The sequence below is a fragment of the Streptomyces sp. NEAU-174 genome (genome assembly GCF_052665095.1).
Genome location: NZ_JBQTCE010000031.1, coordinates 1 through 57671, shown reverse-complemented (window position 1 = coordinate 57671; position 57671 = coordinate 1). Strand labels below are relative to the sequence as shown.

Genomic DNA, 57671 nt, shown 5'->3' with positions numbered 1-57671 from the left:
GGGCGAGCCGTTCAGCGCTGCCGTGGCGGCCACGCGCGCCGGACTGATGTCGATGGCGGTGGTGTGCGGCCCACGGTCGGCCGACGCGCCGGTGGTCAGCCCGGAGCCGATGTCCAGCGCCGTGCCCCCGAGCACGCTCATCAGCCGGGCGGTGAAGGTCAGGCCGTCCTCGCCGAGGTACACCCCGCTGCGGGCGCGGCCGGTCTGGTCGGTGCCTGACGCCCGTCCGCGGCACAGGTGTTCAGCCGGTGGTGAGGACCGGCAGCAGCAGGTGGGAAGGGAGTGGCCGGCCGTGGTGGACGGTGGCGGTGACCGTCTCGTACGGCCGGGTCCGAGGCTCGGCCGGGTCGCCACCGGTGCCGGGATTGACCTCGAAACGTGGGAAGTTGCTGCCGGCCACTTCCAGCCGTACCCGGTGGCCGGGGGCGAACACATGGCCCACCGCGCCGAGCCGGACGGTGACTTCGACGGTCCGGCCGGGTGACGGCGGCCCGTCGGCGCACCCCTCGTAGCCAGCGCGGATCCCATCACAGAGGATCTCGGCACGGCCGTCCGGTGCCACGTCCACCAGCTTGGCCGCGACGTCCGCGGCAGGCCCGGAGCAGGAGACGTACACGACGAGCGTCACCTCGCCCACCACGGTCAGCGCGGCGGTCCGCGGTGCGCCGGTGTAGCAGAGCACGTCGGCGCGGCGTTCCACGGCCCGCTGGTCCCGCGGCCCGCAGTCGGCGCCGACGAACATGCCGGTCATCAGGGTCGCCCCACCGGCGGTGGGCACCGGGTCGCCGGGGTCGTGGAGGAAGTGGTCCGCGCCGGCCGCGGGGGACGGATCCGGCAGCAGGGCGCCGTCGCCCGTCGCGGAGTTGGCGTGCCGGGCTCCGCTGGCCAGGTACAGCGCCGTGGGCCTGACGTCCGGGACCGGCCAGTCAAGGAAGGTTTGCCAGCGGTCGGCACCGGTCAGGAAGAGCCGCACCCGCTCCCTCGGCGCGCCGCCCGTCCCCTTCAGCGTCCGGTCGAAGTGGTCGATGTGCAGCCCGGTCACGTCCAGCACCTGGTCGTCGGCCCGGACCCCGTAGCGCCGTCCGGGAAACACCCCGCCGCGGACGCAGTGCGACCAGGGGCCGACGACCAGCGTGGCGTGCTCGCGCGCCGCGGCCGAACCGCCGTGCCGGCGTCCTCCTCCGTAGTTCTCCAGCGTTCCGCCGAGGAAGATGTCGTACCAACCGCCGATGTGCAGTCCGGCCGCCCGCATGGCCCGATAGGTCTGGTTGGGTGCCGCGCGCCGCCAGTACGGGCCGGGCCGGGGGTGTTCGCGCCACCGCCGCACGTACGGGACCAGTTCGTCCAGGAGCTTCCAGGCGAGGTCGGGGGCCCGGTACAGGTCCTCGATGGAGTCAAGGGCGTGGAACACCCGCTCCGCCCCGGCATCCGTGCTGCCGGGGCCGGCCGCCAGCAGCCCTGGCAGCAGCAGGTCGGCCAGGGCCCAGTGCAGGACGAAGCCGAGCTGGAACACACCGCCCTGGTAGCACCAGCCCTCCCGGAACTCGGATCCGGCCATGTACGCAGAGACCGCGTGGAGCGCCTCTGGGGCATGGCCCGCGGCCAGCAGCGCGGTGCTGCCTTCGTACGAGCGCCCCAGCATGCCGACCTTGCCGTCGCACCACGGCTGTGCCGCGGCCCAGCCGACCGTGTCGGCGCCGTCCACGCCCTCGGTCCAGAACGGCTCGAACTCCCCGCCAGAGGAACCTCGGCCGCGAACATCCTGGACCAGCAGACCGTAGCCGGCCGTCAGCAGCCGCCGGGTGTCCAGCCCGGGTCCGGCGGGTTCGCCCACACGGCCGTAGGGGGTACGGCGGATCAGCGTCGGCAGGGCAACGCGGGAATCCGGCCGATAAAGGTCAGCTCGCAATACGGTGCCGTCCCGCAGCGGTATCTCCAGGTCGTGTTCCACCACGATGCGCATCAACGGATCCTCACCAGTGGAGTTCCTCCTCCCGACGCCCTGCGCGTTCCCCACTCGGAAACTGCGGGCCCGTCGGCCACAGGATTGGCCACAGTTCTTCCCGGCGTCAACGACGCGACACACGAATGCCCTTGGGGCTGGGGCGAATCACCGCTGACATTCCACGCCAAGGAATCTCCTTGACATGTTCTTTAATCGGCCGAGATGATCGGCGCGCCGCGGTCGTGGGCCTTTCGGCCGGTGCGGACCGGGAAAGCAGGGCTGTTCGAACGAAAGGAACCAGCCAGCGGAGCGGTCGAAATCCTGGCGCGAACCGTAGCGTGAGCGACACGGCCGGTCGTCGTGCGACCGGTGCCCTGGCAGAGTCGTGCGCAGCCGTACCCGCGTGTCCCGGCTCTCGCCTTCCGCCACAGTTCTTGGGAGAAATCCTCTTGCCCGTCGGTATGTTCCGGCCCGCTGAGTCCCCGGCGACCGTTCCCGAAGCCGACCACCGCAGCGCCTGGCGCTACCTGTGGTGGCTGATCCGGATCCGCCCGTGGCCGCTGGTGCTGAGCGCCACCCTAGGCGCCCTGTGGATGCTTCCGCTCGCCCTGCTCCCGCTGGTCGTCGGATACGCGATCGACGACGGCATCGGCGACGGATCGACATCCTCACTCACCAGCTGGGTCGTCGTGGTCGCGGTGCTGGCTGCGGTCCAGGCCGTCGCCGGCGCGGGACTCATCCAGACCGCGGTGGAAGGCCAGATGCACGCGGTCGCCACCAGCCACCGGGTGGTGCTGCGTCAGGTCACCCGGCTGGGCAGCTCGTTGCGGCACAAGTCCGGCTCCGGCGACGTGGTGGCCGTCGCCGCCGGCGACATCCCCAGCATCGGCAGCGCCTTCGAGGTCATCGGCCGGTCCTCGGGAGCCGTCCTCTCCTTCGTGGCGATCGCCGTCGCCCTCACCGTCACCTCGCCCGTCCTGGGCATCGTGGTGCTCATCGGCGTACCCGCGGCGCTGCTCGGGATCGGCCCGCTGCTCCGCCCGCTGCAGCGGCGCAACCAGGAGCAGCGCGACCGGCTGGGCACGGCGACCGCGCAGGCCGGCGACATCTGCTCGGGGCTGCGTGTGCTCCGCGGCATCGGCGGGGAGCGGAAGTTCACCGAGCGCTTCGTCGGCGTCAGCCAGGAAGTGCGGCGCGCAGGTGAGTCAGCCGGGCGGCTGGAGGCCTGGCTCGGCGCCGCAGGGGTGTTCCTCCCCGGCCTGGTCACCATCGTCGTCGCCTGGCTCGGTGCCCGGCTCGCCCTCTCCGATGTCATCACACCGGGAGAACTCGTCGCGTTCTACGGTGCGTCGGTGTTCCTCGTCATCCCGGTGAGCACGGCGACGGAGGCCGTGGAGTCGATCAGCCAGGCCCATGTCGGGGCCGGCCGGATCTGCCACTTCCTCAGCCTGGTCCCCGAACCCCCGCCACCGGACGATCCGTTGGCACTGCCGTCGGGCGCCCTGTCGCTGGAGGACCGGGCGACCGGCATCGAGGCGCCGGCCGGCCGGCTCACGGCCGTGGCCACCAGCGGCGAGCACGGTTCGCAGACCGCGGCCAGGATCACCCGGTACGGCCCCCCGGTCCCCGTTGACGGCACCCGGCTCGCGGGCGTCCCGCTGGACCGGATCGCCCTGCCGGAGCTGCGCCGCCGACTCGTCCTGTGCAGCCACGCCGACATCCTGTTCAGCGGCCCGCTCCGGGCCGAACTCGCCGGCGACCGGGCCCGTACCGACGAGGAGCTGCGTGCGGCGCTGCACGCGGCCGCCGCCGAGGATGTGGTCGAGGCGCTGCCGCACGGGCTGGACGACACCGTCATCGAGGGCGGCCGCTCGCTCTCCGGCGGACAGCGGCAGCGGCTGATCCTGGCCCGCGCCCTGCTCGCCGCCCCCGACGTCCTGGTCCTCGACGATCCAACGTCCGCGGTCGACGCCTCCACCGAGGCGCTGATCGCCCGGCGGGTGGCCCGCTACCGCGCCGGGCGCACCACTCTCGTCTTCAGCGGCAGCCCGCTGTGGGCAAACGCGGCCGACGAGGTGGTCGCGCTCGCCCCGGTGGCCGTCGCCGACGGCCACGTCGGCCACGGAGGGGAGCGGACGCCATGACCACCACCCGGACCGCCGACGCCGCCGCCGTTGCGCCCCCCGCCGACGAGCGGCCGGGAACCCGGTTGCCGCTGGCCGGGCAGCAGGAGGTGCACCACTGGTTCTGGACGTTCGTGCGCGGCAACTCCGGCCGGATCACCGCGATGCTGACCCTCTTCGGGCTCGCCCTGGCCACCGGTCTCGCCGGCCCCCGGCTGCTGGGCCACCTGGTCGAGTCCGTCCAGCGCTCCACGACCGCCTGGCGCGTGGACATGGTCGCGCTCGTACTCGTGGCCGTACTCACCGTCCAGGCACTGCTCACCCGGGCCGCCCAGGTGCAGACGGCCCTGCTCGGCGAGAAGGTGCTCGCCGAGACCCGGGAGAGCTTCGTGCGGCGCGTCATGCGGTTGCCGCTCGGCACGGTGGAGTCCGTCGGCACCGGCGACCTGCTCAGTCGCGCCACCTCCGATGTCGACCGGCTCAACGAGGGCATCCGGCTGGCCATGCCGAGGATCCTGATGGCGGCCGTCACCCTGACGCTGACCGTCGTCGCGATGCTCCTCACCTCCCCCCTGCTCTCCCTGCTCCTGCTCACCGGGCTGCCGTTCGCGGTGTTCTCCACCCGCTGGTACCGGCCGCGCGCCACCCGCGGCTACGAGGAGCTGCTGAAGGACGAGGCCGAGGTGCTCACCAGCACCCATGAGACGGTCCGCGGTGCCGCCAGCGTGGAGGCGCTCGGCCTGGCCGGGCGGCGGATCGGCCACCACGGGAGCGCCATGGACCGGGTCGTCCGCCACCGCCGCAGGATCACCGGGCTGCAGACGGTCTGGTACCCCAGTCTGGATCTGGCCACCATGGTCCCGATGGCGCTCACCCTGCTGGCGGGCGGCGCCGCCTACCGTGACGGCCGGGTGGGACTGGCCGAGATCACCGCCATGGTGCTGTATATACAGAGCCTCAACGGCCCCCTGGTCGAACTGCTCTCCTGGACCGACGAGCTCCAGGTCGGCAACGCGGCGCTCCGGCGCATCCTGGGCGTGGAGCGCCTTCCCGTGGAGCGGTCCGACACCGGCGCGGTACCGACCGGCCGTCGGATCCGGCTGCGCGGCGTACGGTTCGGTTACGACGCTGGCCGCGAAGTCCTCCACGGCATCGACCTCGACATCCCGCCCGGCGGACGCATCGCCGTGGTCGGCGCCTCCGGAGCCGGTAAATCGACGCTCGGCAAGCTGCTGGCGGGGGTCCACCACCCGTCGGCGGGCGTGCTGGAGATCGGGGACGTCCCGGTGAGCGCGATGTCGATCCCCACCTTGCGCCGGGAGATCGCGCTGGTCACCCAGGAGAACCACGTCTTCGCGGGCAGCATCCGGGACAACCTGACCCTGCCGGAACGACGCGGCCCCGGCGGCGGGACCGGACCGGACGACGGCACCTGGGGCGACGAGGAGCTGTGGGCCGCCCTGCGGACCGTGGGCCTGGAGGAGTGGGCGCGCACGCTGCCCGACGGGCTGGACTCCCCGGTCGCCACCGGGGAGACGGACGTCCCGGCCGTCACCGCCCAGCAGATCGCCCTGGCCCGGCTGCTGCTCGCCGACCCGCACACCCTGGTCCTGGACGAGGCCACGGCCCTGATGGACCCCACTGCCTCCCGCCAGGTGGAGCGGTCCATGGCCGCCCTGCTCGCCGGACGGTCGGTCATCTCGATCGCGCACCGGCTCGACTCCGTGCAGGACGCTGATCTGATCGCCGTCATGGATTCCGGACGGATCGTCGAACTCGGCAGCCACCAGGAGCTGTTGGAGAAGGACGGCGCATACGCGCGGCTATGGCGATCGTGGAGCGCGGCCGGGGGCGGCGCGGAGGCGGGCGGCTGAGCCGGGAACCGCGGCCCCGGCCCCGCCTCAGCGCGGGGCCGGGGCGCTGAGGAACCCCACGATCGCCTCATTGACGGTGTCGGGCCGCTCCAGGCAGCCGTAGTGGCCGCAGTCGGGGATCTCCCGGTAACGGCCTGCCGGCAGCGCCTCGGCCACCTCGCGGCCCAGCCGGGGAGGGGCCACTATGTCGTACTGGAAGCCCAGGACGAGGACCGGGCCCGTGACCCCGCGCAGCCCGGCGAGCTGGTCGGTCTGGTCGCCTGGCGGTTCCGGGGGTACGCCGCCGGCGCTCGCGCCGACCTCGAACAGGTCCAGCCAGTCCAGGATCTCGCCCTCCCGCTCCCAGGTACCAGGCCCGAGGTGCAGCACCGCCTGGAAGAAAGCCTGGTAGGGCGGAGGCGGTTGGGCCCCGGCCACATGCAGCGCGCGCTCCGCGCGGAGCAGGGCGCCGCCCACCGGGTCCGGTCGGCCTCGGGTCGCCACGAGCACCGCCCGCGTCCACAGGTCAGGGCGGTGGACGAGCAGCTCCTGGACCAGCTGCGCGCCGAAGGAGAATCCGACGAGCCCGCACGGCCCGGTGCCCAGCAGCTCGACGGACTCCGCGAGCAGCGCGGTCAGTTCGTCCCGCGCCCCGGCGGCCTCCGGCAGTTCGAGGGTGATCGCCTCGTAGCCGGCGGCGGCCAACGCGGGTACCTGCTGAGCCTGCCAGAAGTCGCCCGGCCCGCCCGCGGCGACGAGTACCACGGGCGGGCCGCTGCCCGCCCGCCGATAGCGCACCTGCCGCCCACCGCGCACCGTCAGTGTCGCCATCGTTCGCTCCTCCGCCCCGTCGAAGCCCGCAATCCACGCGATCGGCCACGTCCCGGGGTGTCCCCCGGCACGTGGCCGTGTCGGCCGACCGGGGCTCAGGACCCCGGCCGCCGGGTCAGTGCCACTCCCGGTACACGTTTCGGTAGTACCGGATGAGTTCCTTCTGGTCCTCCGGCTCGGAGAACATGATCGCCGTCATCAGGTCGGCGGGCGGGGTGTACGTGTCGCTCAGCCGGTCCGCGAGCTCGGCGAACGGGCCGCGCAGGAACGTCTCCATCATGTGCGGCCACTCGAGCGGCAGCCGCCACGGGAATTCGTACCCCGTCGCCATCGTGTGCCGAACCACGTCCTCCAGGACCTCCTCCCGGCTCCACGCGGAGATCAGATCCCGCTCCGGAGCGAACTCCGCGAACTCTGGCAGCCCCGGCCCGCCGGACATGAGCGACACGACGTGCCGGGCGATGAGCGGCGAGAGGTGCAGACCGTCGCGGTACGTCCCGGAGAGCATCCACAGGCCCTCCACCGAGGTGCCGCCGATGAGCGGAAAGCCGTCGATCGAGGCCGGACGGCTGCCGACCTGGACCTTGCGGACCTCCGAGCCGTTGAGGCTGCGGTGCAGCTGGTGGATGGCGCAGTTGAAGAGGAAGACCACCTCCTCGATGCTGGCCCCGCCCCGGGGCTCCAGGCAGACCGCGTTGGTCGCGCCGATGTACACCGACCCACCCGACCGGGGCACCAGGTGCAGCCCGCAAGCGAAGGCCCGGTTGGAGGTGCGCAGGACGGTGGGCGGCCCCGAGCCGTCCCAGGTGTCGATGAGGGCGGACACCCCGACGCCGTCGTAGACCCGCGGAATCCGGTGCTCCAGGCCCGGGACGGTGGAGATCAGCCGCTGGCTGCGGGCGCCCGCGGCCACCACCACGTGGCCCGCCGGCAGAAAGTCGCCCGCGTCGGTGACGACGCCTTCGGTACGTCCGTCACGGGTCCTGATCTCCGTGGCATCCGCGGCGATCACCACGCCACCGGCCTGCCGGAACGAGCGCTCCAGCGACCTCAGGAGCACGCCGGAGTCGACCGAACCCTCACCCTCGATGTGCAGGGCCCGCAGCGGGCGGGAGTTGGGGTCCGGATCGATCCAGTCGACGGAGGAGACCTCGATCTCCTCATGCGGCGCGTTCGCCTCCTTCAGTGCCGTCAGCACGGCGGCGAAGTTCGCGTCGTCCAGGGCGGTGTGCCCCACGGTGTTGAGCAGGACCACCGTGTCGTCCGAGGTGCGGATGCGCTCCGATCCGTCGCCGTCGGCCTCCAGGCTGTCGATCCACTCCGGCCACAGCCGCTGTGCCCGGACGGCCAGCGCGTGCTTCTTCCTGCCATGCTCCGAGGCCAGCAGATGGGCCGTCACCTCCCCGAAAGCCCCGAGCATGGCACCGGCCGCAGGCGTTGCGCCGTACTGCCGTGTCGGCTTGCCGAGAATCGCCACCCGGGCATCGGGGTGAGCGCGGGCGTACTGCACGCCGACAGTCAACCCGAGAACGCCGTTTCCGACGACGATGACGTCCAACTTGCCTGCCGCGTCGACTGTTTCCGACATCTTCACCTTTCCCGTGGACGAGGCGTCACTGGGCGGCGCCCTTTCGCACACCGTCTGCACGTGGAACAGGACATGCGGCCTCGGAACGAGAGAGGGGGAGGCGGTGCGGTGGTGGCGCCGCGGACCAGCGAACCCCAGTGGGCCGAGCCCGGCAAGGCAGTCCCCGGAATGGGCCGTTGACATTTCACGCGGCGGAAAGTGCGAGGTAAGGCGACGAGGAAGAGGAAGAATGGCCCGCAGTGAGGAGCCCCTGCGAAGTGCGCGGTGGAATCGTCCTCCGACCGGGTGAGATTTCCCGGCCGCTGCGTCGGCAGCTCGTGGGTCCGGTACGCCGTGACCTGGCGGATCGGCGATGGTGTGCCGCGCTGTCCTCGCTCATAGCCCGATCGCGCCGGGGCGGATGTGCCTTGGACGCGGTCACCAACCTTGCGGGTGCCGATAAATCATCCACGCAGGTCGGGAGCCTGATCACGGATCTTCGACTCTCCTTGTCATTCGCCCCAAGCGCTTCACCCGCACTGGGCCCCGGCGGCATCATGATCTGTTGTGCTCCTGCGCCTGGCCTACCTAGCCACGACCAACGCCCTGGCGTTCCTACGCCTCCTGCCGATGAGCGACCGAGACAAGGACATCGAGATCCTCGTACTCCGGCACCAGTTGCTGGTCCTGCAGCGTCAGGCCGGCAAGCCGAGCTTCACCGACAGCGACCGTGCCGTCCTGGCCGGCCTACTCCACCACCTCTCCAAAGACAGACTGCGGCACCTTCTGCTGCTGGTCCGCCCCGAGACGGTGTTGCGCTGACATCGCGAACTGCTACGACGGCGCCATGCCGTGACCTGCATACCCAGGCGACGTGGACGCCCGCGCACCTTCCGGTCGATCCGCGCCCTGGTCCTGCGCCTGGCCAGGGAGAATGTCTCGTGGGGGTATCGCCGGATCCACGGCGAACTCGCAGCCCTGGGGATCAAGGTCGCCGCCTCCACGGTCTGGGAGATCCTCCGCGATCATGGCATCCCACCCGCGCCCGAACGGCAGAGCACCACCTTGGGCCGACTTCCTCCGCGGCCAGGCCGAGGCCCTTCTCGCCTGCGATCTTTTCGAAGTCCGCACGCTGACGGGGGCGCGCCTGTACGTCTTTGCTGTCATCGAGCACGCCACCCGTCGCATCCGGGTCCTCGGCGCCACGGCACACCCCACTGCGGAGTGGATCGTGCAGCTCGGACGCAATCTCCTCATGGACCTCGAGGACGCGGACAGCAAGGCGAAGTTCCTCATCCGCACCGCGATTCCAAGTTCACAGCCGCCTTCGATGCCCTGATGACCGATGCCGGTCTCAAGGTCGTCACCACCGGCATTCGGATACCACGGATGAACTCGGTCATGGAGCGCTGGATACAGACCTGCCGCAGGGAACTCCTTGACCGGACCCTGATCTGGAACCAGAGCCACCTCCTCCACGCCCTGCGCGAGTACGAATTCTTCTACAACGAGCACCGCCCGCACAGAGCCCTGGAACAAGCCGCCCCATGCCGCCCGCTACCCACACCCATCACCCAACAAGCCCAGCTCACCCACCTGGAAGTCCACAGACGAGACCGGCTCGGCGGAACGCTCCACCAGTACCAGCACGCGGCCTGAGCTGCGCGGATGATTTATCGGCACCCGCAACGTCATCGGTCCGCAGCATCGGAGACTGGCTGTTGTCGATGACCTTGCTCGCCCATGCGGTCGCGTCCTGCCTGAGCATCTTGGTGGCCTTGTGACGCCACTCGGTGGTGAGGTCGGCCAGCGACCGCACCTGCTTCTCCGGCCTGGTCGTCAAAGTGGCTTGGGCACGGAGCCGGATAACCGTGGTGTCGAGGGCTGACGGCCGAGCTTGGCGACGTACTCGGCAATCAGCCGGTCCTTCTCGATCTCGATGTGCCGCGAGCGCGACGAGAACTCAGCGGTCAGCTCCTCCGGAACTCCGGCGATGTCCCAGGCGGGGTTGCGGTCACGGCCCATGTCCCGGGCCTCCCACTCCACCCCGAAGGCTCGGGTCATGTGGTCGGCGAAGATCGCCTCGTGCAGCTCCGACAACGCGACCGTCACCGCATGGAGAGGCCGGCCGTCCAAGGCCCGCCACTTGCCGTCCTGCACGGTCATCACCTTGTTCGAGATCACCACATGGGTATGCAGGTGCGGGTCCGAGGAGCGCGAGTCGTAGTGATGGAACGCGGTCGCGGCCACCCCGAGCACGTCGACCTGGGCGACCGCGCCGTCGCCACCGTTCGACCCGACCCGGGTGGCTGCAACCTCCCGCTCGATGAACGCAACCGCCGCATGATGGGCTTGCGCGATCAACTCCTGCGTCCGCCACCGCCCACAACACCGACGCGGACTTCGGGATGCTGAACGTGAAGTCGTACCCGGCCACCGGGCGCCGTGTCCCGCGTGCGGTCTCCTCGGTCTCGATCCGCGCAACCTCCCGCGCCTTGGCCGCTGGCCCCAGACTCGGGTCGAGGTCAGCGGTCCGGTGTTCGATGCGCTCGGCCACCGGCGTATAGGTCCGGTACTCGGTTCCCAGCGGCTCGCCGGTCACCGGGTCACGTCCCATCCCCACCAGGAGCTGGAGCTGGCTTCTGAGACCTGATCGCCGGTCTTGATCCGGCCACCTCCGAGAGCACTCAACCCTGAGCCGAGCCACCGCCCCGGAGGGTTGCCTGCTTCGGCGTAGTAGCGCGTCAGCGGCGTGGACAGCGAGCGATCACCGTCGCCGGCGGCGATCGACCGCAGCAGGTACTTGTAGCCGTCCCCGGCCGACATCACCCGCATCGAAACCGTCACCACGACCACCGCCTTCCTAGCCGTCAGGTGGACCGCGCCCGCCACTCGGCGCCGGGCCTCAGCCGGGCGCCGACACCTCGGTTGCAGGACACGTGAGCCAGATCCGAGCATAAGAAATTTGCTATGAGGGCATCGACTGATTGGTCTTTGAGTCGATACCTAGCCCTGCCATAGTGTGATAGCGAGCACAGTTGGCGTGGTGCGGGACGCACTCCCAGCTCGCTCCTCATGTTGAAGAACCATTGAGAGTGAGATCGCCGATGTCCACGACCGACGCAACTGCCAGCGTCGCCTTTCCTGTCGACCTGACCGATCCAGAATTCCTGGCCGGCACGCGCGACGAGCCCTATCGACGTCTTCGTGAGTCGGGCTCGGCTCTGCCGCTCGCCATGGGCCCGGGCGACCCGGCTTACATCGTCAGCAACTACGACGACGTGCGCACCCTCCTGCGGCTCCCCGAGGGCCGCGTCCAGCCTCTGGGTCTGTCGGCGCCGCCCTGGATTCAGGGGGCGGCATTGGAGCGCCTTACTGCCAACTTGGTCCAGACCGACGAGCCTGTCCACAGTCGCCTGCGGAATGTGGTCGGGCCGATGTTCATCCCCCGTCGAGTCGAGCAGTTCCGGGAGTTCGCCACAGCGTCGGTTGCGCGTGCAATGGCTAACGTCCGCGAAAAGGACGGGATCGTCGACGCCGTCCAGGCTTTGGGCATCGACATTCCCCGTGGCGTGATCTGCCGGTTCCTGGGAATCCCCGAAGACGACTGGCAGCGCCTCACCGAGAACCAGCATGAGTTCCTGCTCATCTTCTCGCCCGCACCTCTCGACGATGGACAGCGAGCCCGGCTGGAAAAGATCACGACGTTCTATCTGGACTACTTCGAGACTTTCCTGGCGGACACCCCCCGCGAGGACCACAGCCCTTACGTCAAGCTCCTACTGGACGCTGAGGACGCCGGAGATCTCAACCACGTCGAGGTCCTGTCTCTCATGCACACGGTCCTCGACGCCGGATACGAGACGACTCGAACCTCGATCACCAATCTTGTCGAGGTGCTTGCCCAACAGCCTGAGCTGTTCGAGCGGCTACGGGCCAAGCCAGAGATCGCGCCCGCTGCCGTCGAGGAGCTCCTCCGGCTCCGCACCCCGGTGCACGTCCGCGAGCGTTACCTGCCAGAAAACTTCACCGCTTCAGATGGCACCGTGCTGCCTGCCGGAGCGCATGTGATACTCATGATCGCCGCCGCAAACCACGACGATGGCAAGTTCGCCGAGCCCGACCGACTGAACCTGGAACGGGACAACGCAAAGGACCACCTGGCGTTCGGTGGTGGCATGCATCACTGCCTCGGCGCGCCCATCGCGCGCATCCAGTTGCAGGAGACTCTGCGTGGCCTCATCGAGAACTTCGAATCGATCGAGCTGCGCCAGCCGGGACAACGGTTCCCCGACCTCGTCTTCCCAGCCCTGCTTACCCTTCCCGTCACGCTTCACGGGGCGGCCAGCTCGTGAGGCCGAGGCACCAATCGCACGAGGACCTGAAACTGCGGGTAGCCGCGAAGACGATGCTATCGACGGCCGTGGTGGGACTGACCCTCGTCAGCAACACCGAGGACGAGGTCTTGCCTGCGTGGCAGCCCGGCGCCCACATCGATATCCAGTGCGGCACCGAGCACCGACGTCAATACTCGCTGTGCGGCGATCCCTCCGATGCGACCAGCTACCGCGTGGCGGTACTACGTGAGGGAGGAGGCCGAGGTGGCTCCCTCTATGTCCATGACCGCATCGAGGCAGGCGACGCGTTGCACGTATCGGCCCCACGCAACAGCTTCACGCTCGAGCCAGCGGCCCGCTACCTGTTCATCGCCGGCGGGATCGGTGTGACGCCCCTGTTGCCGATGAGCGCTGCAGTCGACCGGCAAGGCAAGGACTGGACGTTGGTCTACGGTGGGCGCACCCGTTCCAGTATGGCCTTCGTCGAGGATCTGGCCCGCCACGGTGACCATGTCCGTATCCACCCCCAGGATGAACAAGGGCTGCTGCCGCTTGACGAGCTGCTGTCGACCCCGGTCGAGGGCACGGCCATCTATTGCTGCGGACCGTCACCGCTCCTGGACGCGGTAGCGGCGATGAGTTCACACTGGCCGGCGGGCTCTCTCCATGTCGAGCACTTCAGCCCCAAGCCGCTCGATGCGGAGACCGAACGAGGGTTCGAGGTCGAACTCGCGCGTTCGGGAGGCTCGTATCACGTCCCTCACGACAAGACGATTCTCGAGGTCCTGGCTGAAGCCGGTGTCGAGATCAGTTCGTCGTGTGAGGTGGGGACCTGCGGCACCTGCGAGTTGACGATTCTTGAGGGCACACCCGACCACCGCGACTCCGTGCTGACTCCAGAAGAGAGGGCGGAGGGAACGTTTATAATGCCCTGCGTCTCGCGGGCTCTCTCGGAAAGGCTCGTGCTGGATCTCTGAGCCGAGCACACCAGGGCATCTGTACCTGATGGTGCGAACTTCGCAACATGAATCCATTGGAGGACCAGACGACCATGCCCGATGACGTGACGATGCCGCGTTGCCCTGTTCACGAGTGGGTGTGACAACTGACGGCCGATCAGTTGGACAATGACACCGATCAAGCTCTTTGCGCGGCTGCGCGCTGAGGAACCCATCGCGTGGGTGCCCTCCGTCCATGCTTGGGTGGTCAGTAGTTGGGACTTGTGCACCCAGATCGCTGAGGACGCCGTCGGGTTTCCTGGCGGAACCAGTCGGAAGCGCGTGTGTTCGGTACTCCGTTGATCCTCGGTGCCGAAGGCGACACACTGCTCGATCTGTGCACCGCCGTCCGCGCGCAGCTCTTGCCCCGCGTATTTCGCGACCGTCTAGAGACTCGCATCAGACCGCTGGCTCGTGAGCACTGCGAGCGCTTCCTCGCCGAGGGAACCTCTGGTGATGTCATGCACGACTACTTCGAGCCGGTCAGCGTGCTCAGCGTCGCCGACGCACTGGGTTTCGACGCTCTGTCTGCCGAGACTCTGCAGCGCTGGTTCCACACGATGGCGGGAGCCGCGGTCATCACCCCGAACGCCGACGGCGGCTTCGACGATCCCCACGCGTTCGATGCGACGGACGGGGTCCGCGAGGAGGTGCGTGAGCTACTAGCGAGGTTGCGCGCCGCCGAGCACGCCGCGCCGTCGGACGGACCCGTCTCGCAACTTTTCCGCGCCGGTATGCCGGACGGCGAGTTGCGTGAGCCTGCTACCGACGATCTTGGTGATCTTACTCAGAGGGCTTCAGGAGCCTGGACACGCCTACGGCGCGGCGCTGCTCGGCCTGGCCTCAATGCCCGGTCAGCTCAGTCGCGTGATCCAGGACCCGACCCTGATCGGACGCGCAGTCTCGGAGGGGATGCGGTGGATGAGCCCGCTGTATGCGGGCGCCTCACGAACCGCCGCGTACGACGTGGTGATCGGAGGCCAGCAGGTTCGTGCCGGCGACCGCCTGTGGCTCGCCTACGGCTCCACCAACAGTGACGAGGCTGAGTTTGAGAATCCTCTGGCCTTCGACCTGGATCGCCCGAAGCATCCGAATCTCGCGTTTGGCACCGGCCGGCACAGTTGTGTGGGGAGTGCTTATGCGCCTGCCGTGGCGCGCATGGTCTTGGAGGAACTGTTCCGGGCTGCGCCAGAAATCGCGCTGGATGCCGCGTGACCGCCTGAGCCGCGTGGTTGGATCCTTCGCGGGGCGCGTGAGTTCCGTGTTGTCTGGTAGGGAGACGGAGGCCCCAGGATGGGCCGCCGGGGTTCTCACACTGCGTTCCCTCCTCTGTTGTCGGTGGTCGAGCCCAGCGCGGCGGTCAACCTCTCATGCGCGATCTCTTGGAACCGCGAGAGGACATGATCGCGACGGCGGACCATGACCACGGGTTCGTGCAAGTCCAGCCCTTCGACGTCGATCATTCGTAGTGAGTCATCGTCCGCGTCGAGCACGTAGGTTGGCAGCAGTGTGACCCACCGGTGCGCTCGCACCGCCTTCAACATCGACGCGGCATGACCGAGCCGGATGACCACGTTCAGACCATCGAGGACTCCCGCGCCTCGCATTGGGAATCGATCTCCTGGTTGTAGGCGACGTCGGTCGGGACGCCGACGAAGGGCAACATGCCCAGTTCAGCGGTGGTGACGGTCGTGCCGGCCGGAGGGCCCTCAGCGCTGGCGATCAGCCTCATCGAGTGGCTCGCGAGGTGCTCGACACTCAATGTCGTGGGGATCACCTGCTCATGCCAGGTGATGATCGCCATGTGGGCTTCGCCGTTCTCGACCATGAGCAGTGCTTGCCCGGGCTCCGCGGTGTGCAGGACGATGTCGACGCCGGGGCGTTCAGCCCTCAGGGCTGCCAGGAGAGGCGCAACCACATAGGTGCCAATGCCAAGGCTGGCGACGACTACGAGGCGCCCTGCCCCTCCGATCGCCAGCTCCTGCACATCGCGGCGGACGCTCGTCCCTCGAGACAGAGTCTGCTTGGCCCACTCGTAAGCACGATCACCCGCCTCGGTGGTCCGCAAGCGGCCCGCGTTCCGGGTGAACAGGGGCGCACCGAACCACTCTTCAAGAGATCGGATCTGCGCGGACACGGCGGGTTGTGCGACCAGCAGACTCTCGGCGGCGCGCGTGACCCCGCCGGTCTCGACGACGAGGCAGAAGATCTCAAGACGCTTGAATGAAAGTTGAGGGATGGCCACCCCACTACATAAGCACATTGTTATGTGGCACCAACAGATTTCGTCTTAGCCGTCTGAGTCTCTCGGTTCTAACATCTCACACGCCGCAACCTCGTCCAGTCTGCGCGTCGTCCCTCGCCCTTCGACCCCGGGAGACATCGGTGTCCAACCGTGGCATTAACGTCCAACTCCGCACGCTCATCCATCGCGATGGCGTGATCGAACTGTCGTTCGTGCATTCAGAGCCGCCCGAGCCAGACGACGACGAAGTGGTGATCGCCATCGAGGCCGCACCGATCAACCCCACCGATATGGCTTTCATGTTCGGCGGCGTCCAGATGCCTCAGTTCTCCTCCTCGGGTGCCGGCTTCGCTCGACGCAGCACTGCGACACTGCCGCCTGCACGTCTGTCCGGTCTAGCAGGGCGGTGGAATCGGAGCCTGCCCACAGGGTCCGAGGGAGCGGGATTGGTCGTGCGCGCGGGATCCTCAGCAGCGGCAAGCGCTCTGCTTGGCCAGCGGGTGGCTACCTTCAGTGAAGGCACATTCAGTCGGTATTGCGTCGCAAAGGCGTCGAACTGCATTGGGCTTCCCCCCGACATCTCGGCAACCGAAGCGGCGTCGGCCTTCCTCAACCCGCTCACGGCACTAGCCTCGATCTTTCGTGATTGGCCGTCAGCTCTTGCTGGCGGCCGATTTGCGTTCGGCGGTGTTTTTGGGGTGTGGCGGCGGCCCGACTGTCGCGTCGGGTGGGCGCCGGGTTCCACGGCTCCGGTGGGGCGGTACTCCTCGTAGGGACGGGAACGTGCTGGTCAGCCGGGGTTCGGAAGGGCTGCGAGTCGCTGGATAGCCGCTGTGATCACATCGGTCCAGGGCCAGTGGCGGGCGAATCTGAGGTGCCGGCGGCGGGCGGTGGTGACCAGGTGGGCAGCGGCGGAGAGCAGGCGGAGCCGCAGACGGCGGGGCTCCCAGAGCCGGGCGGTGCCGGTCAGGGCGAGCATCGGCATCCAGGCCAGCAGGTCCAGGGCGATCTGGACGATCTCCAGCCAGATCTGGTTCTGCGCGCTGTCGTGCAGAGGCAGGTTGCGCAGGCCGGTGGCGCGGGCGGCGCGGATGCGGTCCTCGGCCCGGGCCCGCTGGCGGTGCCGCAGCTCCAGCCGGGCGATCTTCTGGCCGGTGGTGTTGGTGGCGAAGCAGGTCAAACGCAGCCCGTCGGCGTCGGTGAAGCGCAACTGAGCGCCCGGGTGCGGGCGTTCCTTGCGGACGATCAGCCGCATCCCCTTGGGCCAGCCCTTCAGACAGTCGCTGCTGGCGTCGAGTTCGGCCACCCAGGCACCGTCGCGGACCTCGCCGTCCGGCTCGACGGCCGGTGTCCACGCGGACGCGGGGACCTTCAAGACCGCCTGGTGGATGCCGTCGGTGATGGTCATGCCGACCGAGTACGACAGCCACCGGCCGCGGGCGGAGAGCCAGGCCACGAACTCATGGGTGCCACCGCCGGAGTCGGTACGGATGAGTGTCCGCCGACCACGTCGATGGTGTTTGGGCAGCTGGGCCAGCGCGAGTTGGGCCGTGGTGACGTGGTCGGCGGCGGTGTTGCTGCCCGCGTTGCCGGCTCGCAGCAGTCCCGCGACCGGCTCGCCGCTCCCGCCTTGGCCGTAGTCGACGAAGCCCATCAGCGGATTGTGCCCGAAGGTCTTCTTCCAGGTCGCAGCGGCGTCCTGCTTCTCCGAGTGCGCCAGCACAAGCACCCCGTCCAGGTCCACGATCACCTGCCCGTCGGCATCCGGCGCCGAGGAACCAGCCAACTTCCACATACGTTGGCGCACTTGGGCTCGCGCGGCCCGGATCGCGCCCAGGGCTCTGGCTCCGGCCCCGGCCAGGGTGTCGACCATGCGGGAGACCGTCGGATCGGAGGCCACCGCCCCGAACAGGCCCGGCTCCGCTCGCAGCATCCCGACGTCGGCCAGGCAGTCACCGCCTAGCGCGACCGCGAGAGCCACATCCAGCAGGATCTTCCCTGGATCATGCACCGCACGTTGCTTCCGCCACGGCGTCAGGGCCGCCGATATCGCCTGGTCCAGCCCGGTCTTGCGGACCGTCTCGACCAGCAGCACACCACCGGCCTGGCTGACCACTGCACGACCGCCGCCCTCAACGCGGACACACGGATACGACCCGATACGCTTCTTCACCTGAGGAGTGCAGCTTTCTTGACGACGACCAGGACCCTAGACAAGTCCCATCGTCCCAGGTCAGAGGCACTCCTCACCTTTTTGATCATGCCAGAGCCGCCGCCCGGCAGGAAGCGCTGCTCGCCGCCGTCGCTCAGTTGACCAGCGCCCTGGCCGACCACCGGCGCCAGATGTGGGACCGTGAGAATTTACGACTGACCGGGGCTGGGCCGAGCCTGTATCAAGAATCCCGGAAGTTGAGTCACGCCACCCGGAGCGCAATGACCGTGCCACTCACCACTGTCTGCGTGCTCTCTCCGGCCCTCAGGCCCGCTGCCGAGGAGGCTGCGCGGGCTGTTTACGCCATCCGCGATCTTCCGGACCACGACACTCTCAACGCCGTCCGCAGGACCGCCACGGAAGCAACCGACCGCCTGATCGCCGCCGCTGGCCACGAACTCGCCTGACGGTCACACCGCTGTTCCATCGTACCGAAGCCGTCCTTCGACCCGAAGGCTACTCACGGGTACTTGTCACCTGGTTCGCCGCTCGTTAACGGCACCCCAACTCAAGCGCCTCGCCCGCAACGCCGCCGACCTGATGACGCTATCCGCCCAGCTCCAGGGCGCCGGCGTCCAGCTCGAACTCCTCACCGGCCCGCTCACCGGGATCTACGACCCCAACGGCATGGGCGCCATGTTCTTCGCGGTCCTCGCCGCCGCACAGATCGAGCACAACTACATCCGCGAGAAGACCCTGGAGGGCCAGGTCACAGCCGCCGCGAAGGGCAACCACGGCGGACGCCCGAAGGTCATCGACGACGACTCCCTCCTCTTCGCCCGCGCACTCAAGGACAAGGGCGTCCCCGTCCCCGAGATCGCCAAGAAGCTGACCATCAAGACCGGCAAGAACGCGGGCAAACACCCCTCGGTCACCTCGCTGTACCAGGCGCTCGCCGAGGACGAAGACACCGCCGGGTCCGACGAAGCACAGATCATCGGTCCCCGCCGTCCGGTCCGCGCCCGCATTGCCGGGCCCGGCAGCGTCAGCGACCCGGCGCTGACGGAACGGCTCACCACGCAGGTCCTCGACGGCGGCACCGTGCCGAACGACCTGGCCCGCCAGGCCGAAGGCAGCTCCGACGACCTGGTGGCCCAGCTGCTCGCTCAGGCCCGGAACGGCGAACGGTAGGGGAAGCCCAGCAAGATCAATCTCACCGGGATTTTCTGTACCTCAACTACTCACACCCGTAGCCGTAGTCGAGCGGCCCGCCGAGGTCTCGGGCCAGCGGGCGGGCGTTTCAACGACATCGGGCCGTACATCCAGGCCTGCTTCCAGCAGCGGTACGGAGGTATCCGGCTCGACGGTGAGTCGGTGTGCCAGGGCGGTGCCTGCGGCGCCCGAGCCGACGACGATGACGTTCGGGTGCAACTCAACCTCCTGGGATCGAGGGTGGTCAGATGATCCCCGTTTGGCTCCCTGACGTCAATGAATAATATTATTTAAGATTGTCAAATCTTCGAAGGTGAGGATGGCGATGGCCAGAGACCTAACCGGAGCTGCGGGTCTCCCCGTGGACAACTGGATCAACGGGCGGAGGAGTACGGACGGCCCAGTGCACGAATCGATCGACCCGTCGACCGGCGAGGCGGTGGGCACCTTCCACTCCGCGGGCCGGGCCGAGGCCGAAGCCGCGATCACGGCCGCGCGCACCGCGTTCGACACCACGGACTGGTCTCGGGCTGCCGCGCCGCGCGCCAAGGCGAATACGAGTTGGCGAACAACCTGGCAGCACGGGCGGACGATCTCGCGACCATGCTCTCCCGGGAGAACGGCAAACTGCTGCGGGAGACGACCTGGGAGGTCGCGCTGGCGGTGGACTGGCTGCGTTACAGCGCAGCCTCCGCGCTGACCCAGGTTGCCGGACGTGCTGCCGAGCCCACGCCTGGCCTGTACTTCCAGTCGGTCCCCGAGGCCGCGGGCGTCGCCGGGATCATCTCGCCCTGGAACTCACCCATCGTTCTCACTGTCCGGGCGATCGGACCCGCCCTCGGCGCCGGATGTACCGTCGTGGTGAAGTTGCCCGGCCAGACCGCGCTGACCAACGCTCTGCTGGGCGAAGTCGTCGAGGAGACCACGTCGGTCCCGTCCGCCGTGGTCAGCCCGCTCACCGAGGCGGGCAACGAGGTGGCGCCGCTACTCCTCTCCTCGCCCGCGGTGGACGTGGTGAGCTACACCGGGAGCACCGAGGTGGGGCGAGCCATCGCTGCGGCCGCGGCACCGACGGTCAAGCGCTTGAGCCTCGAGTTGGGCGGCAAGACCCCGCTGATCGTGTTCGACGACGCCGACATCGACTCCCTGCTCCCGCTCCTGGTCGGGGCCTGCACCCTGATGAATGGGCAGTTCTGCGTCACCGGGTCAAGGGTCCTCGTGCACCGCGCGGTGGCTGACGAGGTTCGCGCCAAGCTCTCCGCCTCGTTGCAGTCGGTCCAGGTGGGGCCAGCGAACGACCCGGCCAGCCAGCTGGGCCCGCTGATTGACAAGGCCGCGGTCGAGAGGGTCGACAAGCTGGTCGAGGAGGCGACTTCGTACGCGAAGGTGCTCGTCCGCGGCGGGCCGCTGGAGGACCCCGCACTGGAGGCGGGCGCGTTCTACCGGCCGAGCCTGCTGGAGATCGAGGAGCTCAACGCCCCGCTGGTGCAGCAGGAGGTCTTCGGCCCAGCCCAGACCTTTGAGGTGTTCGACGACGAGGCGGACGCGATCCGGCGGGCGAACGCCACGGATTATGGGCTCGCGGCGTCGGTGTTCACCAGGAACGACCTCCCTCTTGTCCGGCCGGACATGGTCGTGGCGCGAAGCGGTGACGCCTCCCCACCGACGTCGGGACCCTGCCGGGATAGATCGTGGGCGGGCGCCGCTCGCTGCAGCGGGATTGGGGGGAACTATCCTGGCCTCATGACTCGGACGAAAAATTCTGAACGCTCAGGAAAGGCAAAGGGTCCTACGAATCGGCGTGGGCTGGTCGAGAGCGAGATCTACGAGCACGCCACTCGCCTGTTCGCCGAGAAGGGTTTCGCGAGCACCACGCTGCAGGATATCGCCGACGCCCTCGGCGTGACCCGGCCGGCCGTCTACTACTACTTCAAGACGAAGGAGGCGATTCTCGCGCGCCTGGTCGGCGAGATCACCCAGACCTCCGCCGCGGACGTGCACGAGATCGCCGATCGTAGCGACCTCGCCCCAGCCGAGCGGCTGCGCCGGATGACCCGGTTGAACGTCTCCCGAATCGCCGCCCAGGCCGCACGGTTCAGGCTGCTCGTGAAGTCCGAGTCCGAGCTGCCGGAGGAGATCTCGCACGCTCACCGAGAGGCCCGCCGAGAAGTCCTGTCGGCGTTCGTCCGAGTCGTGCAGGATGGCATCCGGTCTGCGGATTTCCGCCCCATCGACGCCCGGACGGGCGCCCTCGGGGTCATCGGGCTCTGCAACTGGGTCGCCTGGTGGTATCACGAGGGCGACGACACCGACGCCGTGGCCGACACACTCGCCGAGATGGCAGTGGCCAGCCTGCGCCGTGCCGACGAGCGGCTGCCCCGAGAGCGTGGTACGGACGGGGCGATCGCATTGCTCCGCGAGGACATCGATCATCTCGAGCAATTGCTCGCCGACCAGCGCAAAGGAGGCTAACGCTCCGTCATGATCTGTGCGGCACGCGCGATCCTGCCGGATTTCTAGATAGGTGCTGCGCCGGCAGACGTTCTCAATCACGTAAATCTCCTTGTCTGTCGGCTCCCTCGATCCGGCGAGCAGTGCCTGCCGCAGCCGCGATCTGACCGGGCGATAGCCCACACAGCACGTCCAGTCCGAGCCGGGTCTGGTGCATCAGGCCCGACGACGCACGGGCGCGGCCTCAGCGATGGGGCTGGTGCGGGCATTGCAGACGTCGACTCCGCAACGGAAGCTGACACGGCCAGGCGGGCGGTGAGACTCCCTCGTGGACGAGGACGATCTCCACGTCGGTCTCAGGCCAGGGGAAATCTCTTCGCCAGCCAGCCGCCGATCTCGGCGGCGGCCAGGGAGGCACCCGTCGGTTCGCCCTTCGCGATTGGGCCACCGAAGTGCGTGCCCGCCACACGAGTGACTGTGAGGTCGCGCGCACCCAGCGCCGCCGACATCTCGGTGATGTCACTCGGGAAGCACGCTTGGTCGCCGGAGAGCTCCACGAGCAGCGTCGGGGCGATGACCCCGGGAGCCGCCCGCACAAAGCCGGCGTTGCTCGACAGAGCCGACCACGTTGACAACCACGCCTCCGGGGTTACCTGGCGGGCGAATCCGACAAGCCCGTAGTTGGTGAGATCGGGCCTACGCCCGAACAACGAGCCGTACGGCCGGTCGTTCGGGTCGAGCGAGAGATCGACACAACGCAGATCCGCGTCCGTTCGGTAGATCGTCATCAGGCGGGGAGCGATCGCCCGCCGCCGATCGGTAGTCGCATCGCCTCGGCGGGCCTGCGCAGCCTCAGCGACCCGCTCGCGCGCCACCACGTCGAGCCGCTCGACCCGGGCCAGTTGGGCGGCGCGGTAGCGGTTGACGAACTCGGGGGGGTAGTGCGAGCTCTCCGGTGGCGGAGCGAACCCGTTGGCCGAGGCGAACGGATTCAACTCGGGGTCGACGGAGAGGGGGTCCTGCTCGTCCTTGATCGAGGGGTCGATCATCCGGGACAACAAGATCCCCTGCCCGGGGTGCGGTGCCATGAAGACCGCCCCGTCCGCTGAGGGCAGTGTGGCGTCGACGAGCCCTGACGGGCGGCCCGCTGGGGTCGTAGCCACGCGATGGTCACCGACCAGGCCCGCCTGCTCGTGGTAGTAGGCGTAGAGAGCGCCACCACCCGAGTGCCCGAGCGTGACGATGTATGCGAAGCCGCGGTCGCGCAGGAATGAAAGGCCGGCGGCGAGATCGAGCAGCGCCTGCTCGTGCACGAGGGCGATGTCGTTGTTGACCGAGCGGGTGCCCTGTGTCCAGACCGCCGCGCCACGTGCCAGCAGCTCCGAAACCAGCGGGTGGTGTGTGACGTCCTGGCGGGGGTGAGCGAGACACACGACAGTCTCCGCGCCGGGCACGGTCCGCAGGACGCCGTCGACGGAGGCGCCGTCCGCGGTCGTCAGCCGGTGCAGGGAGATGACGGTGCCTGCCGGGGGCTCGGCGACCGGCAGGTGACGACCGGCGCCGAGCCGCTCGGGGCTCACCTGGGGCTTCACGCGCAGCGCGTCCTTGTCCCACTGAGTGATGATCGCGCCACCTCCGGTGCCCGCCACGCACGAGTACCAGACAGCGTGGCGCATTCCGGTAGCCCGCCGGTCGATCGTGAGTTCGGTGTCCGTGGACAGCTCGAAGTAAGGCCCGACTGTGCGGATGTTGACCGCCGCGATCGCCTCGGCCTGCCGAACCAGTCCTTCGTTCTCAGGCACGTCGAGCACGTAGAGCGTGATCATGAAACCTTCCCGGTCTGCTGGGCTGCGGACTGCTCGGCGGACCAGGCCTCGGCCTTGGCCACGATAAGCTGGGCCTTGCGGGCGACCAGCGCGGCCATCGAGGGGTTGGGCTCTGCGACGACGTCGAGGAGGGCCTCGATCGTCAGCTGGGCGTCCAGGTCCTCCTGAGGGAGTACCGGACGCAGGGCGCGGGTTATCTCGAACATGTAGCCGTTCGGGTCGTGGGTGTAGATCGACTCGATCGTCTCGTGCTGCAACTGCAGCTCGACCGGCCACTCGCTTGCGTCGAGCCTTCGCCGGTACTCGAGGAGGTCTTCCTCGGAGTCGACGTGCAGGGCCAGGTGGCGGGAGCGCACGAAGTAGTCCGGCACGTCGGGGCCGAACCGCGCGTAGACGTCGCCCTTCGCCGCAGCAGGACCCTCGGGTGCGGCCCCGCCCGCGACGTCCCGTTCCAGACCGAAGTAGTAGAAGAACGCGATCCGGTCGTCGTTGCCGATGTCGAAGAAGAAGTGGATGAAGTCGGGGTGATTTTCAGGGCCCCAGCCCGCGGCGCAGATCGAGTGCACCACGGGGAAGCCGAGGACGTCTCGGTAGAAGCGGACCGTGCCCGCAGGGTCGAAGGTCGGGAAGGCGACGTGGTCCACCCCTCGGGCCAGGTGACGCAGCTCGGACATGGTGATCTCCTCTCAGGCGTTAAGCGGGGCGCGGGAGCCGAGCAGGCTCCCCGCTCCGGGCAGGACGGGCGCGAGGCCGAGAGCGCGCAGCACGCTGAAGGCGCCTGCGGTCGCTGCCGACAGCACCGGAAGGCCGAACTCCTCCTCGGCCGCCGCGATCAGATCGAGCGAGGGCATCTGCACACAGCAGGAAAGCACCAGGGCATCGACATCGCGCAGGTCGAGCGAGCGAGCGGCCCGCATGATCTGGGCACCTGGGATGCACCCGACCTCGGCGTTGTTACCGACGCCGAGGTTGCGCCGGTCGGCCACCTCGACGCCCGCGCCGCCCTCGGCAACCGGCGTGCGCAGGTATTCCACGACCTGTTCGGCGAGCGGAGTGAGGTAGGGCATGACGAGTGCGACCCGTCGGGCCCGAAGCTCCTGGAGAGCCTCAACCAGCGCACCCGCGCTGCTGCGCACCAGCGTCTGCGAGCCCCCCGTCGACAGTTGTTCGGCGACCAGCGACTCGACCCGGGTGTGCTCGCCGGGGCCGCCCGCCATCAGGGCGACGAGGCAGGCGTACAGCAGTACGTCCGGACCGGCGTCACCGAGTTCAAGGACGCAGCGTTCGCGCTGTGCGTTCATGGCCGCCAGCTCGGCAGCGGACACGGCGCGCATTCGCATCCGTGAGGAATGGAACGAGAAGCGAGCGTGCTCGTGGCGCCCCAGGAGGGCCGGCAGCTCCGTCTCCACCGTGATGTTCGAGCTCGGGACGACCAACCCCACGCGGTGAACTCTCACCCGTGACACCTCCGGCGGTAGATTGACATCAGTGCAAGTAATTCTACATTATTGAAAGTGATGTCAGGTGGAAGAGGAGTCAGGTGAGCGAACGGCGGGTGGCCGTCATCGGGGGCGGCCCTGGAGGGCTCTACGCGGCCGTGATGATCGGTCTCACGTGCCCGGACCATGAGGTCACGGTGTACGAGCACAACGCTGACGGGCAGACGTTCGGGTTCGGGGTCGGGCTGACGGCCAGCACTCTCAGCAGTCTGGACGCGGCCGACCCGGTGTCGGCGGCGGCGATCCGCCGGACCGGTCATCTGGGCCGCGGCCTGGATATGCGGGTCGGAGCGGGTGTGGTCCTCGATGGCGGGGACAACATCGCCATCGGACGAGCCTCTCTGCTGGAGATCCTCCGTCGGCGCGCCCTCGAGGCCGGCGCGAGGATAGAGAACGCTCATGTCGAGGTGTCCGACCTCGACGCGGACCTCGTGATCGCTGCAGACGGGGTGCGCAGCGCCACCCGTGAGAAGCTGGCGGCCGAGTTCGCCGCCCGGGTCGACCTGGACGATGCTCTCTACCTGTGGGCGGGGGCGGACTTCGCCCTGGACCGGGCAACGTTCCTCCCGGCGCGCACACCGCACGGGGTGTTCGTCGTCCACGCCTACCCTTACGGACCGAACCGGAGCACGTTTTTGGTCGAGACTGACGACGCGACCTGGCGACAGGCCGGGCTCCAGACCACGGACGCGCGTACCCCGGGCGACTCGTCGGACGAAGAGAGCCTTGACTACCTCTCCGAGGTATTCGCGCACATCCTCGGAGGCCGACGGCTGCTGGGCAACCGGACCCGCTGGCAACGATTCGCGACCATCAGCTGCGGACGCTGGCGGCACAACGGCGTGGTGCTGCTCGGCGACGCAGCACACACCGCCCACTACTCGATCGGCTCGGGGACCAAGCTCGCGATGGAGGATGCCATCGCGCTGGCCGCGGCGCTGCGTGGCGAGACGGACAACGCGACGGCGCTGGCCCGCTACGAGAGCGAGCGCCGCCCCCGGGTCGAGCGGTTCCAACGGATTGCGGAGCACAGCCACCTTTGGTGGAAGGTCTTCCCGCGCCGGCTCGACCTCGCTCCGGCCACGATCATGTCATCGTTCATGACCCGGGCCGGGAATATCACCGTCGACGGTTTCGCCACCCTGCACCCGGACGTCGTCGCGGATGCCACCGAGGCGTTGACTGGCAGCAGGCCGACAAACGCACAGGCCGGTGAGCCGGACGCGCTCGCCGATCTGGTCCTGGAGGACCGCACGGTCACGGAACTGAGCAACGACACCGCGATCGTGCCCACGGGGCCGATCGCCGACGTCTGGGGAGCCGACGGCGCGGCGGTGGTCGAGCGAGCACGCGGGCTACAGGCCCACGTGCTATGGCTCGAGGACCGCGACGCCACGGCGCGCGCGGACGTCCTGAGCCGCTGCGCCCTGGCCGAGCGGCTCCGTCTCGACCTCGGCGCCACCGTTGGTGTCGACGTGCCTCGGTCTGCCCGGACCGACGCAGTCGGCGCCCTGCTCGCCGGTCGTGTTGATCTCGTCCGCTTCCGCTGACCACTGGCTGCAGATCCAAGGAGGGATCATCGTGGTTCACATCGGACTCACGACTCGCGCCCCTGAGCTCGTCGACCAGTACCGCCTGGCCGGTGCGTGGCGGGCCGAAACACTTGCGAAACAGTGGCAGCGCGTCGCGGACGCCCACCCGGATCGGGAGGCCGTCGTCGCCCCGGACGGACGGCTGAGCTACGCCGATCTATCACTCGCGAGTGACCGGATCGCCGTCGGCCTCCTGGACCAGGGACTCGTCCCCGGCGACCGGGTGATCGTGCAGAGCGCCAACTCTGTCGGCACCGTTTCGGCGTGGTACGGCCTGCTGAAGGCAGGGCTGGTGCCGGTGTGCACGCTTCCGGCTCATCGACACCATGAAATCGAGGCGATTGCGCGGCGGGCCGGAGCCGCGGCGCACCTGGTCCAGGAACAACCGCGGTTCGACGTGCATAAATTCGCCGAGGAGATGGCCGCGGCGGTGCCCACCCTGCGGGTGCGGCTCACGCTCGGGGCCAGCCGAGACACGGCAGGGACCAGGATCGAGGACCTCGCCGGAACCGGGGACCCCCAGGCCGCGCGGGCACGGGTCGAGTCCATCCAGGCGGCCCAGAACCCGGACGACATCGCCGTCCTCCAGCTCTCCGGCGGCACTACCGGGACCCCTAAGCTGATTCCGCGGCTGCACCACGAATACTGGTACAACGCTGCGCGGTACGCCAAGGTGCTGGGCTGGGACGTCGACGCCCGGGTTGCCCATCTGCTGCCAATCATCCACAACGCCGGAATAGTATGCGGCCTGCACGCCCCGCACAGCGTGGGAGCCACCGCTATCCTGCTGCCCCCCGATCCCAAGGTCGTCCTTCCCGCCGTGGCAAAGGAACACGTGACCGACCTGATCGCGGGTACCCCGATGGCCGCGTTGAGTGTGCCGCTGCTGGAGCGCGGGGAGTATTTGAAGCGGGTCATCCTCTCCGGTTCCAAGCCCCCCGAGGGCATGTTCGAGGCATTCGAGGCTGCCGGGGTGTGGGCTGGACAGCTCTACGGCATGGCCGAGGGCTTGTTCACCGTCACCCCACTCGACGCACCCCGTGCTGCGCGCCGGCACTCCGTGGGAGTCCCGATCAGCGAACTGGACGACGTTGTGATCCTCGCGCCGGGCACCGAGACCGAACTCCCGGACGGCGAGGTCGGCGAGTTGTGTGTCCGCGGTCCGTACACGATCACCGGCTACTTCGATGTCCGACCGGAGCCGGAAGCCGCGGAGACAATCGCGCACAACGCCCGAGCCTTCACCTCCGACGGGTTCTACCGGACCGGCGACCTGGGCATGGTGTGCTTCGAGGAGGGCTACCGCTGCTTCTCCATCGAGGGCAGGCTGAAGGACGTCATCGACCGAGGAGGCGAGAAGATCAGCGTCGACGAGCTCGAGTCCCTGCTGATGGGGTACCCGAAGGTCGCAGAAGTCTCCGTGGTCGCAATGCCGGATCCGCGGCTCGGGGAGCGCGGCTGTGCGTTCATCGTTCCAGTCCCAGGCGCCACGCCAAATCTGCTCGACCTGCAGGAGTACCTCGCGGGCCGCGGGGTCGCGAAGTTCAAGTGGCCCGAACGGGTGGAACTGGTCGAGGCACTGCCCCGTACACCAGTAGGCAAGATTGACAAGAAGGCGATGCGAGCCAGCATCACGACGCGGCTCGAAGCCGAAACACACGCGGCCACTGGCTGACCAGTCGGGCCGTTGACAACCACTACAACGCCACCATGACGACTACGCGCGATCTAGGTCCATCTTCAAACGGATCTTGCCCAGAGCAGGAATGACGCGAGTGTGACCGCTGCTTCGTAGGGGGTGGCGGTCTTTTCGTATCTGGCCGGGGTTTCGATGTTCACGTAGGCGCGTCCCCTGTCGGCTGTAGAGCATTCGACGAGTCGCTGCCGCCTCTCAGGACGGGGCCGAGCAGGAGCTGTCTCTTGGTGCCCACCTCGTCGTCCCAGGGTTCGGGGTTCAGCAGTGCGCTGTCGAGATGAGGGTGCTCGGCCGGGTGTTCTCCCGGTTGTAGGAGCAGCAGCAGCCGCAGGTCGGGTCTCGCCGAACGGTTCAGCGTCGTGGCTGTCCGCCCAGACCAGCACGCAGGGGGCGGGCCGGTCAGCGCCGACTACGATCACGTCGCGCGACCGACCTCCGCCGCGGGCGGGCAGATCGGCGCGGATTCCGCTGGTGTCGGCCAGGTGCCGTTGGCCAGCTCGGAGTCATCGGCGATACCGCCGGTGGAGCGCAGCCCGCGCGCTCAGGAGCTTCGCGGTCGACGAGTTCGCCCGTCTCGCCCGAGCGATACCAGCCGTCCGTGGTGAACGCCGCCCGGCTCTGCTCGGGCTGTCCCCAGTACCCGGCCGCGACGCGAGGCTCGCGGACCAGCAGTTCGTACGTGCCCGCGACGGACCGCAGCGCGATCTCGACCCCGGGGCAGCGGCGTGCCGATGCAGCCCGGACCGACTCTGTGTGCGTGCGCCATGGTCGCGTCGGGGCCTATCTCGGTTGAGCCCCACCCGGTCACGATGAAGACCGGACGTCCGCGCACCATCGCCGAGACGTCCGACGGCCGGCAGAAGACACTGGGGTGCATGGCCGCGCTGACACTGAACATGGCGTCGAGGCTGCCGAAGGAGGACGCGTGAAAGGCCGGGTCGGCCTCCAGCGCGGGAAGCAGCGCCGCGAAGCCGATCGGGACCGCTCCGTGGAAGGTGGGCCTGTGGCGGCGGAGGCTTTCGATCGTGACGGCGAGCCGACCGGGCCTGTCGGCGGCCTCGTCGACGTACAGACTACCGCCCTGGGACAGCACAAGGTTGACGTTGGCGTTGCTGCCGAAGGCGTGGTTCCGGCAGCCAGTCGACCAGCACCGGGCGGTGGGCGGTCATGAAGGGCCAGACGTCGATGGTCGGTCAGGCGGTTCGTCGTCATCATCGAACGGGTGCAGGCCACCGGTTTCGGCTTGCCGGTCGAACCAGAGGTGAGAAGGATCTTCGCTGCGGGCTGATATCCTCGGGGGCCGGTCGCGTGGTGCCGTCGTGGGTCGCTTGCCGCAGTTGTCTCACGGCGGAGCGGCGGACGAGGACGCGGGCCGCCAGCGAACCCGCAGGCAGAGCCTGCGCCAGAACGGTCGCACGGGCCGGATCGGCCTGCCTGCCGCGTAGGACCAGGCCGTCCTGCCGATGTCGGCGGCCACCGTGAGGAGGACCGCGTCAGGCGTTTCCGTGACGTACCGGCGCGGCCAGTGCAGGACAGTCGGTGTGGGGGTGCCCGCAGGGATCCGGGACCGCACAACGATGGAGCCGTCCGGTTCACGGCGGCAGCCAACCACCGGCGTCGCGAATACGCTCATGCCCCAGGCGCCACGTCGCGGTCCTGGACGTGCAGCAGTGCCAGCACGTCGACCGCGGCCGCGTCCCGGGCCGCAAGGACGTCGCTGATCGGCCGGTTGCCGAGCACCTCGTCAGCGGCGGCGATCAGCCGGGCACGGACATCCTCGTCGAGACGCGGCGTGCCCAAGTCGGACCACCACCCCTCGATGGTCTGCGCGAACGAGCGCATCGCGCCGCGCATCCCGTCGGGCCCGCCGGCCAGCGCCAGCGAGGTGAGAGGACCCCCGACCAGAAGACGCGGTGTGATGCCGTGCACCACGGCGTCCTCGATGCCGCGCGCGTCCACGACGCCCTCGGCGAGCAGGTGTGTCATCTCCCGCAGCATCGCGAAGGTCAGCCGGTTTGTCAGATAGCCGGGCATTTCACGGTGGAGCAGCACTGGGCGTTTGCCCAGGCTGGTCAGGTGAGCGAGCACGGCGGTGACGACGGCGGGCGAGGTCGCCTTGCCCGCCAGGACCTCCACGAGCGGGAGCGCGTAGACGGGGCTTTGCGGGTGGGCGACGATCAGCCGTTCCGGGTGGTCCATGCCGGCCTGCAGCTCGGTCGGCATGAGCCCGCCACTGCTCGACAGGATCGGGACCTCGGGCGCCACCTCGGCCTCGATGGAACAGTAGGCGTCCTGCTTGGCTTCGACGGACTCGGGGACGTTCTCGTGCACGAGAGCCGCGGTGCCGAGCTCTCCGGCCGGGACCAGCCGGAGCAGTTCCCGTGGCACCGACACGGGCGCCTCGGGCAGGGTGCGGCGGATTGAGGGCCACACCGCGGCGAGGTACGACGTCATTCTCTCGAGCGCGGCGGGTGCCGGATCCACCACCAGCACCGGTCGGCGGCGGGCAAGGTAGGTGGCGGCCCATCCGCCGCCGATCGTCCCCGCGCCGACCAGGCCGATCGGAGCGTGGTTTCCGTCCTCGGGCATGCCTGACTCCTTGTCAAGTGCCTGTCATTGTTGTGGGGCGGCGTCCTCGCGCAGGGAGTCCATGTCCGGCACCGGGCCGGAGCGGGTGAGCAGCGCCTTGCGCCGCAGGAATCGCAGCATGCCGTTGGGCCCCATGCGGGAACCGCCCAGGCCGGAGGCGTTGTAGGAGGTCTTCTCGACGTCGCGCATGATGGTGATGGTCAGGGAGGTGTCCATCAGACTGACCGCACCGGCGCTGATGCGCCGCCCTATCGCCCGGGCCTCTTCCTCGTCACCGGCGATCACCGCGGCGGACAACCCGTAGGCGCTGTCGTTGGCGAGGCGGATCGCTTCGTCGACGCCGTCGTAGGCCTGCACGGGGACGACGGGGCCGAACGTCTCCTCGTGCATGATCTTCATGTCGTGGTCGACGCCGGTCAGCACCGTCGCGCGCATGTAGCGGCCGCCGTCGAGCGTCTCGCTGTGGCCGCCGCAGTGCAGGACGGCTCCCCGGGCCAGTGCGTCGGCCAGGTGCTCGTCGACGATATCGGCCTGCCGGGCATGAATGAAAGGCCCGATGTGGCCGCGCTCGACATCCGGGTGGTTCAGCTCGAGCCGCCGGGCCTGGGCTGTCAGCTCCTCGACGAACGCGTCGTGCACGCTGCGGTCGACGTACACGCGCTCAGTCGCGAAGCAGACCTGCCCTGCGTTGTGGACAGCTCCCTTGAGGACCGCGGCCGCGGCCCGTTGCAGGTCGGCCGAGGCGGTGACGACCGCCGCGTCCTTGCCGCCGAGTTCGAGGAAGGCCGGGATGAAGCGGCGGGCACACGTCTCGGCAACGGCACGGCCGGTGGGCACGCCGCCGGTGAAGCACAGCGCGTCCACCTCGTCGACGATCGCCCGGCCCGTCTCCGGGCCGCCGGCGACGAACTGCAGCACAGCGGCCAATTCGGGCACCTCGGCGATGGTGGCGGTGACCGGCTCGACGAATCGGGGAGTCACTTCGCTCGGTTTGACGATCACAGCACAGCCCGCGAGCAGCGCGGGCACGGCGTCCAGCGTCGCGAGCAGGAACGGGTGGTTCCACGGGCTCATCACACCGAGCAGGGCGTAGGGGTCGAATTCGGTGTCGTAGCTCACCGTGCTGGAGGTGCTCGAGACGCCGTGGAGCCGGGCACCTTCGATGATCGCGGGCGCGGCGTCACACCATCCGCGGATGGAGGAGGCGACCATGTACGGCACCTCGTGGGACACCCGGCTGCGGCCGGTGTCGACCGTCTCGGCGTCTCCGATCGTGGCGGCGTTCGCCTCGATGGCGTCCGCCCAGCGGCGCAGCATCGCCGCTCGGTGATCGATCCCGGCCGCTGACCATGCTGGCTGGGCCGTGCGGAGGCCGGCACACACGCGGGTCACCTCGGCAGGCGCGGGCGGACGGATCAGGTGGTCGACGCGCCCGGTACGGGGGTTGCGGACGGGCAGCGTGCCGTCGCCGACGGTGGTGGCGTCGCTGTCATGGCTGCTCGGAAGCCGGGTCGATGTCACAGGTCTGCGCCCTCTCACTGTCCGAGGAAGTTCAGGACGAGCTCGTTGAACCGGCGATGCCGCTCCCACTGCGGCCAGTGCCCCGCGCCCTCGACCAGCTCGAAACGCCCGTTCGGGAGCTTCTCTGCCATACGCAGCCCGACGGCGGCGGGTCCCGAGGGGTCGTCACTGGTCCAGACCACGAGCGCGGCTGCGGTGATGGCCGCCAGCTCGTCGTCGGTGATCATGTTGCGCGCCCGGACGTCTGCGTCCTGCAGGCACATGATGTTCCGCATCGACTCGGCGAACGGCGGCTGGGCGTAGAGGGTCCGCCGGACGTCGACCAGCTCCTGGGTGACGCTTGCCGGGTCGGCCATCAGCCAGCTCACGCGGGCGCGTATACGCTCGTCGCTCGGGTCGTCGGCTGCGCCCTGGGACAGCGTCCGGATCCGTTCGCGGACAGCCGGGTCGGAGAGCGCACCGCCGGGAGTGTTCAGCACGATTCGGCTCACCCGCTCCGGGTGCGCGTATGCGGTCTTCACCGCGATCCAGCCGCCGAGCGACTCCCCGTTGAGATGTGCCCGTTCCACACCGAGGGCGTCCAGGAGACTGATGAGATGGGTGACGTAGTCCGGTAGTTCGAGCGGCCGCGTCACCGGGGTGGTCAGCCCGTGGCCGGGGTAGTCGTATGCGATCACACGGTAGAGCGCGGCGAGGGCGGGAATGTTGCGTGCGTATGCCTCCAGGTGGCCGCCGACCCCGTGCAGCAGGACCACGGTCTCCTCTCCGGAGCCGGCCTCCAGTACGCGGGTGTTCCATTCGCCGACCTGCACGTGCCGGATCGTCAGGTCCTGCCCGAGCAGAGCGGTCCAGATGCTCGGCTCGTCGGTGATGGGTGCGGGTACGGGGATGGTCATGGATTCCTCCGAGTCTGTGCGGTGGTGATGCCGAAGCCAGCGATCCACTCCGGGATCGGACGGTAGAAACTGCTGCGCACGGTGTAGGAACCGGCGATAGCCAGCGCCGCGTAGCAGGACAGCCAGGTGCGGACCTCGTGGGCCGAACTGCCCGCCTCGGCGGTGATCCAGGCGTTGGTCCAGTCGTCGGTGGCCGCGAGCCGGCCCTCGGCCAGCAGGTCCAGGAAGGCGCGGTCCCAATCCGGGTTCAGTCGTGGCCCCGGCTTGCCGGCCGCGACGGCCAGCCCGGCATCGCGAACCCGGTTCTCGCGTCCGGCCCGCTCCTCAGGTGACGGATTGCGGCCGGCGATCAGCCGGGCCGCGACCTCGGGCGGCGCGCCCTCCAGAAGAGGGAGCGGCGGATCGTGGGAGAGCCCGCCCGAGCCGAGCAGCAGCACCCGCCGGTCGAGCGCGAGCAGGGCACGGCCCAGTGCCTCACCGAGGAGGCGGGTGCGCTGCACGGGGCCGAACGGCACCGCCACGGAGTTGATGAAGACGGGGACCACCGGAGTGGCGTCGATTGCCCCGAACAGCAGCTCCAGGGGCTGCGCGAAACCGTGGTCGACGACCATACGCTCAGACATGGCCAGGTCGATGCCCCCTGCCAGAACCTCCCGGACGACGTGCTGCGCAGCGTCCCGGTCGACCGCTAGTGGGCCTTGCCCCGTTCCGTAGTCGCCGACGGCCTCGGCCACAGTGCCCACACAGAACGGTGGCATCAGGTCATAGAACATACCGTTGTAGTGATCGGGCGCGACCACGACGACCAGGTCGGGCCGGAAGCCCGCGACAAAGGCCCGGGCCTGTGCGAATGCCGAGTCGACTGCGGCCCGGGTGTCGCCGTGCGGCTCGACCGTGTGCATGAGCGGCGAGTGCGACGCCGTAACGACGGCCAGGGGCATGTCGGACCTCCTCGTCATGGGGGGTGGTGCGACGCTACGACTGCCTGCTCATATAGGTCCATGTGGAAATTCGGCATCAGGACTTAACCTTCTTGCTATGAGTGCGTCGTCCACACCGGATAACAGGATCTCCCTGCACAAGCTCGAGGTGTTCTGCAGCGTGGTCGAGCGCGGCGGGGTCCGTCTCGCGGCAGAGGATCTGTTCGTCTCCCAACCCGTGGTTAGCGCTCACCTGCGCTCACTTGAAGAGCGCCTGAAGGTCAAGCTCTTCCAGCGCGACGGCCGGGGCATGAAGCTGACCGAGGCCGGTGTCGAAGTGCACCAGTGGGCTGCCGGGGTGTTGCGCGGGCGCACCGAGCCCGACCGCAGCCTGCGTGACATCTCCCGTGGAGTGGCGGGTCGGGCGTCGATCGGGTCGAGCATGTCCGTGGGCAACTATGTGCTGCCCCGCATCCTGGTGGACTTCCGCAGAGAACACCCGCATGCGTCGATTTCCCTGAACCAGTCGTCCGTGGAGGTCGCACTCGATCGCACACTCGACGGCCGCCACGACTTCGCGGTTGTCGCCACGGACGCCGTCGTCGACGCCAACACCTTCGAGGCCGAGCTGATTGCCCAGCCGCCCTTCTGCCTGGTCACAGCGCCGGATGACGAGCGGATCGGCGACTCGGTATCGGCCGACGAGCTCGGTGCGCTCCCGTTCGTCTGCCCGCCGGCCGGCATGGCGATCCGCCGTAGTCAGGACTCGGCGCTGGCCTCCATCGGGGTCGTGGACCGGCGGGTGGAGATCGAACTGGGCAGCGCCGAGTCCATGAAGGTGGCCGTGCGGGGCGGACTCGGGGTGGCGCTGCTCTGGCGCGAATCGGTGCGCCGCGAGCTGGAGGCCGGCCTTCTGCGCGAGGTACAGATCTTTGGACACACGCTGCACGACAAGCTCTACCTCGTGCAGCGCCGTGGCAAGAAGCTCACAGCTTTCCAATTTACGCTGACGGAAGTGCTCCGGGACGGCATTCACGAGCTGCTGGAGCAGCATTCATAGCTTTTCTGCTCAGTAATGTCGTGGAAAATCGTCATAGTGCTATTGCTGTGGGCGGCTTAACTTCCTTCGTATGACTGAGCTCACATCCTCTACGTCGGCCGCTGTCGCCCGGCAGGGTGACTCAGCGGTCGCCCCGCCCTCGAGGTTGCGCCGTCTGGTCTCCGCTGTCGTCATAGCCCAGGCCGTCGAGTACTTCGACTTCTTCGTCTACGCCACGGCGGCCGCCATCTACCTCGGCCCGTTGTTCTTCTCGCAACTCGGCGACACGGCCGCCACGCTGGCGTCGTTTTCGACCTTCGCCGTCGGGTTCGTCGCCCGCCCGGTCGGCGGCGCGGTCGCAGGCAACTTCGGCGATCGCTACGGCCGCAAACCGGTGCTCGTCACATCCACGGTCGTGATGGGCGTGGCCACTTTCCTGATGGGCTTGCTGCCCACTGCGGCGACCATCGGCTGGTCCGCCGCGATGCTGCTCGTGCTCCTGCGTCTGCTGCAGGGCTTCGCCCTCGGCGGGCAGTGGGGCGGTGCGTCGCTACTGCTCACCGAGAGCGCGCCGCCCGGACGGCGCGGGTTTTTCGGCAGCTTCGTGCAGGTCGGCTCGCAACTGGGTCTGATGAGCGGGATCAGCGCGTTCCTCGTGCTCTCGTTCGTCTTCTCCGACGAGCAGATGCTGGCGTGGGGCTGGCGGATTCCGTTCCTGTCCGGTCTGGCCATGGTCGGCATTGGGCTCTACATCCACCGCGCGGTCGAGGACACACCCAAGTTCAAGCAGCTGCAGGCGGCTCGTCCGGAGCCGAACATGGCGGAGCAGCCTCCACTGGCGAAGGTGCTGCGCGAGCACTGGCGCACGATCCTGCTCGCGGGCGGCGCGTTCGTACTGCCGAACGCCGTCGCCTTCATCGTGGTGTCCGGGGTCCTCGACTACGGTGTCCGCTCGTTGCACCTGGCGCGGAGTCCGCTGCTCGGCGTGATCCTGGCCGGCTGTGTCGCACCATTGTTCTTTCTGCCGTACTTCGCGCACCTCTCCGACCGCTTGGGGCGGCCGAGGCTGTTCATCATCGGGGCCGTGGGCATGGTGCTCTGGGGCTGGCCGATGTTCGCGATGATCGACGCTGGGAATTTGTGGTTGATCTTCGTCGCGCTATTCCTCTGCTTCACCATTCACTCGCTGATGTTCGGCCCCCAGGTGGCGCTCTACTCGGAACTGTTCAGCACGGAGGTCCGTTTCTCCGGAGCGTCACTCGGCTACCAGGTCGGGTCGGTATTCGGCGGCGGGCTCGCACCGCTTATCACCGCCGCGCTGCTCGACTCGACGAAGGCCAGCTGGTCCGTCGCCGCCTACATGACGGTGCTCGGGATGATCAGCCTGCTGTCCATCATGGTCCTGCGCAGGCGCGCGAACTCCGCGAGCCACGAGGAGCTCACGTGATGAGGCGGACGGTCCGGCACGTCATCGACACCCACCACCACGTCGGCACCCTGTCCATCGGCGCGACCGAGGAACAGGCCGCGGCCCGGACGCCGCGTGATCCCGTCGGCACCCACCATGCGATGCTCGACCGCTTCGGCATGACGGCGTGCGCGGTGATGCCGGGCCTGCAGTACGAGCGCCCGCACGGGATCGTCAACACCCGGGAAGTCAACGACGCGATCGCGGCCTACCGGGACCGTTCGCCGCGTTTCCTCGCCGCGCTCGGCACGGTGGAGCCGCTGCACGGTCTCGCGCTGTGCCGCGAGGAACTCGACCGGATGGTCGGCCAGCTAGGGCTCGACGGGGTCGTCTGGCACACCCGCTACCAAGGCGTCGCCGTCTCGGACCGGCGGATGCACGCCCTGATCGACGAGGCCACCGCACGCGGCCTGCCCTGCTACGTGCACATGTTCGCCGAGTCCAACCTCGAGGCGCCGTGGATGTTCGCGGATCTCGCCCGCAACCATCCCGAGGCGACGATCGTCGCGCTCGACGGGTTCTCGGCGTCGACCCAGATCCAGTACGTCATGGATCTGGCGGACCGCTTCGACAACATCCTGTTCGACACCGCGATCTGCTTCCCGCTGCTCCGCCCGCTCGACGCCTTCGTCACCCGGTTCGGCTCCGAGCGGCTGATGTTCGGCACGGACTCCTACGCCGACCCCGTCAGCTACAACGTGCCGGCCGTGATGGAGGAACTGCTCGCGTCCGCAATGGACAACGAGCACTTGGAGAACATCTTCTGGCGCACGTTCTGCTGCCTCTTCCCCACCGCAGGCGAAGCGCTGCAAACACCCGAAGCCTCCGAGGAGAAAACCTGATGCCCACTCCCTCCGGACACCGCTCCGTGATTGTCGTCGGCGCGGGCCCGGTCGGCCTGACACTCGCCGCCGAGCTCGGCACCCGCGGCGTCGACACGCTCGTGCTCGAAAAGCAGGAGACCACCACGGACAACCCGCGCTGCAACACGACCAACGCCCGGTCGATGGAGTACTTCCGCCGACTCGGCGTGGCAGACCGGATCCGCCGCGCCGGGCTGCCGCTCGACCACGCCACGGACGTCGTGTACTGCACGACTCTCACCGGCTGGGAGCTCACCCGCTTTCGGTTTTCCTCCGCGCAGGAGATCCTGGACCGGACCGCGCCCGAGCTCGACGAGTGGCCCACCCCCGAGCCGCAGCACCGCATTTCGCAGATCTTCCTCGAGCCGATCCTGGAGCAGCACGGCCACGGTTACGACTCGGTCGGGATCGCTCGCGGGCACGAGGTCGTCGGGGTCCAACAGCGCGGCGAAATCGTCGAGGTGCGCGTCATAGCCGAAGGCACCGAGAAGGTGCTGACCGCCGACTACGTCGTAGGCTGCGACGGCGGGGCCAGCACCACCCGGCGCGCCATGGGCGCCCGGCTGCAGGGCGACTCCCAGGCCGCGGAGAACCGGCTCTCGGTCTACTTCCGCTCGGCGGAGCTGGCACGCGAGCTCGCCGCCGCGGAGCGGCCCGGCTGGATGTACTGGTGGTACGGACCGCGCCTCAAAGGCTCGTTCGTCCAGCTCGACGGCGAAGCCCTGTTCTTGTGCCATGCCCGCGTTCCGGAGGGCATGGCACCAGAGGACCTCGCCGAGGACGAGGTGTTGCGTGCCGCCCTCGGCCGCGAGATGGAACTGGAGAAGATCCAGGTTGTGCGGTGGACGCCACGCCGGCTCGTGGCGGACCGGTTCGTCGACGGGCGGATCGTGCTCGCGGGCGACGCTGCACACCTCTGGCTCCCGCTGGGCGGCTTCGGCATGAACACCGGCATCGCCGACGCCGTGGGACTGGGCTGGCGCCTCGCGGCACTCCACGCAGGCTGGGGCGGACCCGAACTGCTCGAGGCGTACGAGGTGGAGCGCCGCTCCGTGGGAGAGGCCACCTCGCGTGCCGCGCTCAAGATCGACCGGGACATGGCGTCCATCGCCCGCGACCCCGCCCTCCATTTCGACGACGCCGAGGGCGCCCGGCTGCGCACGGAGGCCGGCAGGCTGATCGAGAAGGTGGATCGGCAGCAGTGGCACAGCCAAGGCGTTCAGTTCGGGTCCCGCTATGTGAACTCGCCGGGGATCGCCGCGGACGGGAAGACGGCGGAAGCCACGATCACCCGGATCGACGAGTACCGCCCCAGCCTCGCGCCCGGCGCCCGCTTCCCGCATGTCTGGCTGCCCGACGGGCGCTCGGTGTTCGACCTTCTCGGCAGGGATTTCACGCTGGTGTGTGCCGGGGGAAGTCCCGATGCGTTCGTCCGGACCGCGTCCGGACTCGGCATCCCGCTTTCGGTGGTACACCTCGACGACGAGTACACACAGCCCCTGGTTCTCGTCCGCCCCGACCTGTTCATCGGGTGGAGCGGCGCGGTGCCCCCCGCCGACGTAGACAGCCTGCTGCGGCGACTCACCGGTCTGGGTACGGTCACCGCCGATCTCCCGATCATGGCGTCCTAAACGGGCCCGCGCCGAGTGCTGACGTTCCCGCTGCCGCAAGCCTGCGGCTTGCCGTAGCGGGCGCCAGGGCCTGCTGCCCTACCTCGTGTCCCTGCCGGGTGGTCCTGGCGGATAGGGCGTACTCCCCCCTCGCGTTCCGTGGGCACCTGCGCAAGCACGGCATCCCGGAGATGATCCCGGTGGGCCACCGGCTGCGACGCGGCAGCCGAGGCGGCAGCCCACCGGCTTTCGACCCCGAGGCGTACAAGCAGCGCAACACTGTCGAACGGTGCGTGTGCGCCACGAGGCGCCTTGTTGTATCCCCGGCTCAGCCGGAGGAATTGGAGGGATATTCCTGGACCTGATGGCTCACCTGGATCCGAAAGGTGATGGGGACCAGAGCATGCCAGAGAATCAGCGACCGGGCTCAGTTGCCAGGGACGGTGCGCTGAGGGGCCCGCGTGATAAGGCGAAAGCTGGATTGCCTGAACCCCAATCTCCGGTCGATGAGAGTTCGCATCCATCGGAAAGGCTACTGAAACCGATGCCATGTCCTGTGACGGCTTTGATGCATGGCCGACATACCTTCCGCGACATGGGGCGATGAGTGAGCCCAGGGCTGATGAGGACAGCGCCGGCGCCCGGAAGGACACGCCACCTTGACCCGTTGCGAGCCCTCCAGGGCTGATGAGGACCGGCGGCGCATTTCGCCACGGTGACCCGATACCTGTTGCGAGCCCTCCAGGTTGCCTGGCGCGATGTGCCCGAGCGGTACGGTCCCTGGGCCACGCTGCACACCCGTTTCCGCAGGTGGGCCAAGGACGGTACGTTCGAGCAGATGCTCCGAGAGGCGCAGGCCCAGGCTGACGCAGCCGGAGACATCGACTGGCTGGTGTCGGTCGACTCCACGATCGTGCGGGCCCACCACAACGCCGCCGGAGCCCGAAAAGGGGCGCCGGGCACTCGGACGGTCGCGTGGCGGCCTGACCAGCAAGATTCATTTGGCCTGCGATGCCTTCGGCCGCCCTCTCGCCTTCGTGGTCACGGGCGGCAACAGCAGCGACTGCACCCAGTTCACCGCGGTCATGGAAGCGATCCGGGTGCCCCGCATCGCCCCGGGCCGCCCCCGGACCAGGCCGTCTCGTGTCATCGGCGACAAACTCCTAGGAAAGGGTTCTGCCGGGTCTAGTCCGGCAGGGTCAGCGACTGAGTCGCGCCGACCTCGTGGGTGTGCAGGTCGGCCTCTACCGGGCCGACCTCTTTCAGGAGGTCGAGGAAGGCCTGGCCGTGCGTCGAAGCCGCATGACGCTCGAGCCCCTCGCGGGTGGACCAGTGCTCGAAGAGGTGGAAGACGCCGGGCTGGTCGAGGTCAGCACTCCACGCGTAGGCGAGGTTGTCGGGCTCCTTGCGTGACTCGGCCACCACCTGTGTCATGGCGGCCGCAACGCGGTCGTGGTGGCGCGGGTTGACCCGGAGGCAACCCGACATGACGAGCGCCCTGCTCGACCGGGGCGCTCCCGTGAACCGGTGGACGTCGTCGAGCATCCGGGTGCCGACGTCCGGGGTGAGCGAGACGAAGAAGTCGCCCTGACGGAGAGCAGCGACCAGCGCGTCGGCGACGTCCTCGGGCTTGTCGAGCTTCGCGGTGTCGAGCTCGGCGTCGAACGCCGTTCGGTCTAGTCCGATCAGCGGGACCTCCGTCGCGTGGCGGGTGTGGGTCGCATCCGGGCACAGCAGGGTGACGCCCACTCCGGTCGGTTCCAGGTAGGCCCGCAGGGAGCGGGCCAGTCCCACCAGGGCCGACTTGGTCAGCACGTACGGGGCTGCGATGGGGACTTGGTCGGGGAAGAGCGCAAGGCTCGAGGAGGTGATGACCAGCTGGCCGTGGCCGCGGTCGATCATCGGCGGGCCGAACTCCAGGAACGTGCGGACGACGCCCCCGCAGTTCAGGTCCATCAGCCCAGCCCACTCTTCGATGCCTACCTTCTCCAGCATGCCGGCGACCGCCCGGCCGGCATGTGCCCAGACGACGTCGACGGCGCCGAAGTTCTCGGTCGTCGTCCGGTGCAGCCGGGCCAGATCGGCGGCCCGGCTAATGTCGCACGCCACGTGAAGGGCCTGCCCGCCGGTCTGGGTGATGCCGAGGGCGGTCATCTCGGCGGCCCGGGCGTCGATGTCCGCCACCACGACCCATGCGCCTGCGGCGGCCAGCGCGATCGCGCCGGCTGCGCCGATCCCCTCTCCACCACCGATGACGACGACGACAGCGTTCTCAAGCTCCACGGTCACGCCTCCTGCCAGCCGTTGCGGTTCTGGTAGCCGTCCGGGCCTGCGAGGTAGTCGACGAACCGCTGGTCCGGGTCCCAGGCCCGGCGTACGTCCCGCACGCGGCTCCACGCCTCATCGGTGAGACACCGGACCTCGCGGTGCTCCTGGTCGCTGTCACCCCAATACTGGCCGACCGAGTAGGGCTCGAGCGGCTTCATGGCGTCGAGCGCCCACTGTCGGTAGTGCTCGTCGTCCTCAGGGTTGCTGTAAATGATGTAGGCGCCGACCATCAAGTCCGTGCGCATCGACATCGCGATGTCGGGCCCATCAATAGGGAGCGCGTACTGGAAGAAGGTGTAGCCCTTCTCGTGGATCGGGCGCTCGGCCACGAGCATCTTCAACGCCGAGGCGATGTCAGTGTGAGGTCCGTCGACCCATGCGGACTCCACGCGGTAGCGGTAGCCGGCGGGGTGCGCGGCGTCGACGAACGCGTATTCGTCGGCCAGGGTGGTCGGCGTTGGCGGCACCACCAGGAGCGCATCAGTGAGGAAGGGGTTGTCAGCGAGGGGCGCCAGGATGGTCTGTGCCTCCTCGGCGGTGTCGCAGTAGGCCGTCGCCGAGATACCGAAGACGTAACCGCCGCTGTGCCCAGGGATTTCAAAGTCGGGTTGGAACGAAATACCCAGCAGGTCGTTGTCCTTCGGCATCGCCTTTTGGGCCTCGTTGAGCCAGGCCAGCACCTCGGCGTACCTCTCGATCGGGAAGAACTGCTTGGTGGTGGTCAGCGCCTGCGGAATCGCCCGGGTGTGGATGTGGAACCGGGTGATGAGGCCTGGGAATCCGGGACCGCAACCTCGTGCGGCCCAGAACAGGTCGGCGTTCTGGCTCTCGTCAGCCCGAACCAGCTCGCCCGCTGCCGTCACGACGTCGATGGCCACGAGCCGTTCGACCGCCCAGCCCCAGCCTCGAAAGTTCCAGCCGATACCACCCTGGAGAAGGAAGCCGCCGACACCGACGGTGGGGCAGCGGCCACCAGCGAAGAAACGGCCATGCGGCTGAAGGTAGGTGTTTAGCTCCACGCCTCCCTGTACCGCGGGCGTCACCGAAACTATGTGGGTCTCGTGGTCGTACTCCATCTCCTTGAACTCGCCGAGGTCGATCAGTAGAGCGTTGTCGCGCATCCCCCAGACCGGGAAGCTATGCCCACCGGCGCGGACGCCGACCTGCCACCCTTGCTCTTGGGCCAACCGGACGCCCTCGATGATGTCCTGCTCGGTGTGCGGCACGAGGATGGCTGCGGGGTAGCGCTTGGGATGCCGGGTGCTGAAGATCCGCGCGAGCCGGGCCGCCTCGTAACCGTCTTCGCCGCGAACGTAGTAGGGGCCAGTGAAACGAGTGCCTACAGGGGTCGCCGATATCGTCATGTGGAGTCCTCGTGGTCGTGATGGTCCCGAGACTGAGCGAAAGGCCGCCCCGATTCCGGACCCGCGATGCTGGCGGGGAGTGGCGGTCATCACACAGTAGGGATGACGCGGACGATAAGTCCAAGACAATAATGACGATGTGCTCATAACCGACGGCATATGACGGCAGGCCATCCCAGGCCCCACGAGCATCCGACACGCCTCGCGCCACCGCGTCCCGAACGACCTGCTGGAGGGGAAAGGTAATCGTCCCGTCGCTGAACGAGCGAGATCCGCTCCGTCAGGCACAGTCCGCGGACGTCACCTCACGGAGCGAGCCGTGTGCGAGCTCGGACAGGACGCAGTACTGAGGCATGAACGCGACCCACCCGCGACCGATCACCGCCCGCTTCATCGACTCTGCGTGACCGAGCCGGATGATCACTCTAAGTCAGAGAGCCCCTGGGCGCGCAGGTGCGCCTCAATCGAACAGTGGAATGCGACGTTGGCGGGCACGTGCACCAACGGGAGCCGGTAGAGCTCACTGATCGTGATCTCTGACGCATCAGGGCGACCATTGCGGCTAGCCATGAGGGAGGTCGGCCGTTTGCTGAGGAACGTCGGCCGCGGGCGGGCAACGCCGGCGCCAACACCGCAGACGACCACATCACCGTCCTGGAAGCGGCCCTGGCCCAGATCCCCGACGCCCACCGCCACGGCACCGACCTCCTCATCCCCGCCGACAGCGCCGGAAGTGCGAAGGCATTCCTGCACCACATACGCACCCTGCGCTCGCGCGGAATCCGCGCCCACTTCTCCGTCGGGCACGCCTTCACCGAGCCGGTCCGCCGCGCGATCCGGGCCCTGCCCGACCAGGTCTGGCACCCCGCCCTGGAACAGGACGGCTCCCTGCGCGACGGGGCACAGACTGCCGAACTGAACCGGCATGGTGGACCTGACCGGTTACCCAGACGGCACCCGAATCATCGTGCGGCGTGAGCGGCCCCATCCTGACGCCCAGCTGTCCCTGTTCGACCTGGACGAGGGCCTGCGTCACCAGGTATTTCTCACCGACACCCCTCTCACGGGTGGCGGACCTCTGCAGCACCTGGAAATGCGCCACCGAGCACATGCCCGCATCGAGGATCGCATCCGGTGCGGCAAGACCATCGGCTTCGGGCGCTTCCCGTCCCGCCACTTCGCCATCAAAGCCGCCTGGCTGGAACTGTCCCTGACCGATCGACCTGCTCGCCTCGACCCGGGCCCTGCTGCTGGGCGGCAAACTCGCCGCCGCCGAACCCAAGAAACTCCGCTACCGGCTCCTGCACACCACCGCCCGCATCACCCGCGGCGGGCGCCGCCTCTACCTGCGGATCGCCGAAACCTGGCCCTGGCGCCACGCTCTGCCCAGGGCATTCGCCCGCCTCGTGGCCCTGCCCCAACCGGCCACCTCACCAGCGAACCCGCCGCTGTCCGACCACAACCCGAGAAACCTGGAGCACCCGGCCCACGCGCCGGGCCCCTGGCCATGCCCTCCTGGCACCAAGCATCCGCCGACCACATCAACCCACCTCAGCCGACCCAACCGAAACGCGGAGGCTAACTGGCGGACGCCTCTCGCCCCGTGGCGGCGGTGTGGACCGGCGATACCTGCCGGGAGATGACCTTGGGTGAGGTCGGCAGGCCCCGGGACTGGCGCCATGGGCGGGCGCGGCGATCCCTCGTCCGTGCGGCCGTCCGGGATGCACCGGGCGACCAGGTCGACCAGCGGATGGAGGACGCCCTTCCCGCCCTGGTGATCGCCCTGCTGGCGGTCCCCGTCACCGTGGCCGGTGTCGCCGGCCGGACCGCGCCCCGGCCGACGACACCACCCTCACCACACCCGCACGACCCGCTGGCGGACGACGTAGATGATGGTGAGAAGGGCGAACCAGACCGCACCGGTGTACAGGCCCACTCGTGTGTCACCCTCGAATGCCAGGCTCACCAGGACGATGACCACCATCGCGACCACGAAGATGTTCGTCCAGGGAGCGCCGGGCAGCCTGAACGCCGGCAAAGGTGCGCCCTCCAGCGCCAGCCGACGGCGGAACCGCATATGGGAAATGGCGATCATGCTCCACGTCCACAGCCCGGAGGCGCTGACGACACTGGTCAGCGCGATGAAGGCATGAGCGGGCGCCAGATAGTTGAAGAGCACCCCGACGCCGACGGCGAGCGATGTGACCGTCAGCGCCCGCCCCGGCACCCGTCGCCGTGTCGTGTGGTGGAGCGCTCGTGGCGCCGAACCCGCGGATGCCAGGCCGTAAAGCAGCCGACTGGCCGAGAACATATTCGCGTTACATGAGGAAAGCGCCGAAGTCAGGACGACGAAGTTCATGATTCCGGCGGCGCCAGCCAGCCCCGCTTTCGAGAACACCGAGACGAACGGGCTCACGTCAGCGGTGTACCGCGTCCACGGCTGGACGACCATGAGGACGAACAGCGCGCCGATGTAGAAGACGATGATGCGCCAGATGACGTTGCCCACCGCCTTGGGGATCGTCCGCTCCGGGTGTGCCGCCTCGCCCGCTGTGATGCCGAGCATCTCCACCCCGATGAACGCGAAGACGGCGATCTGCAGGGTGAGGAAGAACCCGTGCCCGCCGCTCGGGAAGAAGCCGCCGAATCTCCAGAGGTTGCTCAGGCTCGCACCATGGCCGAGTGCGGTCACACCGGTGACGATGATGACGGCCCCGAAGAGGATCAGTCCGACGATGGCGATGATCTTGATCAGGGCGAACCAGAACTCGGACTCCCCGAACATCCGGACCGAGACCCAGTGCACACCGAACAGCAGAACCAAGCCGATGAGCGCGGGCACCCACTGCGGAAGGTCTGGATACCAGTAGTGCATGTAGACACCGCTCGCCGTGAGCTCTGCCATCGGGCCCACGATGCACTGCAGCCAGTACGTCCAGCCGGTGACGAACCCGGCAAAGGGGCTGACATGGATACGGGCGTACTCGCTGAACGATCCGGCGTGCGGCGAATGGACGGCCATCTCCCCCAGGCCGCGCATGAGGCAATACACGACCGCCCCCGCGAGGGCGTAGGCGATAAGCAGTGCCGGACCCGCGATGTGGATGCCCTGCCCGGAGCCGAGGAACAGCCCCACGCCGATGGCCATGCCGATGGACATCATCTGCATGTGCCGCGGACTGAGTCCTCGCGCCAGCCCGGCATCATCCTCCGGCCTCGTCGACGGGTGGTGGGCGGCCGATGCGGCCGCCGCCCCGGCCGCGGTCACGGCCGGCCGCGACCGTGACAGATCGTTGTCGGGTGTATTCGGCATCAATGACTCCGCCTTCCAATGGATACTTAACGTATACTTGGCGTATCAATGGCGTGTCCAGGGTTCTCACATGGGTGTGATGACGTGAAACGGGGCTGTTACCGAGGCAGCGAGCCCATGGGGTGCCGCGCCCACCCCCGTGCGCGGAGGCGGACGCCGGTTACCATCGGTGGCGTCTGGGCGGCCAAGGGGCACGTAACGGCGTGCCCTTCCGGGCCGACGCCGTGGACCACAGCGGAACGTCCGGATGATGCTTCACCCGTCGTTCCCGTTCGCAGGAGAGTGATCAATGCCGGAAAGCCGGAAAGCGGCGGCCGCCATGTCGAAGACCGGACAAACTGAGCCAAGTATGCTGGCAGCGGAGACGAACGCCGCAATGGGCCGGGCCCCGGCCTCCCCCAAAAAGGTCTCCCAGACCGGGGCCGCCGTGGAGAAGATCCGCTCCCGCATCATCGACCTGACGATCCCGCCGGGTAGCCGGATCGACGAGCCGCTGCTACTCAAGGAGTTCCAGCTGGGCCGGACCCCGGCGCGGGAGGCCATCAACCAGCTGGCCGCGGAGGGCTTTGTGAAGATCTTGCCCAACCGGGGTGGCACATTCGTCCGCAAGCTCGATCTGGCGGAGATCGGCGAGATCGTGGTGGCTCACCAACTGGTGGAGAACAACCTCGCTCAGTTGTGCAGGCTCGACGACGAAACGCTCGCCGACGATCTGGAACGCATTCAGTCGGTGTACCGCGTGGAGGTCGACAACCGTAGGTACCTCAACATCACCGCGTTGAACGAGCAGTTCCACATGCGCATGAACCAGTCGATCGGCAACAGTTTCTTCCACGACTTCGCCCAGTCGACCCACCGCCATGTGCGTCGGCTGCTCGTCTATCTCTACACACTCGAGTCGGCGCTGCCCGAGCAGCAGGACGAGCAGTTCGAGCTCAATGTCCAGCAGCATGACCGCATCATCGAAGCGGTGCGGGACAAGGACCGCGAGGCGCTCACCGAGGTGCTGCCGGAGCACGCGGGCGCCACGCAGGACCGGCTGGTACGGCTGTTGCAGAGCAACACGGTCGCTCCGTTCCCCGTCAAGCTGCGCCCTCTCGTCCTGCCGGGGAATTGAGCACACCCGGCTCACGGCTCAGCTCGCTCGGGCCCGTTGCCGGTCGTGGCCTTGAGGCCGAATGCCCCATAGGTCGAACGCGCCTGCTCGGAGGCGAGGAAGCGCACCAGCTCCAGCGCGGGGAGCAGGCCCGCCGCGGCCGTGGACGGTACGGCGCTGAACTCGGTGTCGTGGTCGGCACCGGCCGGGAAGGGGCCGACCACGTCGACGCCGCGGACCGCCATCAGCTCGCTCACCTGCTGGATGGCGAGGTCTGCTCTGCCGTCCAGCACGGCGTCCGCGGTGAAACCCTTCTCCACGACCGTGGCGCGTGCGTTCACCTCATCGGCCACCCCGAGTTCGGCCAGCAACCGGGCGAAGTAGATGCCGCTGGCCCCGGTTCTCGAATAGGCGACCGACCGCGCGTCGCGCAGCGTACGCACCAGCTCATCGACAGTCTCGATCCGTGGGTGCGGTGTTCGCGCACGGACCGCGAGGCCGACTCCGGTGCTGGCGAGCGGTAGTCGCGCCGCGCCGTCGACGACGCCCTGCGCGGCCAGTTGCCTGATGTCGCTCGTGATGGCGATCAGGACGTCGGGGCACTCCCCCGAGGCCATCCGTTTCCTCAGTACGGACGTCGGATCGAAGACAGCCCTGACGGCTGTTCCCGTCGCCTCGGTGAACTCTTCGAGCAGTTGGTGTTCCAGGGCGCTCCGCACCGCCAGGGTACTGAAGAGTGTGACATGCCCGTGATCCTGCGTCTTGCGCACGACTGCTTCACCCGTTCCCTTCCGGGGCGTACCTCGTCAGCCATTCGAGCCCGTCGGCGGTGGCATTCGCGGGGCGATACTCACAGCCGATCCAGCCCGGGTATCCACGTGCCCTCAGCCGGTCGAACACGAAGTCCCAGGCGATCTCCCCAGTGCCCGGTTCTGCCCGGCCGGGCACGTCCGCCACCTGGATGTGAGCGATGGTCGGCAGGTGTTCCTCCAGGCGGGTGCTCAGGTCGCCCTGGCTCATCTGGCAGTGGTAGATGTCGAAGAGCATGCCAACCTGGGCACTGCCGACAGCCGCCACGACGCCCGCGGCCTGTTCCTGGGTCTGGAGGAAGTAGCCCGGAATGTCCCGAGCGTTGACCGCCTCGATGACCAGCCGGACGCCCGCGCTGGAGGCGAGCTGTCCTGCCCACGCCACGTTCGCGACGTACCGGGAGAAGGCCGTGTCGCGCGGGACACCCGCGGGCCGTACGCCGGCCCGCAGGTGGACAAGCGGACACTCCAGCTCGACGGCGTAGCCGAGCGCCCGTATGACGCCGTCGCGGAATTCCCCGACGCGGTCCGGCATGCATGCCGTTCCCGCGGCCGTGGGCGTCCCCGGAGGCCCCACCGGACTGTTGATCAGCACCTGGCGCAGCCCCGCGTCCTTCAGCCGCCGGCGTAGCTCCACCGGTGAACGACCGTAGGGCGAGGCGTACTCGACGGCACAGAATCCTGCCTCGGCCGCGGCGTCGAAGCGCTCCTCGAACGGCACTTCACCGAAGAGCCAGCCCAGATTCGCGCTGAAGCGCAGCCCGTGGTCCGTTGTCATGACGGGGCGCCGAGCGCAGCGACGACCTCGATTTCGACGCAGGCGCCGTGCGGGAGTTGCGCTACGCCGATGGCGCTTCGTGCGTGCCGACCGGAGTCTCCGAGGGTCCTGATCAAGACCTCGGACGCTGCGTCGATCACCTTCCCCTGAGCGGTGAAATCCGGGGCCGAGGCGACGAATCCGGTGATCTTGAGGATCCGCAGGACCCGGCCCCCCTCTCCGACGAGTTCGCTGTCCAGAGTGTTGAGGCACGCCTGTGCGCACAGCCGCGCGGCGGCCCTGGCGGACTCCAGGTCGACGTCCGCGCCGACCTTCCCGTGGTAGGCAATCCGGCCGTCCTTCCGGGGAAGCTGACCGCTGACGTACGCGACGCCCTGGTGCACCACCACGGGAGTCACGTAGCCACTCGGGGCGGAAGCCTTCTCGTTCGGTGTCGCCATCTTCCGCTCCCTATGCCTTGAGATCGTTGACGAAGCCGGAGATCTCCCGTGCAAGCGCCTCGGGTTCCTCCTCGGGAATGTAGTGACCGCTGCCGGCGATGACTCCGCCGCGCACGTCGCGGCCCAGCGGCCGCATGCTCTCGTAGAGATCGGGGGCGGAGCCGACCTCGCCACCGAGGGCGAGCACCGGGGGGCCGATCTTCCGCCGCATCAGGGGGGTGTTCTGCTCGATGTCCTCCAGGACCGCGCGGTAGTAGCCGAGCATGCCCCGCAGTCCACCCGGGGCCTGGTACACGCGCTCGTACTCGTCGATGTCGGCCTTGCTGAAGGTGGACCTCCAGTTGGCGGTCTTCCTGCTGAAGAACCATTCGATAAGGATGCGCTCGCGTCCCTGGAGCAGTGCCTCGGGCAGGTCGGGGATGGGGTTGAACAGGAAGTGCCAGTTCCGCCAGTTGTCCGGGCCGAGCGTGATCGTCGGCCGCAGGGTGACGCCCGGGATGTTGCCGTCGAGGAGCACCACTCCTCGCAGGTCGGCGGCGAACTGATGGGCATAGGCGTAACCCACCCATGCGCCGATGTCGTGCCCGACCAGCACGTACCAGTCCTCACCGAGGACCTTCAGCAGCGAGCGCAGCCGCTTGCCGGTCGTCAGTGTGTCGTAGCCGTCCACGGGCTTGTCGGAGTCGCCTTGCCCGGGGAGGTCGACGGCGATCACATGGAAGCGGTCCGCGAGCAGCGGCATCAGGCGCCGCCACGCGTAGCAGCTCTGCGGGAATCCCGCGACCAGGACGATCGTGGGGCCTTCGCCAGCTTCCACGATGTGGAACCGGAGGTCGTCAGCCCACACCATGCGGTGCTGGAGCTTGATATCACTCATTGCTGTCCTTTCGGAAGCGGTTGTCGGGTTCGGTAGGCGGCCATGCGACGCGTAGCCGGGAAGTCGCCTTGTCATGGCGAGGTGAGGTCAGTGACCACGGTCGAGTTGTGAGACCTCTTGGTCGCTGAGCGGGCGAGTCGGTATTCCGCGCAGGAGCAGGAAGAGTTTCGCGGTCTCCTCCAGCTCTTCGATCGCCGCCGCCGCGGAGTCCAGAGTCGTACCGCTGACGATCGGCCCATGGTTGGCGAGCAGGATCGCGTGGTAACGGGCGGCGAGGTCGTAAATCGCGGTGGCCAGCGCCGGGTCGCCGGGCCGGTGGTAGGGAACGAGGGGCAGTCGGCCGACCCTCATGGCGAAATAGGCGGTGAGTGGCGGAACGCACTCAGCCGGATCGAGCCCGTCCATGCAGGACACCGCCGCCGCGTATGTCGAGTGCAGGTGAACGATGCCGCCGGCGTCTCGTCGCTGCCTGTACAGCACCAGATGCAGGAGGCTTTCCTTGGTCGGACGGTCCCCACCGACGTGGCGCCCGTTCTCGTCCAGCTTTGACAGCCGATCCGGGTCAAGGGTGCCCAGACTCACGTTGGTGGGCGTCATCAGCCATCCGTCGGACACGCGCACGCTGAGGTTGCCGCTGGTCCCGGTGGTCAGCCCGCGGGCGAACAGGGAGGCGCCCAGAGCGGCGAGCCGTTCCCGCGGGCGGGCTTCGTGGCCCTTCGTGATCAGGTTCATGGCAGCCGCTCCCAGGCGTCGAGGAAGAAGTCGCGCGAGCCGAAATTCCCCGACTTCAGCGCGAGTGCGAGTGGCCGGGGGGTGCCAATCGCCCAGGTCCACGGGACTCCGGGACTGATCTCCGGCCCGATGACCAGCCCCGTAACACCCAGTGCCCCTACGACCGCGCCGGATGTCTCCCCACCGGCGACGATCAACCGGCCGACCCCCATGTCGACGAGGCCGCAGGCGATCGAGGCGAGGGTGTCCTCGACCCGTGAGGCGGTGTCGCCGGGAAGCCAGGACTTCGCCGCTGTGACATTCCGAGCCGGTTGCGTCGCGTGCACCAGGACCGGACCGTGCGCCAGAAGCGGGCGCGCCCAGCGCAGTGCCGCTGTGACGACATCCTCGCCTCGGACGATCGCGAAGGGGTCGACGGGGAAGGTCGGGTACACCGCTCGCACCGCCTCGACCTGGGCATTCGTCGCTGCCGAGCAACTGCCCGCGATGACGGCTCGCGCCCCGCCGGATGGTACTGGAGCGTGGGGACCACCGTCGGTGAGACGATGCGGCTGGGCACGGAGAGTCTCCGCGAGCCCCATCGCCAGCCCGGCACTCGCGGTGACCAGCGGCAGATCAGCGCACGCACGGCCGATGGCAAGGAGGTCTTTGTCGTCGGTCGCGTCAACGACGGCGAACCGGATTCCCGCCCTGCGCAACGCGTCGAACTCGGCGCGGATCCGCTCCGGCCCCTGGCCCACGGTTCCGTGGCCGACCAGACCAACTCGCGAGTGAGTCTGTCGCCGCATCAACCGGACGACGTTCGCGTCATCCATCGGTGTCAAGGGGTGCTGGCGCATAGAAGACTCGTCCAATGGCACATCGCCCACGAAGAGCCGGCCGTCGCGGACGGTACGGCTGTTGGCTGGCAGCGCTGGGCATAGGACGGTGAAATCCATGTCGAGGGCGTCCATCAATGCCTCCGCGACCGGGCCGATATTGCCCGCCGGAGTGGAGTCGAAAGTCGAGCAGTACTTGAAGTAGTAGCGTTCGCAGCCGATCTCCCGCAGCCACCGCAGCGCGGTGAGGGACTGCTCCACCGCGTCGGCGACCGGCGCCGTGCGGGTCTTCAACGCGACGACGACCGCCTCCGCGCCCGACCGCACAACCTCCTCCCCGGTATCGGGGACGCCGATGACCTGCACGGTTCGGATCCCCCGCGCCACCAGCGCGGATGCGAGATCGGTACCACCCGTGAAGTCATCGGCGATGCATCCGAGCATCACGCCCGCGCCCCTTTCCGATCACGTCGGCCGACGGGCCGGCCGGGGGACAGTGGCGGTCACACGGCGCCACGGACAGCCTCCTTCAGGGCGAGGACGGCTGTCTGTGGTGCGGTGAAGACGGGGACGGCCACCTGTGCGCGGACCCGCTCCACCGCCTGCGAGGTGGAGAAATGGGCCAAGACGATGGCGTCGCAGTCAGAGAGCCTTGGTGCCTGCTCCGCGACCAGCCGGTTGTGTGACCCTGCGTCCCCCGCACGCAGCAGCTCGATCGCGGAGTCGACGACGATCGGCTTGAGGTTCGCAGGCGATCCCAGGCGTTCCGCCTCGGCAGCGAATTCGTCTGCCATGGTCGGGACCGAGGGCGCGAACGTGGCAAGCATCCCGATGTCGGTGCCGTATGCGAGCGCCGCCCGGAACATCGCCTCGTTCGGTTTGACCACAGGCACGGGCAGCAGAGCCGCCGCGCGGTCTATCGCCGGGCCGAACGCCGAACAGGTCGCCAGGATGCCGTCAGCGCCGGTGCGGTAGGCATAGCGCACCAGATCCACAAAACGTTCGATCAACTCCTCAGCCAACTCTGCCTGGCGTGCCCGCTCGGTAGTGAGCCCGTCATCGAGCAGATTCGTGAGCTCGGCCTCGGGCCATTCTCTTGTGAACGCGTCATGGACGGGCGCCATGGCGACGGGCGTCGCGTGGATAAGGACAATACGTGCTGTACCTGTCATTGCTTTCTCTGCTCTTTACGTCACACCGGTTGCCGACCCACTGGCAGGGGGCTGAGTTCGGTTTGGTCAGGAGCTCTGTGACAAAACGGCCGTGATGGACTCGATGATGTCAATGTGGTCGTCGAGTGGAAGCCTGTCGATCGTCATCTGCAACTGGCCGAGTCGATCGACACGGCTGTCGTCGATGGCCTGGCCGATGGTGACCGCCGCGGTGAGGACGTCGTGCTCGGACTGCGCGTGGAAGTGCTTGAGCAGGTGCGGGGCGAGATCGGGCCGCAAGCTCGCGACCGCCCCGAGCAACCCGTAGGCACCCCAGTTGGCGACGCCGGAGACGATCAAATGGTCGGCGCCGGTCCGCGCGGCAACCAGGGCGCCGTTCGGTATGTCCTCCTCGACGATCTCCCGGGGCAGTACACCCATGCCGATCTCGTTGCCGCCGTCACCGATACCGATGGTGGTCCAGGGCGAGCTCCAGCCGTCATCCTCGAACAGATAGTCCAGTGGCGCGGTATCGTCCGATATGTCCCATCCGTGCTCACGATGCGCCCTCCCGTCGGCACCCAGCGAGCAGCGCTCGATCGCGATGAGATGGGTGAGCGGCTGCTCCGCCGACTCCAGACGCCCGCGCAGGCTCCGTACGGCGTCGGGGTCCACCGAAACAACCTCCAGCGCGACCCTTCCCGGCAGGACACCGGCGACCGCCCAGACCGCCTTGGCGCATGGCGCGTCGGTGATCACCGTGACGGGGATACCGGCCTCGATGAACCCCGCGGCGAGCTGGCCCATGCCGTTCAGGCCGTCCGTCTCAGGTGACGGCGGTTCCGCGTGCCGGACGAAGAACCCGCACACGATGCCGATGTGCGGCGAGGGGTGGTCCGCTATCGACTGGGCGGCGCGCTCCAGATTCCCCCGCGCGAACGCGACCAGCCGACTGATGTCCCGGCGGACCTTTCGTCCGACGATGCCTTCGATCTCCGTGATAGGCGTTGGCATTTACCCTCCAAGGCGTGGCGTATACTTAACGTATATATGACCTCTGGGTGTGTCAACCACACGCCCGGGCCGAGCGGCGCGTAGCCCAGACCGGCAGTAGGCCGCTTTCCAACTGTTTACGGAAGGTCACCAACTTGAAGACCGAGCGCGAGTTCTTCTCATCCAGCGCAATGCCATGGCGCGCTGGACCCCAGCCCGGAACCACCGAGAAGATCCTGAGCAGGAACGAACTCGATCCGGAGATACTGACCCGGCTGGTGCGCTGGGAGCCCGGCCTCGATACCTCGCCCTCCGGTCTGATCCGACACGAGTGGGTCGAAGAGGTCTACCTGCTCGAAGGCAGCCTGCACGACCTGACGCTCGACGAGACCTTCTCCGCCGGGCACTTCACGGCGCGCCCCCCGGGCATGCCGCACGGACCGTACCGGACATCCGAAGGCTGCGTGATGCTGGAAATCCGATACCGTCCGTAGCCATCCATGGCGGAGGGAAGCGCAGCCCCTGTCATACAGCGGTTACCGAGGAAGCCCGGGTCAGTGACCGCGAGGCCAGCCCGGTGAGGGGCGAAGCCGAAGGCGCACTGGCCCCGAGCGGGCGGCGGTCAACTCTCGAGGAAAGTTCGCGTCACTCCGGAGCGGCGGTGAACGTCTGGGTGCCGATGGTGTTGAGCAGTCTCAGTGTGCGTGCGTCGGATGATCCCGGCTCGGCGGTGTAGACCACGATGCGCAGGTCGCCGCCCTCGACGGTGAGGACGTCGCAGTCCAAGGTCATCGGCCCGACCTGTGGGTGGAGGATCGTCTTGCGCGTCGCCATGTGGCGCGCGACCGAGCCGTGCTGCCAGCGCTGGTCGAAGCGGGGGCTCACCTTGCGCAGATCGGTGATGAGAGTCCGCAGCGGCACATCGTCCGGGTAGCGGCCGACCGCGGCGCGCAGATCCGCGACGGCCGCGGTCTCGAAGGCGGCGTCCTCCTCGGGCGTGGCGACGACCCGGGAAGGCATGCCGGTGAAGTGCCGCCACAGGAGGTTGCGTTGGCGCGCCGGTTCACTGATCATCTCGCCGAGCAGGGCGGTGGCCATCGGGTTGGCGGCGACGAGCTGCCAGGCCGCGTCCAGGACGATAACGGGACTGTCGGCGAGCCGATCGATGATCCGATGGACCCCTGGGGTCATGTGCCGGGTCCTGCCGCTGGTCCGCGGATCCGCGTGGCCAGCCAGACGGAACAAATGGGCGTTTTCGTCATCGGTCAGTCGCAATGCCCGTGCCAGAGCCTCCAGCACTGAAGGGGACGGGTTCCCGGCGCGTCCCTGCTCGAGGCGGGCGAGGTAGTCCACCGACACACCGGCGAGTTGTGCGACCTCTTCACGGCGTAGGCCGGGCGCGCGCCGCAGGCTGCCTGCCGACAGTCCCACGCTCACAGGGTTGAGACGATCCCGCCAGTGACGCAGGCAACGCGCGAGCTCATTGCGATCCATGTATGCATGGTCACCCATAGACAACGAGTGAGCATCGCCCTGTCAGTCCTAGGCAGAAGCGGTCTCTCGTACCGGCAGCGGCCGGAGGGCACGGTGAGGTGGAGGCGGTCGCGATCCGCAGCCGCCATTCTCAAGGAGCGTCACCGTGAATCAATCCAATGGCCCACGAGGCCCTGGTGTCCGCCGCCTGGCCGGAAGGACCGCACTGGTCACCGGGGCACCGCGCAGCATCGGCCGAGCCATCGCCGAGGCGCTCGCGGAGGAGGGGGCGAATATCGTCCTGCACTACCGCAGCCGGGAGACGGAGGCACACGAGGCCGCGGAGGCGATCCGCAAGCTCGGTGTCGATGTGTTGCCACTTTCTGCGGATCTCACTCGCAGCAGCAGTGTGCGGGAGCTGTTCGACCTGGCCATCGCGCACTTCGGCGGCCTGGACATCGTGGTTGCCAACGCCGGCGTCGCCTCGCGGCTGCAGCCGGTGGCCGAGATCTCCGACGCCGAGTTCGACCGCGTGCTCGCCGTCAACACCCGCGCGGTCTTCTACGTACTGCGCGAAGCTGCCCGACGACTGTCCGACGGCGGTCGCATCATCAATATCTCCAGCAGCTCCACCCAGAGCGCAGGCGCCGGCTTCGGTGCTTACGCCACCAGCAAGAACGGCGCCAACGCCACCATCCGCACGCTGGCCAAGGAACTCTCTTCGCGGGGCATCACTGCTAACAGCATTCACTCCGGCGCTGTCGGTGACGGCTTCCTCGCTGCGGATGGCGGCGTCCTCAGCCCTGAGATGACGCAGTACGTCGCCGCCTCCGCACCCGCCGGACGCCTTGGTGAGCCGAGTGACATCGCGCCCGTGGCACGATTCCTCGCCTTGCCGGAGGCCGAATGGATCAACGGACAGGCCCTTGTCGTCAACGGCGGAAGCTGGATCTGACGTGGATATCACGGTCGAATACACCGCTGTCATCGACGGCAACCCGCAAGCGGTCTGGCAACTCCTGGCCGCATTCGAGGACATGCACTGGCACCCGCAGGTGAACGGTAGCCAGTTGGCAAGCGGCATATCAGGACGGGTCGGTGCCGTACGTGAGCTGTCGCTCACCGACGGCAGCACGGTAACCGAGCGTCTTGACGAGCTGGATCACACCCGGATGACGCTGACCTACAGCTTCCAGGGAGACCCGCCCATCCCCGTCTCCACCTCCCGCACCACCATCTCGCTCCAGCCCGCCGACGGGCAGACGGCGATCACCTGGCAGGGCGATTACGGCGTCGCGGACAGTGACGCCGCGGATCTCGTCACCCGCGTCAGCCGCGAGATGGTCTGGCCCGCGACCGCTCAGGCATTGAAGACCGTGCTCGGCCGCTGAGCTGGGTCCGGGGGTTCGCTTGCGCGTCGCCCATGTCTCTTACGTTCGGAGAACACCATCATGACGTCCCACCCCAATCACCACCCCGCACCGGTGACCATCCAGGCCCGCCGGCTGGAGGGCAAGGTCATCCTGATCACCGGCGCGTCCGCCGGCATGGGCGAAGCCGCCACACGGCGCTTCGCCGCCGAAGGGGCCCACGTCGTGGCCGGCGCCCGGCGCACCGACCGCCTCCAGAGGCTGGCGGCCGAGCTGTCGACCGCCGACAACCAGATCATCGCCGTGCCACTGGATGTGACCGACGAGGCCACGGTGGAAGCCGCCGTAACCGCCGCGGTCAAGCGGTTCGGCCGCCTCGACGGCGCGCTCAACAACGCCGGCATCACCAGCGACGGCACACCACTGCACGAGAAGGACACCGATGCCTACGACCGGGTCATGGAGGTCAACGCCAGGGGTGTCTTCCTGTCCATGAAGCACGAGATCCCCGCGCTGCTCGCCGCCCAGGGCGGCTCGATCGTCAACGTCTCCTCCGTCGGCGGCATGGTCGGAGTGGCGGGCATCTCGGAATACGTCGCCTCGAAATGGGCCGTCAACGGCCTCACCAAGAGCGCAGCCCTGGAACTGGCCTCATCCAACGTGCGCGTCAACTCCCTCGCACCCGGCTCCACCCGCACCGAGATGTGGGACACCCTGCCCATCGAACTCCAGCAGCACCTGGCCTCCATGGCCCCGATGAACCAGATCGCCCTGGCCGACGACATGGCCCGCGCCGCCCTGTTCCTGCTCTCCGACGAAAGCCGCTGGACCACCGGCGCCATCATCCCCGCCGAAGGCGGCCACCACATCGGACGCTGACCCACACGTGCTCGGGG

At 68.4% G+C, this 57671-nt stretch carries 47 protein-coding genes and 5 pseudogenes; 24 read left to right on the top strand and 28 right to left on the bottom strand.

Annotation, left to right across the window (positions count from 1 at the left end):
• Window positions 1-241: 241 nt before the first annotated feature.
• Window positions 242-1963: a CocE/NonD family hydrolase gene (locus ACT2CW_RS47800; protein ID WP_445521128.1), complete on the bottom strand. Its 1722-nt coding sequence runs from the start codon at window positions 1961-1963 to the stop codon at window positions 242-244.
• Between the two features lie 443 nt (window positions 1964-2406).
• Here ACT2CW_RS47800 and ACT2CW_RS47795 point away from each other — a divergent pair, with 443 nt between their 5' ends.
• Together ACT2CW_RS47795 and ACT2CW_RS47790 are read left to right on the top strand one after the other, a co-directional pair.
• Window positions 2407-4089 (top strand): ABC transporter transmembrane domain-containing protein, encoded by a 1683-nt coding sequence (locus ACT2CW_RS47795; RefSeq protein WP_445521127.1) that lies wholly within the window; start codon window positions 2407-2409, stop codon window positions 4087-4089.
• Entirely contained in the window at window positions 4086-5942 is a 1857-nt protein-coding gene (locus ACT2CW_RS47790) for an ABC transporter ATP-binding protein (protein WP_138911763.1), read from the top strand. Before ACT2CW_RS47795 ends, ACT2CW_RS47790 begins: the two co-directional genes overlap by 4 nt.
• 27 nt (window positions 5943-5969) lie before the next feature.
• Here ACT2CW_RS47790 and ACT2CW_RS47785 read toward each other — a convergent pair whose 3' ends face one another.
• Together ACT2CW_RS47785 and ACT2CW_RS47780 are read right to left on the bottom strand one after the other, a co-directional pair.
• A complete protein-coding gene (locus ACT2CW_RS47785; RefSeq protein WP_138911762.1) occupies window positions 5970-6752 on the bottom strand; it encodes an alpha/beta fold hydrolase in 783 nt (260 codons plus the stop codon).
• A gap of 115 nt (window positions 6753-6867) precedes the next feature.
• Window positions 6868-8340: an NAD(P)/FAD-dependent oxidoreductase gene (locus ACT2CW_RS47780; protein ID WP_445521126.1), complete on the bottom strand. Its 1473-nt coding sequence runs from the start codon at window positions 8338-8340 to the stop codon at window positions 6868-6870.
• 546 nt (window positions 8341-8886) lie between these two features.
• Between ACT2CW_RS47780 and ACT2CW_RS47775 the strand changes: the two are divergent.
• Window positions 8887-9978 (top strand): annotated as a pseudogene (locus ACT2CW_RS47775) (integrase core domain-containing protein).
• 180 nt (window positions 9979-10158) lie between these two features.
• Here ACT2CW_RS47775 and mobF read toward each other — a convergent pair.
• A pseudogene (gene mobF / locus ACT2CW_RS47770) lies at window positions 10159-11145 on the bottom strand (MobF family relaxase).
• Window positions 11146-11426: 281 nt separating this feature from the next.
• Here mobF and ACT2CW_RS47765 point away from each other — a divergent pair.
• The 3 genes from ACT2CW_RS47765 (at window position 11427) to ACT2CW_RS47755 (ending at window position 14869) form a co-directional block, all read left to right on the top strand.
• On the top strand, window positions 11427-12674 hold the full coding sequence (locus ACT2CW_RS47765; RefSeq protein WP_445521125.1) for a cytochrome P450: 1248 nt from the start codon (window positions 11427-11429) through the stop codon (window positions 12672-12674).
• A gap of 53 nt (window positions 12675-12727) precedes the next feature.
• Window positions 12728-13633 (top strand): PDR/VanB family oxidoreductase, encoded by a 906-nt coding sequence (locus ACT2CW_RS47760; RefSeq protein WP_445521124.1) that lies wholly within the window; start codon window positions 12728-12730, stop codon window positions 13631-13633.
• A 774-nt stretch (window positions 13634-14407) separates the two neighbouring features.
• On the top strand, window positions 14408-14869 hold the full coding sequence (locus ACT2CW_RS47755) for a cytochrome P450 (protein WP_445521123.1): 462 nt from the start codon (window positions 14408-14410) through the stop codon (window positions 14867-14869).
• Window positions 14870-14964: 95 nt separating this feature from the next.
• On the opposite strand, the gene ACT2CW_RS47750 is transcribed toward ACT2CW_RS47755, so the two are convergent.
• Both ACT2CW_RS47750 and ACT2CW_RS47745 read right to left on the bottom strand, forming a co-directional pair.
• Window positions 14965-15228 (bottom strand): LysR substrate-binding domain-containing protein, encoded by a 264-nt coding sequence (locus tag ACT2CW_RS47750; RefSeq protein ID WP_445521122.1) that lies wholly within the window; start codon window positions 15226-15228, stop codon window positions 14965-14967.
• A 2-nt stretch (window positions 15229-15230) separates the two neighbouring features.
• The gene (locus ACT2CW_RS47745; protein WP_445521121.1) at window positions 15231-15899 is read right to left on the bottom strand and encodes a LysR family transcriptional regulator; all 669 of its coding nucleotides are present in this window, start codon (window positions 15897-15899) and stop codon (window positions 15231-15233) included.
• A gap of 140 nt (window positions 15900-16039) precedes the next feature.
• On the opposite strand from ACT2CW_RS47745, the gene ACT2CW_RS47740 reads away from it, so the two are divergent.
• Entirely contained in the window at window positions 16040-16672 is a 633-nt protein-coding gene (locus tag ACT2CW_RS47740; RefSeq protein WP_445521120.1) for an alcohol dehydrogenase catalytic domain-containing protein, read from the top strand.
• 17 nt (window positions 16673-16689) lie between these two features.
• Here the strand turns inward: ACT2CW_RS47740 and ACT2CW_RS47735 are convergent, their stop codons facing one another.
• Window positions 16690-18072, bottom strand: coding sequence for an IS1380 family transposase (locus ACT2CW_RS47735; protein WP_445521119.1), 1383 nt, complete (start codon window positions 18070-18072; stop codon window positions 16690-16692).
• 260 nt (window positions 18073-18332) lie between these two features.
• Here ACT2CW_RS47735 and ACT2CW_RS47730 point away from each other — a divergent pair, with 260 nt between their 5' ends.
• Both ACT2CW_RS47730 and ACT2CW_RS47725 read left to right on the top strand, forming a co-directional pair.
• The gene (locus tag ACT2CW_RS47730) at window positions 18333-18518 is read left to right on the top strand and encodes a hypothetical protein (RefSeq protein WP_445521118.1); all 186 of its coding nucleotides are present in this window, start codon (window positions 18333-18335) and stop codon (window positions 18516-18518) included.
• On the top strand, window positions 18499-19242 hold the full coding sequence (locus tag ACT2CW_RS47725) for a recombinase family protein (protein ID WP_445521140.1): 744 nt from the start codon (window positions 18499-18501) through the stop codon (window positions 19240-19242). The genes ACT2CW_RS47730 and ACT2CW_RS47725 overlap by 20 nt, the downstream gene beginning before the upstream one ends.
• A 42-nt stretch (window positions 19243-19284) precedes the next feature.
• Here the strand turns inward: ACT2CW_RS47725 and ACT2CW_RS47720 are convergent, their stop codons facing one another.
• Window positions 19285-19482, bottom strand: coding sequence for a hypothetical protein (locus ACT2CW_RS47720; RefSeq protein ID WP_445521117.1), 198 nt, complete (start codon window positions 19480-19482; stop codon window positions 19285-19287).
• A gap of 100 nt (window positions 19483-19582) precedes the next feature.
• Here ACT2CW_RS47720 and ACT2CW_RS47715 point away from each other — a divergent pair.
• A pseudogene (locus tag ACT2CW_RS47715) lies at window positions 19583-19744 on the top strand (hypothetical protein); the annotation flags it as partial.
• 80 nt (window positions 19745-19824) lie between these two features.
• Complete coding sequence (locus ACT2CW_RS47710; RefSeq protein WP_445521116.1) at window positions 19825-21735, top strand: aldehyde dehydrogenase family protein; 1911 nt, start codon at window positions 19825-19827, stop codon at window positions 21733-21735.
• A 335-nt stretch (window positions 21736-22070) separates the two neighbouring features.
• Here the strand turns inward: ACT2CW_RS47710 and ACT2CW_RS47705 are convergent, their stop codons facing one another.
• From ACT2CW_RS47705 to ACT2CW_RS47695, 3 genes are read right to left on the bottom strand one after another with little or no spacing between them, the layout of a single operon-like run.
• The gene (locus ACT2CW_RS47705) at window positions 22071-23540 is read right to left on the bottom strand and encodes a hypothetical protein (RefSeq protein ID WP_445521115.1); all 1470 of its coding nucleotides are present in this window, start codon (window positions 23538-23540) and stop codon (window positions 22071-22073) included.
• Entirely contained in the window at window positions 23537-24214 is a 678-nt protein-coding gene (locus ACT2CW_RS47700; protein WP_445521114.1) for a VOC family protein, read from the bottom strand. Before ACT2CW_RS47700 ends, ACT2CW_RS47705 begins: the two co-directional genes overlap by 4 nt.
• Window positions 24215-24226: 12 nt before the next feature.
• Window positions 24227-24982 (bottom strand): maleate cis-trans isomerase family protein, encoded by a 756-nt coding sequence (locus ACT2CW_RS47695; protein ID WP_241787943.1) that lies wholly within the window; start codon window positions 24980-24982, stop codon window positions 24227-24229.
• Window positions 24983-25080: 98 nt separating this feature from the next.
• On the opposite strand from ACT2CW_RS47695, the gene ACT2CW_RS47690 reads away from it, so the two are divergent.
• Complete coding sequence (locus ACT2CW_RS47690; RefSeq protein WP_445521113.1) at window positions 25081-26589, top strand: FAD-dependent monooxygenase; 1509 nt, start codon at window positions 25081-25083, stop codon at window positions 26587-26589.
• Complete coding sequence (locus ACT2CW_RS47685; RefSeq protein WP_445521112.1) at window positions 26564-28306, top strand: AMP-binding protein; 1743 nt, start codon at window positions 26564-26566, stop codon at window positions 28304-28306. Before ACT2CW_RS47690 ends, ACT2CW_RS47685 begins: the two co-directional genes overlap by 26 nt.
• Window positions 28307-28868: 562 nt before the next feature.
• On the opposite strand, the gene ACT2CW_RS47680 is transcribed toward ACT2CW_RS47685, so the two are convergent.
• The 5 genes from ACT2CW_RS47680 to ACT2CW_RS47660 form a co-directional block, all read right to left on the bottom strand.
• Window positions 28869-29420, bottom strand: a complete 552-nt coding sequence (locus ACT2CW_RS47680) for an AMP-binding protein (protein WP_078559506.1) — start codon at window positions 29418-29420, stop codon at window positions 28869-28871.
• A 536-nt stretch (window positions 29421-29956) separates the two neighbouring features.
• The gene (locus tag ACT2CW_RS47675; RefSeq protein WP_445521111.1) at window positions 29957-30916 is read right to left on the bottom strand and encodes a 3-hydroxyacyl-CoA dehydrogenase NAD-binding domain-containing protein; all 960 of its coding nucleotides are present in this window, start codon (window positions 30914-30916) and stop codon (window positions 29957-29959) included.
• A gap of 24 nt (window positions 30917-30940) precedes the next feature.
• On the bottom strand, window positions 30941-32437 hold the full coding sequence (locus ACT2CW_RS47670) for an aldehyde dehydrogenase family protein (RefSeq protein ID WP_037959764.1): 1497 nt from the start codon (window positions 32435-32437) through the stop codon (window positions 30941-30943).
• A gap of 14 nt (window positions 32438-32451) precedes the next feature.
• Window positions 32452-33333 carry an alpha/beta fold hydrolase gene (locus ACT2CW_RS47665; RefSeq protein ID WP_138911752.1) on the bottom strand — a complete coding sequence of 294 codons (882 nt, stop codon included), beginning with the start codon at window positions 33331-33333 and terminating at the stop codon, window positions 32452-32454.
• A complete protein-coding gene (locus tag ACT2CW_RS47660; RefSeq protein WP_445521110.1) occupies window positions 33330-34274 on the bottom strand; it encodes a 3-carboxyethylcatechol 2,3-dioxygenase in 945 nt (314 codons plus the stop codon). The genes ACT2CW_RS47665 and ACT2CW_RS47660 overlap by 4 nt, the downstream gene beginning before the upstream one ends.
• Before the next feature lie 97 nt (window positions 34275-34371).
• Between ACT2CW_RS47660 and ACT2CW_RS47655 the strand changes: the two genes are divergently transcribed.
• The 5 genes and pseudogenes from ACT2CW_RS47655 to ACT2CW_RS47635 form a co-directional block, all read left to right on the top strand.
• The gene (locus ACT2CW_RS47655; protein ID WP_445521109.1) at window positions 34372-35313 is read left to right on the top strand and encodes a LysR family transcriptional regulator; all 942 of its coding nucleotides are present in this window, start codon (window positions 34372-34374) and stop codon (window positions 35311-35313) included.
• A 70-nt stretch (window positions 35314-35383) separates the two neighbouring features.
• Window positions 35384-36739: an MFS transporter gene (locus tag ACT2CW_RS47650; protein WP_445521108.1), complete on the top strand. Its 1356-nt coding sequence runs from the start codon at window positions 35384-35386 to the stop codon at window positions 36737-36739.
• Window positions 36739-37602, top strand: a complete 864-nt coding sequence (locus tag ACT2CW_RS47645) for an amidohydrolase family protein (RefSeq protein WP_445521107.1) — start codon at window positions 36739-36741, stop codon at window positions 37600-37602. Before ACT2CW_RS47650 ends, ACT2CW_RS47645 begins: the two co-directional genes overlap by 1 nt.
• On the top strand, window positions 37602-39254 hold the full coding sequence (locus ACT2CW_RS47640; protein WP_138911748.1) for an FAD-dependent monooxygenase: 1653 nt from the start codon (window positions 37602-37604) through the stop codon (window positions 39252-39254). The genes ACT2CW_RS47645 and ACT2CW_RS47640 overlap by 1 nt, the downstream gene beginning before the upstream one ends.
• 730 nt (window positions 39255-39984) lie before the next feature.
• Window positions 39985-40393, top strand: a pseudogene (locus tag ACT2CW_RS47635) (IS5 family transposase); the annotation flags it as partial.
• A 25-nt stretch (window positions 40394-40418) separates the two neighbouring features.
• Here ACT2CW_RS47635 and ACT2CW_RS47630 read toward each other — a convergent pair.
• The gene (locus tag ACT2CW_RS47630) at window positions 40419-41522 is read right to left on the bottom strand and encodes an SDR family NAD(P)-dependent oxidoreductase (protein ID WP_445521106.1); all 1104 of its coding nucleotides are present in this window, start codon (window positions 41520-41522) and stop codon (window positions 40419-40421) included.
• On the bottom strand, window positions 41519-42925 hold the full coding sequence (locus ACT2CW_RS47625; RefSeq protein WP_037959749.1) for an FAD-binding oxidoreductase: 1407 nt from the start codon (window positions 42923-42925) through the stop codon (window positions 41519-41521). Before ACT2CW_RS47625 ends, ACT2CW_RS47630 begins: the two co-directional genes overlap by 4 nt.
• Window positions 42926-43531: 606 nt before the next feature.
• Between ACT2CW_RS47625 and ACT2CW_RS47620 the strand changes: the two are divergent.
• Window positions 43532-44349: pseudogene (locus ACT2CW_RS47620) on the top strand (transposase); the annotation flags it as partial.
• A 428-nt stretch (window positions 44350-44777) separates the two neighbouring features.
• Here the strand turns inward: ACT2CW_RS47620 and ACT2CW_RS47615 are convergent.
• The gene (locus ACT2CW_RS47615) at window positions 44778-46094 is read right to left on the bottom strand and encodes an amino acid permease (RefSeq protein ID WP_198549047.1); all 1317 of its coding nucleotides are present in this window, start codon (window positions 46092-46094) and stop codon (window positions 44778-44780) included.
• A 493-nt stretch (window positions 46095-46587) separates the two neighbouring features.
• Between ACT2CW_RS47615 and ACT2CW_RS47610 the strand changes: the two genes are divergently transcribed.
• A complete protein-coding gene (locus tag ACT2CW_RS47610) occupies window positions 46588-47355 on the top strand; it encodes a GntR family transcriptional regulator (protein WP_445521105.1) in 768 nt (255 codons plus the stop codon).
• A gap of 11 nt (window positions 47356-47366) precedes the next feature.
• On the opposite strand, the gene ACT2CW_RS47605 is transcribed toward ACT2CW_RS47610, so the two are convergent.
• The 8 genes from ACT2CW_RS47605 to ACT2CW_RS47570 form a co-directional block, all read right to left on the bottom strand.
• The gene (locus ACT2CW_RS47605; RefSeq protein WP_445521104.1) at window positions 47367-48104 is read right to left on the bottom strand and encodes a molybdate ABC transporter substrate-binding protein; all 738 of its coding nucleotides are present in this window, start codon (window positions 48102-48104) and stop codon (window positions 47367-47369) included.
• Between the two features lie 7 nt (window positions 48105-48111).
• On the bottom strand, window positions 48112-48921 hold the full coding sequence (locus tag ACT2CW_RS47600) for a hydroxypyruvate isomerase family protein (RefSeq protein ID WP_037959743.1): 810 nt from the start codon (window positions 48919-48921) through the stop codon (window positions 48112-48114).
• Entirely contained in the window at window positions 48918-49361 is a 444-nt protein-coding gene (locus tag ACT2CW_RS47595; protein WP_037959740.1) for a RidA family protein, read from the bottom strand. Before ACT2CW_RS47595 ends, ACT2CW_RS47600 begins: the two co-directional genes overlap by 4 nt.
• A 10-nt stretch (window positions 49362-49371) precedes the next feature.
• A complete protein-coding gene (locus tag ACT2CW_RS47590; RefSeq protein WP_037959738.1) occupies window positions 49372-50238 on the bottom strand; it encodes an alpha/beta fold hydrolase in 867 nt (288 codons plus the stop codon).
• 87 nt (window positions 50239-50325) lie between these two features.
• Entirely contained in the window at window positions 50326-50970 is a 645-nt protein-coding gene (gene otnC, locus ACT2CW_RS47585; RefSeq protein WP_138911745.1) for a 3-oxo-tetronate 4-phosphate decarboxylase, read from the bottom strand.
• Entirely contained in the window at window positions 50967-52232 is a 1266-nt protein-coding gene (otnK, locus tag ACT2CW_RS47580; protein ID WP_037959826.1) for a 3-oxo-tetronate kinase, read from the bottom strand. The genes otnC and otnK overlap by 4 nt, the downstream gene beginning before the upstream one ends.
• Window positions 52233-52291: 59 nt before the next feature.
• Window positions 52292-52960, bottom strand: a complete 669-nt coding sequence (locus ACT2CW_RS47575; protein ID WP_037959732.1) for an aspartate/glutamate racemase family protein — start codon at window positions 52958-52960, stop codon at window positions 52292-52294.
• Window positions 52961-53026: 66 nt separating this feature from the next.
• Complete coding sequence (locus tag ACT2CW_RS47570) at window positions 53027-53953, bottom strand: glutamate cyclase domain-containing protein (RefSeq protein ID WP_037959730.1); 927 nt, start codon at window positions 53951-53953, stop codon at window positions 53027-53029.
• A 134-nt stretch (window positions 53954-54087) separates the two neighbouring features.
• Here ACT2CW_RS47570 and ACT2CW_RS47565 point away from each other — a divergent pair, with 134 nt between their 5' ends.
• Window positions 54088-54426 carry a cupin domain-containing protein gene (locus ACT2CW_RS47565; protein WP_037959727.1) on the top strand — a complete coding sequence of 113 codons (339 nt, stop codon included), beginning with the start codon at window positions 54088-54090 and terminating at the stop codon, window positions 54424-54426.
• Between the two features lie 151 nt (window positions 54427-54577).
• Here ACT2CW_RS47565 and ACT2CW_RS47560 read toward each other — a convergent pair whose 3' ends face one another.
• Window positions 54578-55426, bottom strand: a complete 849-nt coding sequence (locus ACT2CW_RS47560; protein ID WP_037959725.1) for a helix-turn-helix transcriptional regulator — start codon at window positions 55424-55426, stop codon at window positions 54578-54580.
• Window positions 55427-55571: 145 nt separating this feature from the next.
• Here ACT2CW_RS47560 and ACT2CW_RS47555 point away from each other — a divergent pair, with 145 nt between their 5' ends.
• From ACT2CW_RS47555 to ACT2CW_RS47545, 3 genes are read left to right on the top strand one after another with little or no spacing between them, the layout of a single operon-like run.
• The gene (locus ACT2CW_RS47555; protein WP_138911742.1) at window positions 55572-56360 is read left to right on the top strand and encodes an SDR family oxidoreductase; all 789 of its coding nucleotides are present in this window, start codon (window positions 55572-55574) and stop codon (window positions 56358-56360) included.
• 1 nt (window position 56361) lies between these two features.
• Window positions 56362-56796 (top strand): SRPBCC family protein, encoded by a 435-nt coding sequence (locus tag ACT2CW_RS47550; protein ID WP_164429232.1) that lies wholly within the window; start codon window positions 56362-56364, stop codon window positions 56794-56796.
• Between the two features lie 60 nt (window positions 56797-56856).
• A complete protein-coding gene (locus tag ACT2CW_RS47545) occupies window positions 56857-57654 on the top strand; it encodes an SDR family NAD(P)-dependent oxidoreductase (RefSeq protein WP_445520540.1) in 798 nt (265 codons plus the stop codon).
• Window positions 57655-57671: the final 17 nt, after the last annotated feature.

Excerpts from the sequence above, each read along its gene's own strand:
- ACT2CW_RS47730 (WP_445521118.1), top strand. The coding sequence starts at position 18,333 with ATGACCGTGCCACTCACCACTGTCTGCGTGCTCTCTCCGGCCCTCAGG.
- ACT2CW_RS47675 (WP_445521111.1), bottom strand. The coding sequence starts at position 30,916 with ATGCCCGAGGACGGAAACCACGCTCCGATCGGCCTGGTCGGCGCGGGG.
- ACT2CW_RS47595 (WP_037959740.1), bottom strand. The coding sequence starts at position 49,361 with ATGGCGACACCGAACGAGAAGGCTTCCGCCCCGAGTGGCTACGTGACT.
- ACT2CW_RS47665 (WP_138911752.1), bottom strand. The coding sequence starts at position 33,333 with ATGACCATCCCCGTACCCGCACCCATCACCGACGAGCCGAGCATCTGG.
- ACT2CW_RS47560 (WP_037959725.1), bottom strand. The coding sequence starts at position 55,426 with ATGGATCGCAATGAGCTCGCGCGTTGCCTGCGTCACTGGCGGGATCGT.
- ACT2CW_RS47785 (WP_138911762.1), bottom strand. The coding sequence starts at position 6,752 with ATGGCGACACTGACGGTGCGCGGTGGGCGGCAGGTGCGCTATCGGCGG.
- ACT2CW_RS47705 (WP_445521115.1), bottom strand. The coding sequence starts at position 23,540 with ATGATCACGCTCTACGTGCTCGACGTGCCTGAGAACGAAGGACTGGTT.
- ACT2CW_RS47615 (WP_198549047.1), bottom strand. The coding sequence starts at position 46,094 with ATGCAGATGATGTCCATCGGCATGGCCATCGGCGTGGGGCTGTTCCTC.
- ACT2CW_RS47660 (WP_445521110.1), bottom strand. The coding sequence starts at position 34,274 with ATGCCCCTGGCCGTCGTTACGGCGTCGCACTCGCCGCTCATGCACACG.
- ACT2CW_RS47780 (WP_445521126.1), bottom strand. The coding sequence starts at position 8,340 with ATGTCGGAAACAGTCGACGCGGCAGGCAAGTTGGACGTCATCGTCGTC.
- ACT2CW_RS47655 (WP_445521109.1), top strand. The coding sequence starts at position 34,372 with ATGAGTGCGTCGTCCACACCGGATAACAGGATCTCCCTGCACAAGCTC.
- ACT2CW_RS47760 (WP_445521124.1), top strand. The coding sequence starts at position 12,728 with ATGCTATCGACGGCCGTGGTGGGACTGACCCTCGTCAGCAACACCGAG.
- ACT2CW_RS47625 (WP_037959749.1), bottom strand. The coding sequence starts at position 42,925 with ATGACGATATCGGCGACCCCTGTAGGCACTCGTTTCACTGGCCCCTAC.
- otnC (WP_138911745.1), bottom strand. The coding sequence starts at position 50,970 with ATGAACCTGATCACGAAGGGCCACGAAGCCCGCCCGCGGGAACGGCTC.
- ACT2CW_RS47765 (WP_445521125.1), top strand. The coding sequence starts at position 11,427 with ATGTCCACGACCGACGCAACTGCCAGCGTCGCCTTTCCTGTCGACCTG.
- ACT2CW_RS47790 (WP_138911763.1), top strand. The coding sequence starts at position 4,086 with ATGACCACCACCCGGACCGCCGACGCCGCCGCCGTTGCGCCCCCCGCC.
- ACT2CW_RS47575 (WP_037959732.1), bottom strand. The coding sequence starts at position 52,960 with ATGACAGGTACAGCACGTATTGTCCTTATCCACGCGACGCCCGTCGCC.
- ACT2CW_RS47590 (WP_037959738.1), bottom strand. The coding sequence starts at position 50,238 with ATGAGTGATATCAAGCTCCAGCACCGCATGGTGTGGGCTGACGACCTC.
- ACT2CW_RS47545 (WP_445520540.1), top strand. The coding sequence starts at position 56,857 with ATGACGTCCCACCCCAATCACCACCCCGCACCGGTGACCATCCAGGCC.
- ACT2CW_RS47610 (WP_445521105.1), top strand. The coding sequence starts at position 46,588 with ATGCTGGCAGCGGAGACGAACGCCGCAATGGGCCGGGCCCCGGCCTCC.
- ACT2CW_RS47795 (WP_445521127.1), top strand. The coding sequence starts at position 2,407 with ATGTTCCGGCCCGCTGAGTCCCCGGCGACCGTTCCCGAAGCCGACCAC.
- ACT2CW_RS47570 (WP_037959730.1), bottom strand. The coding sequence starts at position 53,953 with ATGCCAACGCCTATCACGGAGATCGAAGGCATCGTCGGACGAAAGGTC.
- ACT2CW_RS47650 (WP_445521108.1), top strand. The coding sequence starts at position 35,384 with ATGACTGAGCTCACATCCTCTACGTCGGCCGCTGTCGCCCGGCAGGGT.
- ACT2CW_RS47800 (WP_445521128.1), bottom strand. The coding sequence starts at position 1,963 with ATGCGCATCGTGGTGGAACACGACCTGGAGATACCGCTGCGGGACGGC.
- ACT2CW_RS47700 (WP_445521114.1), bottom strand. The coding sequence starts at position 24,214 with ATGTCCGAGCTGCGTCACCTGGCCCGAGGGGTGGACCACGTCGCCTTC.
- ACT2CW_RS47640 (WP_138911748.1), top strand. The coding sequence starts at position 37,602 with ATGCCCACTCCCTCCGGACACCGCTCCGTGATTGTCGTCGGCGCGGGC.
- ACT2CW_RS47645 (WP_445521107.1), top strand. The coding sequence starts at position 36,739 with ATGAGGCGGACGGTCCGGCACGTCATCGACACCCACCACCACGTCGGC.
- otnK (WP_037959826.1), bottom strand. The coding sequence starts at position 52,232 with ATGCTCGGATGCATCGCCGATGACTTCACGGGTGGTACCGATCTCGCA.
- ACT2CW_RS47600 (WP_037959743.1), bottom strand. The coding sequence starts at position 48,921 with ATGACAACGGACCACGGGCTGCGCTTCAGCGCGAATCTGGGCTGGCTC.